This is a genomic window from Actinacidiphila sp. DG2A-62 (genome assembly GCF_035825295.1).
In the GTDB taxonomy this organism is placed as follows: domain Bacteria; phylum Actinomycetota; class Actinomycetes; order Streptomycetales; family Streptomycetaceae; genus Actinacidiphila.
In genome coordinates, this window is record NZ_JAYMGI010000002.1 from 6,625,463 (window position 1) to 6,683,133 (window position 57,671).

Here is a 57,671-nt window from a genome sequence, read left to right on the forward strand (position 1 = left end):
CCCGCGGCCCCAGGCCCGCGGCGCGCACCGCCTCGACCGTCGGCTCCGCCTGCTCGGCGTCGGTCAGGTCCAGCAGCACCCGGGCCCGGCCGCCGTCGCGCAGCGCCGCCAGCGCCTCGGAAAGGTCGGGCACCCCGCCGCCGGTGGCCTCGGCCACCTCGTCGCGGGTCAGCGACGTGACCGCCTTCCGCACGCCCCACAGCCGCTCCAGCGTGGGATCGTGCAGCAGCACCGGCACCCCGTCCGAGGTCATCCGCACGTCGACCTCCACCACGTCCGCGCCCTTGCGCAGCGCCGAACGCAGCGACGGCAGGGTGTTCTCGCGCAGCGCGTACGGGTCGCCGCGGTGGGCGATCGCCAGCGCCCGCGCGCCGCTCACGCGTGCGCCGCGGCGTAGGCGTCGATCTCCGCCGCCAGCCGGGCCTTGCCCGCGGCGTCGAGGAAGGACACCTCCACCGCGGTCTTCGCCAGCGCCGCGACGCCCGCCCGGTCCAGCCCGAGCAGCCGCGCCGCCACCGCGTACTCGGTGTTCAGGTCGGTGCCGAACATCGGCGGGTCGTCGCTGTTGACGGTGACCGGCACGCCCGCCTCGACCATGCGGCGTATCGGGTGCTCCTCCAGCGTGGCCACCGCGCGGGTGGCGATGTTGGAGGTGGGGCAGACCTCCAGCGGGATACGGTGCTCGGCCAGGTACTCCAGCAGCCGCGGGTCCCGCACCGCGCTGGTGCCGTGCCCGATCCGCTCCGCGCCCAGTTCGAGCAGCGCGTCCCAGATCGTCTGCGGCCCGGTGGTCTCGCCCGCGTGCGGCACGCTGTGCAGGCCCTCGGCGCGGGCGCGGTCGAAGAACGGCTTGAACTGCGGCCGCGGCACCCCGATCTCCGGCCCGCCGAGGCCGAACGACACCAGCCCCTCGGGCCGCAGGTCCAGCGCCAGGTGCGCGGTCTCCTCCGCCGAGGCCAGGCCCGCCTCGCCGGGGATGTCGAAGCACCAGCGCAGCGCCACCCCCAGCTCCGACTCCGCGGCCTTGCGCGCGTCCTCTATCGCCTCCATGAACGCCTGCTCCGGGATGCCGCGCCGGGTCGAGCTGTACGGGGTCACCGTCAGCTCGGCGTAGCGGATGTTCTGCCGGGCCATGTCGCGCGCCACCTCGAAGGTGAGCAGGCGTACGTCCTCGGCGTCCCGGATCAGGTCCACCACCGACAGGTAGACCTGGATGAAGTGCGCGAAGTCGCGGAAGGTGAAGTAGTCCACGAGCGCGGCGGGGTCGGCGGGGACCGCGGAGTCCGGGTGCCGTGCGGCCAGTTCCGCGACGATCCGCGGCGAGGCGGAGCCCACGTGGTGCACGTGCAGCTCGGCCTTCGGCAGCCCGGCGACGAAGGCGTCGAGGCCGTCGCCGGACCGCGGATCGGTGGCCGGTGCGAGGTCGGGCATGCGGGGGTCCTCCCGTGGGTGTCGTTGGTGGTGCGGCGGCACAGCAGTGCGGCGGCACAGCCGTACAGCGGTGCAGCAGCCGCAGCGGTGCCGCGGCGCGGCGGGGTCGTGCCGCGGCGGCGCGGTCGTGCCTGGTGGCGCGCGGTGCGGCGGGGTCGTGCCGCGTGCCCTGCGGCGGTGCCGCTCATCGTAGTGCGGCGGCGCCGGCCGGCCGCGGCCCGACCTGCTCCGCCTGTGGAAAACCTCCCCGGCGACGCCCTCGGCCCGACCGGCGGAAATGCAGATTTCGTCGCGTAACCAAAAGGCAACAACGGAATCCCTTGTTGCCGCGCTGCTGCTCTGCCAGGATCGGCCACCGATCCGGACTTCGGCCACGCACCCCGGGTGCGCGCGAGGAGGCACAGGATGCAGACGATGCCACCGGCGCTGCGGGCAGCCGCCGCGCGCAGCATGACCACCGGACGCGGCGCCCTGGGCCGCCGCACCCTGCTGCGCGCCGCCGGCCTCGGCGCCGTCGCGGCGGCCGGGCTGACCGGCTGCGGCATCCCGGCGGCCGGCCGCACCGGCGACACGGCCGCCTCCACCGATCACTCCGCGCAGGAGAAGGTCGTCGACTTCTCCAACTGGGACGAGTACATCGACGTCACCGACGACGGCAAGCACCGCCCCACCCTGGAGGAGTTCACCCGGCGCACCGGCATCAAGGTCGCGTACACCGAGGACATCAACGACAACGTCGAGTTCTTCGGCAAGATCAAGCCGCAGCTCGCGGCCGGCCAGGACACCGGCCGCGACCTGATGGTGCTCACCGACTGGCTGGCCGGGCGGATGATCCGGCTCGGCTGGGTGCAGGAACTCGACCCGGCCCACCTGCCGCACGCCTACGCCAACCTCGAACAGCGCTTTCGCAGCCCGCAGTGGGACCCCGGACGCGCCTACTCCTACCCGTGGACCGGCATACCGACCTGCATCGCGTACAACAAGAAGGTCACCAAGGGCCGCGCGGTCACCTCGATCTCGCAGCTGCTGGACGACCCCGCGCTCAAGGGCAAGGCGGCGATGCTCTCGGAGATGCGCGACACCGTCGGGATGACGCTGCTCGACATGGGCAAGCGGCCGGAGACCGTCGACGACGACTCCTACGACGCGGCGCTGGCGCGCATCCAGGGCGCGGTGGACCGCGGGCAGATCCGCAAGTTCACCGGCGGGGAGTACACCGACGGACTGAGCAAGGGCGACATCGCCGCCTGCGTCGCCTGGGCCGGCGACCTGGTCCAACTGCGGCTGGACGACCCCGACATCGCCTACGCCTTCCCCGAGGCCGGCCACATGATCTCCACCGACAACCTGCTCGTCCCGGACAAGGCGCGGCACAAGACCAACGCCGAGAAGCTGATCGACTACTACTACCAGCCGCCGGTCGCCGCCAAGCTCGCCGCGTACATCACCTACGTCTCCCCGGTGCGGGGCGTCCGCGAGGAGCTGGCGAAGATCGACCCGTCGCTCGCCGACAATCCGCTGATCATCCCGGACGCCGCGATGGACGCGACGTCCCACGAGTTCCGCTCGCTCAGCGACGAGGAGGACGCCCGGTACGAGGAGAAGTTCTCCAAGCTCATCGGCGCGTGAGCGCTGCCGTCCCCAGCCCCCGACGAGGTCACGCCCATGAGGACTCGCCCATGACCACCTCCCGCACCGCCGCGGACGGCGCCGGCGCCACCGACGGCGGTGGCGCCGCCGACGAGACCGGCGCCACCGACGAGACCGGCGCCACCGACGAGACCGGCGCCACCGACGGCACCCGTGCCGCGCCCCCGGGCGACGCCGTCCGGCTGACCGGGATCAGCAAGAGCTACGGCTCCTTCACCGCCGTCCACCCGCTCGACCTGGCCGTGCCCGCGGGCTCGTTCTTCGCGCTGCTGGGCGCCTCCGGCTGCGGCAAGACCACCACCCTGCGGATGATCGCCGGCCTGGAGGCCCCCAGCACCGGCGCCGTCCACCTCGGCGGGCGCGACGTGACCGCCCTGCCCCCGTACAAGCGCCCGGTCAACACGGTCTTCCAGAACTACGCGCTCTTCCCGCACCTGGACGTCTACGAGAACGTCGCCTTCGGGCTGCGCCGGCGCGGCATCAGGTCGGTGAGGAAGCAGGTCGGGGAGATGCTCGACCTGGTGCAGCTCGGACCGCTGGCCCGGCGCCGCCCGCACCAGCTGTCCGGCGGCCAGCAGCAGCGCGTCGCCGTCGCCAGGGCGCTGATCAACCGGCCCGAGGTGCTGCTGCTCGACGAGCCGCTCGGCGCGCTCGACCTGAAGCTGCGCCGCCAGATGCAGCTGGAGCTCAAGCGCATCCAGACCGAGGTCGGCATCACCTTCGTGCACGTCACCCACGACCAGGAGGAGGCCATGACGATGGCCGACACCATCGCGGTGATGAACGCCGGCCGGGTCGAGCAACTGGGCGCGCCCGCCAATCTCTACGAGAACCCCGAGTCGACCTTCGTCGCCAACTTCCTCGGCACCTCCAACCTCATCACCGCCCAGGTCACCGGCGTCCGCGACGGCACGGTCACGCTCGGCGCGGGCGGGCTGACACTGCGGCTGCCCGCAGCCCGCTGCCCCGGCGGCGCGGCCACCGCGGGCAGCCGGATGCTCGCCGGGGTCCGGCCGGAGAAGATCGCCCTCGCGCACCGCGACGACGAGGCGGAGATCCCGGCCGGCCGCAACCGCGTCCCCGGCACCGTGGTCGACTCCAGCTTCACCGGCGTGTCCACGCAGGTCCTGGTCGACAGCCCGGTCGGCGCGGGCCTGGAGGTCTACGTGCCCAACGTCGACCGCGACACCCGGCTGGTCCCCGGCGCGCCGGTCGTCCTGCACTGGAACCCCGCGCACACCTTCGGCCTTGACGCCGACCAGGACATCGACGCCGGGCAGATCCTCGACGACGGCCAGATCCTCGACGCCGACCGGGCCGTCGACGCGGGCGCGGAGCCGGCCGGATGAGCGCCGCCGCCCCGCCCGTCGCCGGGACGCCGCCGGCCGCGCCCGAGCCGGCCCCGCCCCGCCGGACGCGCTGCGCCGGGCCGCCCGCCGCCGCCGGATGACGCCCTACCTGCTGCTGCTGGCCGGCGTGGTGTGGCTGCTGGTCTTCTTCGTCGCGCCGATGGTCTACCAGGCGTCGACCTCGGTGCAGACCGGCTCGCTGGACACCGGCTTCACGGTGACCTGGCACTTCCGCACCTACTGGGACGCGCTGGACGCGTACTGGCCGCAGTTCGTGAAGTCGCTGGTCTACTCCGCCTCCGCGACCGTGCTGTGCCTGGTCGTCGGCTACCCGCTCGCGTACACCATCGCCTTCCGCGCCGGACGCTGGCGCAACGTGGTGCTGATGCTGGTGATCGCGCCGTTCTTCACCAGCTTCCTGATCCGCACCCTGGCCTGGGAGACGATCCTCGCCGACCAGGGGCCGGTGGTGCGGCTGCTGAGCGACGCGCACGTCCTGGACGCCACCTCGTGGCTCGGCCTGACCTCCGGCGACCGGCTGATGGCCACGCCGCTGGCCGTGGTGTGCGGGCTGACCTACAACTTCCTGCCGTTCATGATCCTGCCGCTGTACACGTCGCTGGAACGCGTGGACGCCCGGCTGCACGAGGCGGCCGGCGACCTGTACGCCACGCCGTTCACCACCTTCCGCAAGGTCACCTTCCCGCTGTCCATGCCCGGCGTGGTGGCCGGCACCCTGCTCACCTTCATCCCCGCCTCCGGCGACTACATCAACGCCGAGTTGCTGGGCTCCACCCAGCAGAAGATGATCGGCAACGTCATCCAGTCGCAGTTCCTGCGGGTGCTGGACTACCCGACGGCCGCCGCCCTGTCCTTCATCCTGATGGCGGTCATCCTCGCGATCGTCACCCTCTACGTCCGCCGGGCGGGAACGGAGGACCTGGTCTGATGCGCGCGACCCGCTGGCTGCGCCGCCACCTCGTGGTGATCTGCGGCGTGGCGACCCTGGTCTATCTGATCGTCCCCAACCTGGTCGTGCTGCTGTTCTCCTTCAACAAGCCCAACGGCCGCTACAACTACACCTGGACCCGCTTCTCCACCGACGCCTGGCAGCACCCGTGCGGCGTCGCCGGCCTGTGCGGCTCGCTCACCACCAGCCTGAAGATCGCCGTCTACGCGACGATCGCCGCGACCGCGCTGGGCACCCTCACCGCCTTCGCGCTGGCCCGCTACCGCTTCCGCGGACGCGCCGCCACCAACATGCTGATCTTCCTGCCGATGGCGATGCCCGAGGTCGTCATGGGCGCCTCGCTCGGCACGCTGTTCCTCAACATGCGCATCCGGTTCGGCTTCTGGACCATCCTCATCGCGCACATCATGTTCTGCCTGAGCTTCGTGGTCACCGCCGTCAAGGCCCGCGTGATGAGCATGGACCCGCGGCTGGAGCAGGCCGCGCAGGACCTGTACGCCACCCCGGCGCAGACCTTCCTGCGGATCACCCTGCCGCTGGCCGCGCCCGGCATCGCGGCCGGCGCCCTGCTGTCCTTCGCGCTGTCCTTCGACGACTACATCATCACCAGCTTCAACGCCGGCAACACCGTCACCTTCCCGATGTTCGTCTGGGGCTCGGCGCAGCGCGGCACCCCGGTCCAGGTCAACGTGATCGGCACGGCGATGTTCCTGGTCGCCGTGGTGCTCGTGCTCGCGGCGCAGCTGATCGGGGGCCGCAGGAAGGCACGCGCGCGGTGACCGACCCGGTCCGCGGCCTGGCGGCGGCCGAACCCACCCCGTACTGGCTGGACGACCCGGCCCGGCCGCCGGCCCGGCCCGCCCTGGTCTGCGCCGAGACCTGCGACCTGCTGGTGGTCGGCGGCGGCTACAGCGGGCTGTGGACCGCGCTGCTGGCCAAGGAGCGCGACCCCGGCCAGGACGTGGTGCTGGTCGAGGCCGACCGGATCGGCTGGGCCGCCTCCGGCCGCAACGGCGGCTTCTGCGCCGCCAGCCTCACCCACGGCCCGCTCAACGGACTCGACCGCTGGCCGGCCGAGTTCGACCGGCTCCAGGAACTGGGCCTGCGCAACCTCGACGCGATCGGGGAGGCCGTCGCCCGCCACGGCATCGACTGCGACTTCGAGCGCACCGGCGAGATCACCGTCGCCACCGCCCCCTACCAGTGGGACGAACTGCGCGCCGCGCACGCCCTGCTGGCCCGGGCCGGCCACCGCCTGGAGCTGCTGGACCGCGACGCGGTGCGCGCCGCCGCGAACTCGCCGACCTTCCACGGCGGCCTGCACGATCCGCACGGCGTCGCCATGGTGCACCCGGCCAGGCTCGCCTGGGGCCTGGCGCGCGCCGCCGCCGGGCCGGCGTGCGGATCTACGAGCGCACCCCGGCCGCCGCGCCGACCAGGACCGGTGCCGCGCTCGCCGTCCGCACCCCGTACGGCAGGGTGCTGGCCCACCGCGTCGCGCTCGGCACCGGCGCCTTCCCGTCGCCGGTGCGGCGCCTGCGCCCGTACACCGTGCCGGTCTACGACTACGCTCTGGCGACCGAGCCGCTGACCGCCGAGCAGCGCGCGGCGATCGGCTGGCGGGGCCGCCAGGGGCTCAGCGACAGCGCGAACCGCTTCCACTACTTCCGGCTCACCGCCGACGACCGCATCCTGTGGGGCGGCTACGACGCGGTCCACCCGCGCGGCGGGCGGATCAGCGCCGCCCTCGACCACCGGCCGCAGACCTACGCGCGGCTGGCCCGGCACTTCTTCACCTGCTTCCCGCAGCTGGAGGGGCTGCGCTTCAGCCACGCCTGGGGCGGGGTGATCGACACCTGCACGCGCTTCTCGCCGTTCTTCGGCACCGCCTGCAGCAGCAGGCTCGCCTACGCCGCCGGGTACACCGGGCTGGGCGTCGGCGCGACCCGCTTCGGCGCGGAGGTGATGCTCGACCTGCTCGCGGGCGCGGACACCGAGCGGACTCGGCTGGAGATGGTCAGGAAGAAGCCGCTGCCGTTCCCGCCCGAGCCCCTCGCCTCCCTCGGCATCGGCCTGACCCAGTGGTCGCTGGCCCGCGCCGACGCCCGGCAGGGGCGGCGGAACCTGTGGCTGCGGGCGTTGGACAAGGCGGGCCTGGGCTTCGACAGTTAGACCGGGGCCCCGGCGCGGTGTGACGCGCATCACTACCGATCGGTAGCGGGAACCCGCGTAATGGAAGGCTTCCACCCCTGTCTCCTCCGTGACGACGAACGCCACGAGCAGGACACGAGCGGGAACGGAGGAGCCGGCATGAGCGGTGGAGCCGGTGCGAGGAGTGCGGTGGACTGGCTGGTCTCGGTGGCGCCCGACCCCGAGGGCTGCCGGTTCGAATGGGAGCGCAACCCCCTGGGGGTGACGCTGCTGCCCGCGGGCAGGCAGTGGGACGTCCTGATCATCGGAGCCCGGCTGGGGTACCCCGCGCTCGACGTCCTGGGCCGGATGGCGGAGCGGCCCGGACCGGTGCTCGCGGACTTCGAGGACGCGCGGATGGGCTACTTCGTGCCGCCGGGCACCGCGGCGCGCTGGCTGGGCACCGGCGTCCGCGCGGCCGGCGCCGGCACCTGGATCCTGGTGCCGTACCCGGGCCGGGCGACCGGCAAGGTCCGCTGGCTGGTGCCCCCGGACGGCACCGGCCGGCTCAACGACCCGGTCGCCCTCGAACTCGCCCTGCACGAGGCGGCCGCGCAGATCGCCGGCGGCTGAGCACGAGGCGGCCGGTCGCGGTGCTTGTCCGCGGGCGCGGCCGGTGGGGAGACTGGCGGTACCGGCGCGTTCGCGGCGGGACCACGACGGAAGGGGCGCAGCGGTGACGAGCGACCACATCACCCACTGGATCGCGGGCCGGCCCTGGCACGGCGTCGCCGCGCGGCGCGGCGACGTGTACGACCCGGCGACCGGCGCGGTCGCCCGGCAGGTCGACCTGGCCGACGCCGAGGTCGTCGACCGGGCGGTGGCCGCGGCGCTGGAGGCGTTCCGGCAGTGGCGGCACACCTCGGTGGCCCGGCGCACCTCGGTGCTCTTCGCCTTCCGCGAGCTGCTCAACGCCCGCCGCGAGGAACTGGCCGCGCTGATCGTCTCCGAGCACGGCAAGGTGCACTCCGACGCGCTCGGCGAGGTCGCCCGCGGCCTGGAGGTGGTGGAGTACGCCTGCGGCATCCCGCAGCTGTCCCGCGGCTCCTTCACCGAGCAGGCGTCCACCGGCGTCGACGTCTACTCGGTGCGGCAGCCGCTCGGCCCGGTCGCGATCATCTCGCCGTTCAACTTCCCGGCCATGGTGCCGATGTGGTTCTTCCCGATCGCCATCGCGGCCGGCAACACCGTGGTCGTCAAGCCGTCGGAGAAGGACCCGTCGGCCGCGAACCTGCTGGCCCGGCTCTGGCAGGAGGCGGGGCTGCCGGACGGCGTGTTCAACGTCGTGCACGGCGACAAGCCGGCCGTCGACCGACTGCTGGAGCACCCGGACGTCAAGGCGGTGTCCTTCGTCGGCTCCACCCCGGTCGCCCGGCACGTCTACGAGACCGGCACCCGGCACGGCAAGCGCGTCCAGGCGCTCGGCGGCGCCAAGAACCACATGCTGGTGCTGCCCGACGCCGACCTGGACCTGGCCGCGGACGCCGCGGTCAACGCCGGCTACGGCGCGGCGGGGGAGCGGTGCATGGCGGTCTCGGTGCTGGTCGCCGTCGACCCGGTGGGCGACGAGCTGGTGGAGCGGATCACCCGGCGCATCGCCGAGCTGAAGGTGGGCCCCGGCAGCGCCCCCGGCTCCCAGATGGGCCCGCTGGTCACCGGCGCGCACCGGGACAAGGTCGCCTCCTACCTGGACGCGGGCACGGCCGAGGGCGCCGCCCTGGCGGTCGACGGCCGCGCCCACGCCGTCGAGGGCGAGCCCGGCGGCTTCTGGCTCGGCCCGACCCTCTTCGACCACGTCAAGCCCGGCATGTCGGTCTACGAGGACGAGATCTTCGGCCCGGTGCTGTCGGTGGTCCGGGTCGGCTCCTACGACGAGGGGCTCGCGCTGATCAACGCCAACCCGTACGGCAACGGCACCGCGCTGTTCACCAACGACGGCGGCGCGGCCCGGCGGTTCCAGCACGAGGTCGAGGTCGGCATGGTCGGCATCAACGTGCCGATCCCGGTCCCGGTGGCGTACTACTCCTTCGGAGGCTGGAAGAACAGCCTGTTCGGCGACGCGCACGCCTACGGCGAGGACGGGGTGCGGTTCTTCACCCGCGGCAAGGCGGTCACCCAGCGCTGGCTGGACCCCTCACACGGGGGGATCAACCTCGGCTTCCCCACCAACTCCTGAGCCCGGCGCGGACTCCTGTGCGGGCCCGTCCGCGGACCCGTCCGCGGGCCCTGGCCCGGAGTCCGGCGGGGAGCCCGGCGCGGGCCCCTGCGCGGCGGTGGCGGCCCTGGCCGCCACCGCGCGGGCCGCCGCCACGCCCGACAGCAGGGTCAGCGTCAGCGACCAGCTGGCCAGCACGTCCAGCGGCCAGTGGTAGTCGCACCACACCAGCGCCAGACCGATGGCGAGCAGCAGCAGCGGCGTGCCCGCCCGTACCGCCCAGCGCGCCGGGCCGTGCGCCAGCCACGGCAGCACCAGCAGCGCCGCGGCCCCGAAGGCCACCGCCGAGGTCGCGGTGTGGCCGGAGGGGAACCAGCCGTAGCCGCTCGGGTCCGGCACCGTGCCGCCGGGCGGGGGCCGGTGCACGGCGTCCTTGACCACGGTCACCACCAGCGGCACCGCGGCCATCGCCAGCGCCGCCGCGGCCGGCGGCAGCCACCAGCGCGGCAGCCCCGCGGCGCGCCCGGCCCAGCCCGTGCCCACCACCGCGGCCAGCAGCACCGGCACGGCGACCTGGACGTTGCCCAGCTTGCACAGGTAGTGCGCGGTGGTGTCCAGCCCCGGGTGCGCCGCCGCCTCGCGGAGGAACCAGCGCAGCACCCGCCCGTCCCGCGCGACCAGCGCGCCGCCCGCGGACACCTGCCAGGTGAGCACCGCGAACAGCGCGACGCCGAACCCGGCGGCCAGCGCCAGCAGGGTCAGGGCATGCGCGAGGAGGAAGGAGGACGCCCGCAGCAGGAGCGTCCGCGGGAAAAGCAGTCGCCCCGGAACAGGGGGGAGAGTTCCGGGGCGACCAAGGCGATCGCCGGTCCGCCCGCCCCGGGGGTGTGGGACGAACGGCCGACCGATCGGCGTGTGCCGGGGCCAGAGGACCCGGCGGTGTCGTGCGCGAGGGCACTGCCGTGCCGGTGATGGGGATTCACCGGCGCGTTGTCACGTGTGGCCTTCTGGGGAGTCCGCCACACGCGGGGTGTTTCACGGAAACCGTACGTCACGCGAGCCCCGGAAAACGGCCTGCTCACCCGTCCGCCATCAGGCCCGCACACCTTCTTCACGACCCCGGACCCCCCTTTCGCGCGCACCCGCACGCCGTGACGAAACGCCAGGTCGGCCGCCCCGCCGCTGCCGCGGGCACGGGCGTCAGACGCCGGCGAAGGCGTCCTCGATGATGTCGAGGCCCTCGTTCAACAGATCCTCGCCGATGACCAGGGGCGGCAGGAAGCGCAACACGTTGCCGTACGTGCCGCAGGTGAGCACCACCAGGCCGGCCGCGTGGCACGCCTTGGCCACCTTGGCGGTCAGCGCGGCGTCCGGGTTCTTCGTGCCCGGCTCCACCAGCTCGATCGCGATCATCGCGCCGCGCCCGCGGACCTCGCCGATCGCGGCGTGCTTGTCCTGCAGCGCGCGCAGCCGCGGGGTCATGATCTCACCGATCCGCCGCGCCCTGGCCGGCAGGTCGAGCTCCTTCATCGTCTCGATGGCGCCGAGCGCCGCCGCGCAGGCCACCGGGTTGCCGCCGTAGGTGCCGCCCAGGCCGCCGGCGTGCGCGGCGTCCATGATCTCCGCGCGGCCGGTCACCGCGGCCAGCGGCAGCCCACCGGCGATGCCCTTGGCGGTGGTGATCAGGTCGGGCACGATGCCCTCGTCCTCGCACGCGAACCACTGGCCGGTGCGGCAGAAGCCGGTCTGGATCTCGTCGGCGACGAACACGATCCCGTTGTTCTTCGCGAACTGCGCGATCCGCGGCAGGAAGCCCTTGGCCGGCTCGATGAAGCCGCCCTCGCCGGCGATCGGCTCGATCACGATCGCCGCGACGTGCTCCGCGCCGATCTGCTTGTTGATCATGTCGATGGCCTGCGCGGCGGCCTCCTCCGCGGCGTGCTCGGGCCCGGTCAGCCACCGGTAGCCGTACGCCAGCGGCACCCGGTACACCTCCGGAGCGAACGGCCCGAAGCCCTCCTTGTACGGCATGTTCTTCGCGGTCAGCGCCATCGTGAGATTGGTGCGGCCGTGGTAGCCGTGGTCGAAGACCACCACGGCGGTGCGCTTGGTGTACGCGCGGGCGATCTTCACCGCGTTCTCCACCGCCTCCGCGCCGGAGTTGAACAGCGCGGACTTCTTCGGGTGGTCGCCCGGGGTCAGCTCGGCCAGCCGCTCGGCGACCTCCACGTAGCCCTCGTACGGGGTGATCATGAAACAGGTGTGGGTGAAGTCGGCGAGCTGGGCGGAGGCGCGGCGGACCACGGCCTCGGCGCTGTTGCCGACCGAGGTGACGGCGATGCCGGAGCCGAAGTCGATCAGGCGGTTGCCGTCGACGTCCTCGACGATGCCGCCGCCCGCACGGGTGACGAACACCGGCAGGGTGACGCCCACGCCGTCCGCGACCGCGGCGGACTTGCGGGCCAGCAGCTCCTTGGACCTCGGCCCCGGCACGGCCGTGACGAGCTTGCGTTCCTGCGGCACTTCGGTCATGGCGGACGATCTCCCTCACATCTGTCACCGTCGTCTCCCCGCAGGCTAGGCCGCGCCGGGGCGCCCCGCACACGCCACGGGGTCGCACTCGCGCGGCCCACCACTCCGCGGCGTCCAGTGCGCACACCCCCGCCGGGCCCCCGCGGGCGCCGCCGCGGAGCCCGCCGCGTCCCGCCGCGACTCCGGCGGGGGCGCCGCGACCGCCGTTCACCCCAAGATCCTTTTGCGCCGGTAGCCGCTCGACTACATTGAGCGCATCGTCGGAGACGAGGGGCGAGGGGCGAGCTGTCCAATGGATGCCAGGGACCACGAAGGCACGCACGGCTACGAGCCCGGCCGTCCGCGTACCCCGCCGTCCCCGTCGGTGCCGCCGCCGCACCACGCACCGCCGTCCGCCGTGCCGCCGCCGCTGCCTCCCACCCGGCCCGCGCCCGTGCCGCGCCCCGCGGTCCCGCCGCCGCCCGTGAAGGCCCCGCCGGCGTCCGCGCTCGAAGTGTGGCTGCGCACCCCGCGCGAGCACGACGCGCCGGGCATCTACGCCTTCGGCCACGTCCCCCGGACCGCGCCCGACCCGGACCGGCTGCCCGCCAGGAGGCTGCTGGGCGGCGCCGTGCTGGCACTCCTGGTCGGGTTGTTCGTCTGGTCGCTGTTCCGCAACTACTTCGACTTCTGGATCTGGCCGGTCATATGGTTCACCCCCGACCACTGGCGCAGCGGCGCGGGCGGGGACACCAACGCCTTCAACATCGCCACCCGCACCTGGGCGACGCTGTGCACCGTGCTGCTGGCCCTGGTCTTCGCGCGCTTCGGCAACTGGGCGGAGGTGTGGCGCCGGTGGGCCCGCCCGGCGCTGCGAAAGCTCTGGGACGGACCCGAGCCCGGCGCCGCCCCCGAGGACCGGCCCGACCCGGTCCAGTGGCCGGAACTGCGCGAGGCCCGGCAGGACGCGCTGGCCGACCGGCTGGCCACCGAGGTCCGCACCGGGCGGATGAACGACGTCGACTACGCCCGGATCAAGCGCGCCTGGTCCGTGGTCCAGGCCCAGCCGGGACGTCTCGACGCCTTCGCCGACGCCGTGCTGCGGCACGGCGCCGAGGCGTGCGCCCACCCCTCGGGCGCGCGGGACCTGCCGCACCGCGGCGCGCGGCACGACCTCTTCGCCGGCCAGGTGCGAATCGGCCGCGGCGCCGACGACGACCGGAACCCGTACCAGCACCGGGGCTCCGGCATCGGCCTGGACGCCACGCTGCTGGGTACCGGGCTGCTCGTGGTCGGACCGCCAGGATCGGGCAAGACCCGGCATGTGGTGCGCCCGGTGGTGGAGTCGCTGTGCCTCCAGGCACTCGCCGGTCAGGCGGCGGTGGTGGCGGTCGGCGCCGGCGGCGCCGACCTCGGCCCGGCCGGGAGCTTCGACGTGGTCATCTCGCTGGCCGACCCGGCCTCCCGCTACGACCTCGACCTCTACGGCGGCGGCACCGACCCGGACGCCGCCGCCGGGGCGCTCGCCGAGGCGCTCCTCGACCCGGACACCGGGGAGGAGGGCGACCAGCGCCGCGCCGCCACCGCGCTCAGCCAACTCCTCGGCCCCTTCGCCGCCGCGCACCGCCGCTTCCCCTCGGTCACCGAACTGCGGGAACTCCTGGACGGGGTGCCGCACGCCCACGCCGCGCTGCGCGACGCGCTGGACGCCGCCGGGGCCATGGCCATGGCCCGGGAGCTGGAGGCCCGGATGCGGCAGGCGGGCCTGCCCGGCCACATCGGACCCCGGCTGGCGGACCGGGTCGCGCTGCTCGACCGGCCCGCGTTCGCCGGGTTCTTCGACGTGACGGGCCACTCCCGGCCGTTCTCGATGTACGCGCTGGAGCACCCGCTGCGGGTCCGCATCGACCTGCCGGAGCGCGGCCACGCCGAGGCGTCGCGCATCCTCGCCCGGCTGGTCGTCGCCCAGTTCACCGCGGCCGTCACCGCCCGCCGCGACCGGTCCCTGTTCGCCTGCCTGGTGATGGACGACGCCGCGCACACGATCACCGCCGACGCGGTGCGGGGACTGTCCCGGCTGCGATCCGCCAACGCGGGCGCGCTGCTGGCCCTGCGGACCCTGGACGACGCTCCCGAGCACCTGCGCACCGCGCTGCTCGGCGCCGTCGGCTGCCGGATGGCGCTGGCGGGGATCACCACGTGGGACGGCCGGCGGTTCGCCGAGGCGTGGGGCACGACCTGGGTCGAGACCCGCGACGTGACGCGGACGCCCGACCAGTCCGGCGGCGTGCTGCGCCGCGCCGGCCGCGGAGTGCGCAAACTCTTCACGGGCGAGGCGGTGACCACCGAGTCGGTCACGGTGCGGAAGGTCGAGCGGGAGCGGTGGTCCGCTTCGGATCTCGCGCACGGGGTGCCGGCGGGGCACGCGGTGCTGTCGCTCACCACGACCGGCGGCGAGCACGCGCCGCCGATCCTGCTGGACCTGCGGGCGTGAGCGGCGCGGCGGCCGGGGCCGCGGGTACGAGGGGGGCCCGGGGCGGGGGCCAGGCGGTGGCCGCGGGCGGGGGCGGGCGTGCGGCAGTATGGGAGGCGCCGGACCCGTACAGGAAGCTGACAGCACCGCCGGCCCGCCCATCCGCCCGCACAACCGGGGACCAGGTCCGCATGCCCCTCACCCTCGCGTCCCTCGCCCACCACTCGGCGCTCAGGCTGTCCGTCCTCGCCGGCGCCGACCGGCTGGACGCGGAGGTCCGCTGGGTGCACACCAGCGAACTGGACGACCCGGGCCCGTATCTGGAGGGCGGCGAGCTGCTGCTGACCACGGGCCTGAAGCTGGCCGTCGACGACCCCGACGCGATGCGCAGCTACGTGCGCCGGCTGGCCGCCGCGAAGGTCGTGGCGCTCGGCTTCGGCGTCGGCGTGGGCCACGACGCGGTGCCGCGGGCCCTGGTCGACGCCGCGGCCGCCGCCCGGCTGCCGCTGCTGGAGGTGCCCCGCCGCACCCCGTTCATCGCGATCAGCAAGGCCGTCTCCGCCGCCCTGGCCAAGGACCAGTACCGCGCGGTGACCGCCGGCTTCGAGGCGCAGCGCGAGCTGACCCGCGCCGCCCTCGCCCCCGACGGCACCACCGCGCTGCTCGCCCGGCTGGCCGCCCACCTCGACGGCTGGGCCGCGCTCTACGACGCCTCGGGCGCCGTGCTCGCCGCCGCGCCGGAGTGGGCCGGCCGCCGCGCCGCCCGGCTGGCCGGCGAGATCGACCGGCTGCGCGACACCCCGGCTCCCGCCAGCGCCGCCGTCGCCAGCCGGCCGGCACCGAGGACCGGGTGGAGCTGCAGTCGCTGGGCAGCGGCCGCCGCCCCCGCGGCTTCCTCGCGGTCGGCACCGAGGAGCGCCTCGACACCTCCGCCCGCTACGTCGTGCACGCCGCTGTCGCACTGCTCACCCTGTCCCTTGAGCAGTCCCGCACCCTCCAGGACGCGCAGGCCAGGCTCGCCGCCGCGCTGCTGCGGATGCTGCTGGCCGGCGAGCCCGAGCACGCCCGCGCGGTGGCCGGGCGGATGTACGGCACGCTGCTCGACCACCCCGTGCGGGTGCTGATCGCCGAGCCCTCCGACCCGCGCACCGGCCCCGACGCGCTGGCCCTGCTCGCCGAGCGCGCCGAGGCCGCCGCGGCGCGCGCCGGCGAACCGCTGCTCGCGGTCCGCGACGGCGGGCGGCTGGTCCTGCTCGCCGCCGAGGACGCCGGGACGCTCGCCGCGGCCGCCGACCTCGCCGACGCCGAGGACGCCCTCGCCTCGGGCCTGTCCGCCCCCGCCGACGCCGCCGACGTCCCGCAGGCCCACCTCCAGGCCGAACGCGCGCTGGCCGTCGCGCTGCGGCGCGGCCGCAACCTCGTCGAGCACGAGGAGGTCGGCGCCGGCTCGGTCATGCCGCTGCTCGCGGACGACGCGGTACGGGCCTTCGCCGAGGGGCTGCTGCGGCCGCTGCGCGAACACGACGCGACCTCGCGCGGCGACCTCGTCGCGTCGCTCGCGGCGTGGCTCGCCCACCACGGGCAGTGGGACTCCGCCGCCGCCGACCTCGGCGTCCACCGGCACACACTGCGCTACCGGATGCGCCGCGTCGAGGAGATCCTGGCGCGTTCCCTGGACGACCCCGACGTCCGCATGGAGCTGTGGCTCGCGCTCAAGGCGTGCGACGCGGGGGAGCAGGGCGGAAGCTGAGCCGGCGGCCCTGGTGGGCTCGGCCGGCCTGGTGGGCTCGACGGGCTCGGCCGGCCCGGTGGTCTCGGTGGGCTCGGTGGGCTCGACAGGGTCGGTGGGCCCGCGCCCCGCCGGGCGAAGGTCAGGGCGCGTCCCGGCCGGCGCCGGCGTCGGCATCGGCGCCGGCGGCCAGGGCCTCGGCCATCGCGTCGGCCGTGCCGGACAGCCGGTCCGCGGTCGCACGGTCGCGTTCGAGCGCGGCCCAGGCCCGCAGCAGGGCGACTCGGTCCTGGTGCGGGGTGTCGCCGTGCAGGTCGTACAGCAGATCGCCGACCTTCCGCAGCCGGTCGGCGGCCGCGGACGGCGCGCCCTCGCGGTACAGCGCCCCGGCCTGGAGCAGGCCGATGCGCGGGAGCAGCGGGCAGCGCGGTCCGTAGGCCTCCTCGGCCGCCAGGCGCGCCTTCTCCAGGTGGTCCCGCGCCCGCGCGGGGACGGGGCCGGCCAGCTCGATCTCGCCGAGCGTCGCCGTGTGGGAGACGAACATCAGCGGGCGCTGACGCGTCACATGGGGTTCCGCCTCGTACAGCGCGGTGCGCGCGGAGTCGTACGCCCGTGGCCGGTCCTCCGGCGACCGCGGCGACCCGTCCCACGGCGAGACCGCGTCCTGACGCACCAGCAGCAGCCCGTACTGCTGCGTGAGCGTGAGATAGAGGGTGAGGTGCACGTCGGGCACCGCGATGCCGACGCCGTGGATCACCGCGGGGTGCCGCGGGCGCGGGCTGGGCAGGGTGTACGGCCACAGCCGCAGCCGCGGCGCGTCGAGGAAGGACGGCTCGGCGGCCGCCGGAAGGCGCCGTCCGCCGGGCCCGCCGGCCGCGCCCAGCTCCGCGTGGATCAACGCGTACTCGACCGCCAGCACGTCGACCGCGCCCGAGGCCAGCCACACGGGACGGAAAGCGGGGTCGTCGGCCAGGGAGGCGGAGGAGGCGGCGGAACCGGGGGAGCCCGCGGGGATGTCCGCACGGTCTGCCGTACGCCTCTCTGTGCCCCCCGTGCCCGCCGTGCCCGCCATGCCCGCCGGCCTCGCCGCCCCCGCCGCGCGTTCCGCCAACTCGGCCGCCGCGCGCGCCTCCTCCTCCGCGCGCCGCTCCATCCGGACCGCCGTCGCCCGCGCCAGGTCCAGCCACCGCGCGGCCTCGCCGAGCCGGCCGCGGAACATCGCCGCGCGGGCGAGCAGCAGCCGCCTGCGCTGCTCCAGCTGGTCGTCCGAGCCCGCGGTCGCCTCCCGCTCGGGCGGCCCCGGCGGACTGCCGCGCAGGCCGGCCGCGGCGGACAGCGCCGGGGCGTCGAACTCGCCCCGCCACACGGCGATCTCGGCCTCCGCGAGCAGCCCCTCCAGCACGTCGTCGCCGCCGTGCGGCGCCGCCGCGCCGATCGCCCGCGCGCGGTGCGTGACGCCCGGCCCGTCGCCCAGGGCCAGCCGGGCGCGCAACGAGATCCGGTTCAGCTGCGCCGACAGGTCCGTGAGCGCGGCGGAGCTGTCGCCGTGACCGTCGTCGCCGTCCGCCGTGCCCGCGCGGTCCGTGCCGCCGCGGCGGCGCAGCACGTCCTCGACCTGTGCCGCCACGCGCTCGGCCACCGACGCGACCGTGGAGTACCGCCCGCGCAGCAGCAGGTACCAGGCCCACCGGGTGAGCAGGCCGAGCACGTCGGCGGGACCGACCCCGCCGGCGGCCATCCCCTCGGCGGACAGCAGGTACGGGAACAGCCTTTCCAGCACCGGCCGCATCGTGTCGTAGGGGCGCCAGGTGGCGACGTCCGAGGTGGGCATCGGCAGGCTGCGCGTGAGCATGGCGACCAGCACCTCGGTACGCCGCCGCTCGCCGCGCCTCACCGCGACGACCTCGGGGAGCCGGGCCGGCGCCACCGCGACCCGGTCACGGCCCTCCCGCCTCAGCGTGCCCGCCTCGACCGCGGAGTCCACCAGCGCGGCGCCGCCGAGCACCAGCGCGAGCACATCGGAGGACATCGCGCCGGTGCCGCTCACCTCGTGCACCACCCAGGCCGCGAACAGCACGCCGTCCGAGGCGGCGCCGCCACGCTCACGGTCCGCGCCGGCGGTGCCCGCGGGCTCGGCGTCCGCGCCGGCGGGGACGGAGGACGTGGGCGACGCGTCGCGGGCGGGCGCTGCGGCGTACGGGTCGGGGGGCTCCACGAACGCGCCGAGATCCCAGACCTGGACGGTCCCGTCCGCCGTCGCCGTGACGAGGCGCGAGTCGCCGCGCGCACTGCCGAGGACGCCGAGCGCGACGAGCGCGGAGAGGCCGCCGGTGTGCAGCTCGCCGGCGGACTCGCCGGTCGCGGTGTCCCACAGGCGCACCATCGGTCCGCCGTCGATCGCCGCGAGCAGCTCGGGCCGCCCGGCCAGGCGGACGGAGACGATCGAGGTCGCCCCCCGCAGCCGTTCGGTCAGCGGGGACGTGAGGCGCCGCGCCTCGCGCACGTCCCACAGCTGCGCGGCCCCGGCCCTGGTCACGACGGCGAGCACCGGATCGCCGCCCGGTCCGGTGAATGCGGCCATGGCCCTGATCGACCGCACCCGCTCGGTCAGTCCGGTGGGGATCGCCGCGCCGGTGACGGCGTCCCACAGCCGCAACGGAAGGGGGCCGCCGGCGGCGAGCGCGGACCGCCCGTCGCCGAGCGGCACGGCGGTCAGCAGCGTGACGGAGGAGCGGATGGTGACGATCCGCCCGTCGGCGCGCTCCACCGGGACCCCGTACGCCTCGGTCCAGCGGTCGTCGGCGGCCGGTCCCTGGTCGGCCGGTCCCCGGTCGGCCGGTCCCCGGGCGGGCGCTCCCTCAGCGCGCGGGTCCTCAGCGCGCGGGCCCTGGGCGCGCGGGCCCTGGGCGGGCGGGACCGCGTCGGCGCGGAGGGTGGCCGTCCGCGTGCCGTAGGGGAAGCCGAGCAGCTCGACCGTGGGCCCGCCGTCGCTGACGGCCAGCCCCGTGCCGATCCCGCGGCCCGGCAGCGCGGCCAGCGCCGTGGCGGTCGCGCCGGAGTCGTTCAGCAGTCTGGACGTCACGGCGCCGCCGGCCAGTTCGTACACGGTGACGGGGCGCCCGGCCGTGGCCACCGCGAGGACGTCGCGCTGCATCCCCGCGAGGGAGAGCACGGCGCTGCCGGTCTGCCACCGGTAAAGGGGGCTGGGACCGGCCCGCCGGGACAGCTCCAGCTCGCGGGTGAACTCCGCCCGCACGTCCACGCGCGCCAGCTCGCCCGGCAGCGAGGAGAGGCGGGCGACCAGGCGGTTGAGGACGTGCGGGCGCCGCTCGTCCCGTGCCAGCAGGTCCGGGCCGACCTCGCGGCGCACGTGGTCGGCGATCTCGGCGCGGCTGAGCGGCTCCAGCGTGATCACGGCGTCCGCGCGTCCGCGTCCGTCGTACAGCCGGGTCGTCGTCACCAGAACGACGCCGCGGCCCACCGCCGGCAGCACGCCGGGGGCGCCGAGGTCGTAGGCCGGACCGAGGTCGTCCAGGACGACCAGCCAGCCCTCGTACCGGGTGAGCCGCCGCCATGCCTCGGGGACCACGGGGGAGTCGCCGCGCGGGGCGGACGGGTCGGCTCGCGGGGGTACGGGCCCGGGCGCGGGGTCCTGGCCGGGGCCGAGGGCCGCGGCGAGCAGCCCCAGTCCGGCGTGGAGCGACTCGGGACGGCCGGCGTCCACCCAGTGCACGAAGCTGTGCCGGTCGCCGTAGCGGCGCGCGTACTCCTGCACCAGGCGGCGCGCGCCCATGCCGAGCCGCCCCTCGACCACGACGACGCGCGGCCGCGTCCCGGAGGCCGCCTCGGGGTCCGACAGCTCGCGCAGCCGCGCGAGTTCCGGCGCGCGGCCGATCAGCTCCTCCCGGTCCGGCGGCACCCGCAGGCGGGGCACGGCCACGAGACGATGCGGATACGCCACGCCGGGCGTCGACGCGCGCCCACCACCGCTTCCGGCTAGGCCGCCGCGGCGCGCCCGGTCGGCCCGGCCCGCTCGGTCGGCCCGGTCCGTTCGGTCGGCCCGGTTGCTTTCGTCGCGCGGGTCCGGCGGGTCCGGCGGGTCCGCGCCTTTCGCGGCGGCGGGTGACGATCCCGTGCCCGGTGCCGACTCGCCTTCGGCGGCGGGGCGTCGGGACACTTCCGCATCCCGCGCGGTGACCGGTTCCGCCGCCCGCGCGACGTCCGCTTCGGGCGCCGACCGCGTCCCGGCGGCGGGGAGCTCGGCGACATCCCGGCCCGGCTCGGGAGTCGACGGCGCGCCGGGGGCGGCGTTTGCGGCGGGCGGCGGAACCGGGGCCGTGGCGGAGCTGTCGGCGCGGAGGCGGGCGTCGTCGGGGCGCGTCGCGGACGCGGGAGCCGGCGGCGTCACGGTGGCCTCGACGGCTGCCGCGAGGCGTCGGGCGAGCGCGCGGTGGCGTCCGCCGGCGCCGTTCAGCACGGCGACCGCGACCTCCGCGAACGGCAGGCTCGCCTCGGGCAGCACCCGCATGGGCGGGGCCGTGCCGGCGCCGGGAACCCCGGCGGAGCCCTCCGCGGACGCGCTCCCGGCCGCGGCAGCCTCAGCCGCGGGCCCACCGCGCCCGGCGCCGCCGCCCGCGGAGGCGGCCGCAGCGTAGGCGCGCGCGTCGCCCGTCGCGCCGGTGGCCTCCGCCCGCGCCGCCTGGTCGGCGGCGTCCGCGTCAGCGGTGCCGCGGCCTTCGGCGACCTTCTCGTCCCGCCGGACGCGCCGCGCGTCCGCGGGCGCGGCTTCCCCGGCCGGGGCGGCGGACTCCCCGTCCACGTCCCCCGCGTTCCGGGCCGCCAGGTCCCCGTGCGGGCTCGGCGCAGACGGGGGCGCGGGCGGAGTGGCCGCGAGAGCCCCGTCCAGGGCGACTGCCAGAGCACGGAAGTCGAGGGTGCCGCCGAAGGCCGCGGCGATACGGCCGGAGACCTTGGCCAGGACGTCGTCGAGCACCCGCAGGGACTCCGAGCGGGTCAGCTCCGCGAGCAGTTCGGCGCGCACGCCCGGGACGAAGTCGTAGACCACCTCGTCCGGGTCGACTTCGGGACCCGGCCCCGCGTCGCGGCGGGTGATCAGGCCGGACACGAACAGCTCGGCCAGATCCGTCTGCGCGGAGCCCGGCATCGTCGCCTGCTGGACCAGCCGCATCACCGGCAGGCTCAACGGCGCCGCCGCGAGGTGGCACGCGAGCCGGAAGGCGTCCGGGGAAGCGCCGGAGCGGAACCGCGCGACGCGTTCCGCCGGGTCCGGGGAGGGGCCTCGGGCGTCGCCCCGGCCACCGCGCGGCGCCGCACGGGGACGCCGCGCACCGGCGCGGCCAGCATCGGCGACCAGCCGGGCGCGCGCCCCGCCACCAGCTCCGCCCACGGCGCCAGCCACGCGCCGTCCACCTCCATCACCGGCAGCCACCGCACCGACCGCGGCGCCGGCCGCCCCGGCAGCGCGGCGTCGGTGCGCACCGCGGGCACGGGCCGCGCGGGGTCCGGCATCCGCAGCTCGACCGGCACGGTCCGCAGCGCGGTGCGGTGCCACAGCCGCCTGGGCAGCACCTGGAGGGCCGCGGCCGGCCGCTCCCCGGCCACCCGGGCGAGGAACTCCGGCAGCGCGGACCCGTACCACGCGGGCCCCACCCCGTCGGTCAGCACCAGCAGCACCCGCCGGCCCGCCGCGTCCTCCAGCGCCCCCGCCCACCGCGCGCCGCGCCCGCCGGGGCGAGGACTCCTCTGTGCGCCCGGCGCGGTGGCGCGCCGGTGCGCGCGGCGGAACGGGGCGAGCCGGGGCACGGCGGCGTCCGTGTCCAGCGACCAGCAGCGCACGTCCGCGAAGGCGCCGTGGCGTTCGAGCAGCGTGCACAGCTCGGCGCCGAGCCGGTGCCAGACGGCCATCGTGGCGCCGGTGTCCACCAGCAGGTCGACGGAGAAGCGGCGGCGGACCGGCGGGCGCCACACGGGTACCAGCCGGCCGCGGCCGGCCTCGCCGCTGGCCTGCGCGGTGGCGTCCTCGTCCAGCAACGGCGCGCCAGGGGCCTCCACGGACTGCCGCAGCGGGCGCAGCGCGCGGGCGAGGTCGAGCGCGCCGGACAGGGCGGGCGGCTGGGGGACCCGCACCGCGTGGACGGCGGCCCCCGCGCCGCCCCCCGCGCCGCCCCCCGCCGCGCTCCCGGTCGCGCCGCGCCCCGCGGTGCCGCCGAGGTGCGGGCCGGCCGGGAGCGCGGCGGCGTACGGATGCAGGCCGACGCGCGGCTCCGCGGCGTCCGGCGGCGGCGCGACGGGCTCCGGGCCGGCTCCCGGCCGCGCCTGCGAGCCGGTGCCCGGGGAACGGGACGGGGCCGGCGCGTCCCCCGCCGCGTCCTCCGGCGCCTCGCCGCCCGGGCGCGGCGCCGACCCCGGCGGAACCTCCGCGCCGGCCGTCCCGGCCTCGGCCCCCGAGCCCGTCCCGGCGCCGCCCGGGCCGCGGTCCAGGCCCGCGAGGCGCGCCACCCACAGCACATCCGCCAGGTCCTCGGCCGTGACCGCGCCGTCGCTCGCGCTCCCGCGCAACAACCCGCTCAGCGCGTCCCGCAGCCCCTCCACAGTGCCGCGCCGCGTCCCACCGGCCGGGCCGTCATCCGCGCCCGCGTCGGGAGCCGCGTCGCCCGCCCGCGCGTCGCTCCGCGCCGCGGCGTCCGCCTCCGCGCCGGCCTCTGGGCCGGCCTCCGCGGGAGCGGGGCTGCCGGGGGACGCGGGCGGCCCGGGGCGGTCGGGGCCGGGGAGCGGGGGCACGGGCGGGAGCCTTCAGGACTCGTTCAGCGGGCGAAGGAGGACGTCCTCGATCACCGCGCGGTCGGCGGGGCGGGACCACAGGCCGCGGCCGGCCATCAGGAGGGCGTTGAGGAGCTGGTCGTTGGCGAGTTCGGCGCCCTCCTCCTCCCGGCGGCGCAGGAACTCGGCGATCAGGGTGGTGCGGACGGCCGCGGCGTCCGGATCGGCGTCCGCGGCGTCGTCGCCGAGGTGCGCCGCGACCATCGCGGCCAGCCGGCCGGCGTCCGGCGGCCGGATCTCCAGCCGGACGCAGCGGCGCAGGAAGGCCGGCGGGAACTCGCGCTCGGCGTTGCTGGTCAGCACGGTCAGCGGGAACTGCGCGCAGCGCACCGTGCCGCCGACGACGGTCGCGGTGCGGGTGCCGTCCGCGGTCATCACCCGCTGCGGGCCGTCGCCGAGCCGGGCCAGCTCCGGGATGGTGAACTCGCCCTCCTCGAAGACGTTCAGCAGGTCGTTCGGCAGGTCCAGATCGCTCTTGTCGATCTCGTCGATGAGCAGGACCCGCGGGTGGCGCCACGGCAGCAGCGCGGTGCCGAGCGGGCCGAGCCGCAGGTAGCGGCCGATGTCGGCGACGTCGGGCCGCCCGGCGGCACGGGAGGCGCCGCCGTTCCGGGCCTGTTCGCCGCCGGCCGTGTCCCCGGCCGCCTCCGCCGTCCCGGTGCGCGGTCCCGCCGGGGCGCCGCCGCCGAGGCCCGAGTCGTGCAGCCGGCCGATCGCGTCGTACGCGTACAGCCCGTCGCGCAGCGTCGTGCGGCTGGTGACCGGCCAGCGCAGCACCGGGCCGAGCCGCAACTCGTGCGCGACCGCGTAGGCCAGCGTCGACTTGCCGACCCCCGGCTTGCCGGTGATCAGCAGCGGCCTGCGCAGGTGCAGCGCGAGGTTGACGAGCTGCACCTCGCGCTCGTCGGCCCGGTACGCGCCGGCCCTGCGGCCGCTGCCGAGCCTGCGCGCGGTCGCGCCGCCCTCCGCGTCGTCCGGCGGCAACGGCAGCTCCGGCGCGCCGCCGTCCGGGCCGCCGCCGGCCGCACCGGACACCGCCGCACCGGGCATTGCCGCACCGGCCACCGCCGCACCGGGCATTGCCCCGCCGAACGCCCGCCACGACGGCGCCTCGGGCAGCCGCTCGATGCCGTCGTGCGGGACGCCTTCGCCGCGGTAGATCCACCAGTCGGCGGGGACGCCGCCGCCTGTGCCGGCTGTTCCCCCACGCCGCCCGTGCCGTCCGCGACACCGCCCGCCGTCCGGGCCGTCCGGTCCGCCGCCGCGCCGTCCGCCTGCCCCGCCGCCTCGTTCGCCGTCACCGCGGCACCCTCCTCGTTCCTCGTCGGTACGGGCGCCGGACGCGCGTTCCGCTCACACCCACCCCTGTCCCGCCATCCCCGCGAACGGCAGGTCCTGATCGGCGTCCACGCAGTCCGGGTCGTCCCACAGCAGCGTGATGTTGTTGCGGACGTCCGTCTCGCCCGCGGTCCTGCCGTGCTTGCGGCAGCGGTGCACCGCGTCCGGCAGGTCGCGCAGCCGGGCCGGGGCGAACGGCCGCAGCGCGCTCACGATCTCCCGTGGGTCGCCCGGGCCGCGCCGCCAGACCATCACCGGGACGCCCTCCAGGAACAGCGCGTCACGGACCGCGTCGCGGGCGGTCGCCGACAGGTCGTCGTAGGAGGTGGCCAGGCCCACCGCCGCAGACTCCGGTTCGCGCAGCAGCCACGCGGTGAGATCGGTCAGCGGCGGCCAGGCGATCCGGGCCAGCGGCTCGGCGCGCGGCGGGTCCCAGCGCAGCCGGTCCCAACGGCGGCGCCACGGCTCGGGGTTGATCCACGGATCGCTGTAGCGCTCCAACGACCGCACCACCACGGGGTGGTGCAGGCCCAGCGGGGTGCGCGAGGCGCCGGCCGACCAGACCTCGGCGCGGTGCCCGAGCAGCGCGGTCGGCAGCAGGAACTCCACCCGTACGCCCCCGGACGCGCCGCGCACCGCCCGCGCCAGGTCGGCCCACGCGGCCAGCCGGGCGCTGCCCGTGCCGGTCAGCTCGCTGCGCGGGATCGGCTCGCTCGGCGGCAGGGCGCCCAGCCGCACCAGCGGCCCGCCCTCCGGCGGTTGGCGGTAGTACGCGCCGCGCAGCTCGTACCGGCCGTCCTCGACGTGCTCGGGGTCCACCGCCTCGACCCGGATCTGCACGATCAGCCGGCCCTCGGGCGCCGGCGGCGCGGCGGGCACGCCGCCGGCGCCTGGCGGTCGAGCAGGTCCCGCAACAGCGCGCGCAGCGGCTCCAGTTCGCGGTGCGCGGCCAGCTCGCGGTCGGCGGCGAGGCCGCGGAGGAAGCCGAGCAGCGGGCGCGGACCGTGCGGCCCGCGCAGGTCGGACAGCCGCAGCAGGATCTCCGGCAGCGTCTCGGCGCCGGTCAGCAGCCGGGTGCCGGGCGCGTCGCGCGGTACGTGCCGGGCCAGTTCGTACGTCGTCGGCACGCGGTCGGCCGGCAGCGCGGCGACCGGGTGCAGCACCTCCACCAGGTCCACCACGGTCCGCGCGTCGACCGGCGCGGCGCCGGTCAGGCCGAGCACCGTCAACTCCAGCCAGGGCAGCGTCCGGTCGTGCGGCGCGAGCGCCCGCAGCGCGCCGCGCAGCGCCTCCAGCGCGCGGCCGGCGTCGGCCCGCGCGGCGATCGCGCCGACCAGCGCCTGCAGATGCGTGCGGGCGTCCGGGCTCTCCGGCACGCCGACCGCGAACCCGCCCTCGCCGAGCCGGTACGGACCGCCGTCGCGGTCCATCAGCTGCAGCAGGTCGAACCGCGCGTCCAACCGCGCCAGCCGCGGCACCTGGAGCAGCAGATCCACCAGCAGCCCCGCGCCACCGGCCGGCCAGCCGCCGGGCCGACCGCGCCCCGACGCGGAGCGGCCGTACGGCCGCGGGTCCGGATACGGCCGCGGGTCCGGATACGGCCGCGGGTCCGGTGCAAGGTCCGGGTTCAGGCGCGGCTCCGGGTCCGGGCGATGTCGCGGATACGGGTCGTGCCGCACCGCGTACGCCGCCGGCGCGCCGGCCGCTCCGGGGCCGTGAACGGTGTACGCGCCGCCGCCGTACGGGTCAGCGATCCGTGCGCCGTCGGAGGCGTGCGGCGACCCGGCCGGCGGACCGTCCGGCTCGCACGCGGCCTCGGCGGCCGGTCCGGGGGCCGGCCCGGGCGGGGGGCCGGAGGACGCCACCGGGACGTCCGCGCCGGCCGGGGCGGGAGCGGACGGAGCGGGGCGGCGGGCGTCGTGGTCCTCGGACGTACCCATGCGCTACGCGTCCTCCCGGCTCCCGGCCGCGCGTCCGACGAGGGCGCGCAGCCGGTCGAGCGCCTTGTCGTACGGCGCCGTCTCCTCCATCGCGGTATACAGCGAGCGTAACGCGGCGCGCTCGTCGCGGTACTGACGGCAGCTCAGCACCAGCCGGTACAGGTGCTCACGGCGGCCCGAGCGCTCCTCGACCTCGAACGAGTGCGGCAGGCCGAGGAGTTGCCCCATCCGGTCGAGCAGGTCGTAGCGGTGGTCGGCGCGGGCCAGGGCGGGGAAGGCGAGCAGCGCGTCCACCAACTCGGCGTCCGTCGGCGGGACCTGAGCCGATGCGGACTGCGCCGGGACGCGGGCGGCGGCCCCGGACCCGGCGGCGGGCACGGATGCTGCGGCGATCCCGGACCCGGCGGCGATCCCGGCCCCAGGCGGTGCGTCGTCCTGCCCGGCGGCCGGCAACCGGGGGCCCAGGAAGTCCCGCAGCGCGGTGACCGGTGTGAACCAGCCGCCCCGCACGTCGCGGTAGGACCTGCTGGCCTTCAGCACGCCCACCACGAGCCCGGTGCGGTCCGCGACGAGCATGCTGCCGCTGAACCCCTCGCGCACGCCGTCGCCCAGCACCCGCAGGTACGCGCCGGAGACGCCGCCGACACGCAGCGAGAGGGTGTCCGGCTGGATGCCGGGGGAGGGGGTGTCGGGCGCGTAGCCGAGCGCGGTGACCGCGGTCCCGGGCGCGGGGTCGTCGGCGGCCGGGCGGGCCGCGGGCAGGCCGGCGCAGCCGGGGACCGTCAGCAGCGCGAGATCCGGGAACGGGTGGAACCGGGCGGCCTCGCCGGGCGCCGCGGCCGGGGTCGCCCACACGTCCGCGACCGGGTGCGCGGCGCCGTCCGCGGCCACGACGCTCAGCGGCTCCCCGCCCAGCACCACGTGCGCCGCGCTGACCACCAGCCCGCCGCCCAGATGGAAGGCGCTGCCCCGGAACCGCCCGGCCCCGGCGACCCACAGCGCGGCGGCGGGCGTCCCGCCTGACCCCTCGCTCATCCAGCAGCGTCCGCCCCGCCGCCGGCCGGGCCCGTACCGCTCGCACCGTCCGGGCCCGTACCGCTCGCACCGTCCGGGCCCGTACCGTCCGCACCGGTCGGGCCCGCGCCTGCGCTCGCTGCCGTGCCGTCCGCGTCCTGCGCCTGCGCGGCGGCCGAGTCGCCCGGACCGCCCGCCCGCGCCGCCGCGCGGCGGCTCGCGAGGTCCCAGGACATCCGGACCGTCAGGCCCGCCTCACTGCCTGCCTCGGCGATCACGCCCAGGAGGTGGCCGGACTTCACGGCGAGCTTGATGCCGAACTCGACCTCGAAGGAGTCGGGGGAGCCCGCGGACTCGGTGACGGTCTGCGCCGCCCACCGGCCGACGCTGCGGACGGTGCCGCGCACCTGCTCCATGGTCAGCGCGACCGCGGTGCCCAGCTCGCCGACGCGGTCGCGCACGCCCACGTCCCCGTAGACGGCGTCACCGGTGCCGCCGGCGTCGGGGCCCTGGAACGGCAGGTCGCCGATCACCTCGGCGTCCACGGTCGTCCCGTCGCCCAGGTCGATCGTCACGGTCTGCGTCACAGCGTCTTCCTCCCCCTCGCCGCAGCAGGATAAAGGCCCGCGCCCCGGCCGCGCCGCCTCTTCACCGGGCCCGCACACCCGCAGCCCGCACACTGCGGTCCGCACCCCGCGCGCCCACGCACGTGCGCCCCCGCCCGTACCCTCACGCCCGCGCGCCTGCTCCCGCATCCCCGCCGCGTCCCGCCCCGCGCCCGAGCGCACCGCGCTGGCCAATCCGTAGCGCCCGGCCGCCGCCGTACTCCGCCGTGGACAACGGGCCGCGTCCGTCGCCGTGCCTACCGTTGAGACAATCTGCGCACACCAGAAGGGCGGACCCACCGTGACAAGCACTGCCGCAGCCCCCACCGCGTTCTGGCTCGCGGGGCGTCCGGCCACCGGCGCCGACAGCTTCGACGTGACCAGTCCCTGGGACGGCGCCCCGGTGGGCCGGGTGAGCGTGCCCGACCCGGGGCAGGTCGAGGAGGCCGTGGCCGCCGCGGCCGGCGCGCGGCGCGCGCTGGGCGCCACGCCCGCGCACGTCAGGGCCGGGGTGCTCGACCACGTCTCGCGCCGGCTGGCGGAGCGGGCCGAGGAGGTCGCGCGGCTGATCACCGCCGAGAACGGCAAGCCGCTGAAGTGGTCGCGCGGCGAGGTGGGTCGCGCGGTCTCGGTCTTCCGCTGGGCCGCGGAGGAGGCGCGCCGCTTCAACGGCGGGCAGGCGCAGCGGCTGGACACCGACCCCGGCGGCACCGGACGCCTCGCGCTGACCCGGCGGTTCGGCCGCGGCCCGGTGCTGGGCATCGCGCCGTTCAACTTCCCGCTGAACCTGGTCGCGCACAAGGTCGCGCCGGCGATCGCGGCCGGCGTGCCGATCGTGCTCAAGCCCGCCCCGGCCACCCCGCTGTCCGCGCTGCTGCTCGGCGAGCTGCTCGCCGAGGCCGACGCGGCGGGCGGCGGCGAGGGCCCCGCGCTGCCGGCCTCGTGGAGCGTGCTGCCGGTGCCCAACGACCGGATGCCCGCGCTGGTCCAGGACCCGCGGCTGCCGGTGATCTCCTTCACCGGCTCCGACACCGTCGGCCACCAGATCGCCGACTCGGTGCCGCGCAAGCACGTCACGCTGGAGCTGGGCGGCAACGCCGCCGCCGTCGTCCTCGCCGACTACGCCTCGGAGCAGGACCTGGACTGGGCGGCCTCGCGCATCGCCACCTTCGCCAACTACCAGGGCGGCCAGTCCTGCATCTCGGTGCAGCGGGTGATCGCCGACGCCGCGGTCTACGACGCGCTCGCGGAGAAGGTCGTGGAGAAGGTGCGCGCCCAGGTCACCGGCGACCCGCGCGACGAGGCCACCGACGTCGGCCCGCTGATCAGCCGTGCGGCGGCCGAGCGGGTCGAGGAGTGGGTGCGGGACGCGGTCGACAAGGGCGCCAAGGTCCTCACCGGCGGCACCCGGGAGGGCGCCGCATACGCGCCGACGGTGCTGGCCGACCTGCCGGCGGACGCGATCCTGGCCGGCGCGGAGGCGTTCGGCCCGGTGCTGTCACTGCACCGGGTGAACGGCCCGGACGAGGCGTTCGCCGCGGTCAACGACTCCCGGTTCGGTCTGCAGGCCGGCGTCTTCACCCACGACCTGCAGCTGGCCTTCCGCGCGCACCGCGAGCTGGAGGTCGGCGGCGTGGTCATCGGCGACGCGCCCTCCTACCGCGCGGACCAGATGCCGTACGGCGGGGTCAAGGACTCCGGCAGCGGGCGCGAGGGCGTGAAGTTCGCGATGGACGACTACACCTACGAGCGGGTGCTCGTCCTGACCGGCCTGGACCTCTAGGCAGTCAGGCGCCCGCCGCCCGGCCCGCACCACCGCACCCCGAACGCCTCGGGCCGGAACATGACGCCCGGTCAGCGACGGCGGCCCCCCTTCACCGGGGAGGCCGCCGCCGCCCTGGCTGGGGCACCGGAATTCGGGTAGTACGGACTGGTAGCACCCGTACGGACCGGTAACCGGTCCGAGCCGGCTACCCGGAGGTGACGCAACCGTGTCCGCACCCGCCGCAGCACGCAAGGTCTCCGAGCGCGAAGCCCGCCAGGTCGCGGAGGAGGCCAGGGAACAGGACTGGCGCAAGCCCAGCTTCGCCAAGGAGCTGTTCCTCGGCCGCTTCCGGCTCGACCTCGTCCACCCCCACCCGCAGCCCACCCCCGAGGCGGTGGCCAAGGGCGAGGCGTTCCTGGAGAAGCTGCGCGCGTTCTGCCAGACGCGGGTCGACGCGGCGCGGATCGAGCGCGAGGCCCGCATCCCGGACGAGACCATCACCGGGCTGGCCGAGCTGGGCGCGCTCGGCATGAAGATCCCCGAGGAGTACGGCGGGCTCGGCCTCACCCAGGTGTACTACAACAAGGCGCTCGCGCTGGTCGGCTCCGCCAGCCCCGCGATCGGCGCGCTGCTGTCGGCGCACCAGTCGATCGGCGTACCGCAGCCGCTGAAGCTCTTCGGCACCGAGGAGCAGAAGAAGCGCTTTCTGCCGCGCTGCGCGACCACCGACGTCTCCGCCTTCCTGCTCACCGAGCCCGACGTCGGCTCCGATCCGGCCCGGCTGGCCACCGCGGCCGTCCCGGACGGCGACGACTACGTGCTGGACGGCGTGAAGCTGTGGACCACCAACGGCGTCATCGCCGACCTGCTGGTGGTGATGGCCCGGGTGCCGACGTCCGAGGGGCACAAGGGCGGCATCACCGCCTTCGTCGTCGAGGCCGGCTCCGAGGGCGTCACGGTGGAGAACCGCAACGCCTTCATGGGCCTGCGCGGCATCGAGAACGGCGTCACCCGCTTCCACCGGGTGCGGGTCCCCGCGGCCAACCGGATCGGCCCCGAGGGCGCCGGCCTCAAGATCGCCCTGACCACGCTCAACACCGGCCGCCTGTCGCTGCCGCCGGCTGCGTCGGCGCCGGCAAGTGGTGTCTGAAGCAGGCCCGCGAGTGGGCCGCGGAGCGCGAGCAGTGGGGCAAGCCGGTCGGCGAGCACGAGGCGGTCGGCGCCAAGATCTCCTACATCGCGGCCACCACCTTCGCCCTGGAGGCGATGCTCGACCTGTCCTCCCAGATGGCCGACGAGGACCGCAACGACATCCGGATCGAGGCCGCCCTCGCCAAGCTCTACGGCTCCGAGGCGGCCTGGCGGATCGCCGACGAGCTGGTGCAGATCCGCGGCGGCCGCGGCTTCGAGACCGCCGACTCGCTGGCCGCCCGCGGCGAGCGCGCCGTGCCCGCCGAGCAGATGCTGCGCGACCTGCGGATCAACCGGATCTTCGAGGGCTCCACCGAGATCATGCACCTGCTGATCGCCCGAGAGGCCGTCGACGCCCACCTGTCGGTGGCCGGCGACCTCATCGACCCCGACAAGGGCCTGGCCGACAAGGCCAGGGCCGGCGCCAGGGCCGGCGGCTTCTACGCCCGCTGGCTGCCCAAGCTCGTCGCGGGACCCGGCCAGCTGCCCAGCTCCTACGCGGAGTTCGGCCCGCTCGCCACTCACCTGCGGTACGTCGAGCGCAGCGCCCGCAAGCTCGCCCGCAGCACCTTCTACGCCATGTCGCGCTGGCAGGGCCGGATGGAGCTGAAGCAGAACTTCCTGGCCAGGATCGTCGACATCGGCGCCGAGCTGTTCGCGATGAGCGCCGCCTGCGTGCGCGCCCAGCACCTGGCGGCGGCCGGCGACGGCGGCCGGCAGGCCGCGCGGCTCGCCGACGTCTTCTGCCGCCAGGCCAGGGTCCGCGCCGACGAGCTGTTCGCCCGGCTGTGGACCAACACCGACGACGCCGACCGCGCGCTCGCCCGCTCGGTGCTGGCCGGCGAGGCCGGCTGGCTGGAGGCCGGCATCGTCGACCTCACCCGCGACGGCGCCTGGATCGCCGAGGCCGCCCCCGGCCCGTCCCGGAAGGACAACGTCCACCGGCCGGTGCACTGACGGCGCCGCGGCAGGACAGAATGAGGCCATGACCGACGCTCTCGCAGACCCGCACTACCGCCCCCACGTCTCCCCGGAGCCCGGCGGCGGCCCGCGCGACATCGTGATCCTCGGCTCCACCGGCTCGGTCGGCACCCAGGCCGTCGACGTGGTGCTGCGCAACCCCGACCGGTTCCGGGTGGTCGCGCTGTCCGCCGCGGGCAGCCGCGTCGGCCTGCTCGCCGAGCAGGCGCACCGGCTGGGCGTGTCCACCGTCGCGGTCGCGGACGAGAGCGCCGTCACCCCGCTGCGCGCCGCGCTCGCCGCCGTGTACGGCGCCGCGCCGCTGCCGCGGATCCTGGCCGGCCCCGGCGCGGCCACCGAGGCCGCCGCGCTGCCCTGCCACTCGGTGCTCAACGGCATCACCGGCTCCATCGGGCTGCGCCCCACGCTGGCCGCCCTGGAGGCCGGCCGGGTGCTCATCCTGGCCAACAAGGAGTCGCTGATCGTCGGCGGGCCGCTGGTCAAGGCGATCGCCAAGCCCGGCCAGATCGTGCCCGTCGACTCCGAGCACTCCGCGCTCTTCCAGGCGCTGATGGGCGGCGACCGCTCCGAGGTCCGCAAGCTGATCGTCACCGCCTCCGGCGGCCCGTTCCGCGGCCGCACCCTGGCCGAGATGGCCGACGTCACACCCGAGCAGGCGATGGCCCACCCCACCTGGGACATGGGCCCGGTCATCACGATCAACTCCGCCAACCTCGTCAACAAAGGGCTGGAGGTCATCGAGGCACACCTGCTCTACGACATCCCGTTCGAGCGGATCGAGGTCGTCGTCCACCCGCAGTCCGCGATTCACTCGATGGTGGAATTCACCGACGGCTCCACCCTGGCCCAGGCCGGGCCGCCGGACATGCGGGTGCCGATCGCGCTGGGCCTGGGCTGGCCGCAGCGGGTGCCGGACGCCGCGCCGGCCTTCGACTGGACGAAGGCGGCCACCTGGGAGTTCTTCCCGCTGGACGAGGAGGCCTTCCCCGCGGTGGCGCTGGCCCGCCATGTGGGTAGCCTCGGGGGCACCGCCCCGGCGGTGTTCAACGCGGCCAACGAGGAGTGCGTCGACGCGTTCCGTGCGGGCCGGCTGTCCTTCACGGGCATCATGGACACCGTCGCCCGGGTCGTCGCGGAGCACGGGACCCCCGCGGCGGGAACTTCCCTCACCGTCGAGGACGTCCTCGAAGCGGAGGGCTGGGCCCGCGCACGGGCCCGGGAACTGGCACAGGCATCGGAGGCAGCACGCGTATGACCGCATGGATGACGGTCCTCGGCATAGTGGTCTTCGCCGTGGGCCTGATGGTCTCCATCGCCTGGCACGAGCTCGGCCACCTGTCGACCGCCAAGCTCTTCAAGATCCGCGTGCCGCAGTACATGGTCGGCTTCGGGCCCACCCTGTTCTCCCGGCACAAGGGGGAGACCGAGTACGGCTTCAAGGCCATCCCGCTCGGCGGCTACATCCGGATGATCGGCATGTTCCCGCCCGGCGAGGACGGCCGCATCACCGCGCGCTCCACCTCGCCGTGGCGCAGCATGATCGAGGACGCCCGCTCGGCGGCCTTCGAGGAGCTGCGCCCCGGCGACGAGGACCGGCTCTTCTACACCCGCAAGCCGTGGAAGCGCGTCATCGTGATGTTCGCCGGCCCGTTCATGAACCTGATCCTGGCGGTCGCGCTCTTCCTGACCGTCTTCATGGGCTTCGGCATCACCGCCCGCACCACCGTCATCGGCCAGGTCAGCGACTGCGTGATCTCCCAGTCCGACACCACCAAGCGCAACCCCGACAACCCGTGCCTGCCCACCGACCCGGTCGCACCGGCCAAGACCGCCGGCTTCAAGGCCGGCGACCGGTTCCTGGAGTTCAACGGCGCGCCGGTGAAGAACTGGGCGCAGCTGTCCGACGACATCCGCGACCACCCGGGCCGCGCCACCATCGTGGTGCTGCGCGACGGCCACCGGGTCACCCTGCACCCGGTGATCACCACCAACACCGTCGCCAAGACCAACGGCGACGGCGACTACGTCGACGGCACCGTCAAGGCCGGCTTCCTCGGCTTCAGCCCGGCCACCCACATAGAGCAACTGGGCTTCGCCGCGTCCTTCTCGCACATGGAGGACATGGCCCGGCAGGGCGTGGACTCCCTGGTGTCGCTGCCCAAGCGGATTCCCGACCTGTGGAACTCCGCCTTCAACGGCGCCCCGCGCAAGGCCGACTCCCCGATGGGCGTGGTCGGCGCGGCCCGCGTCGGCGGCGAGGTCTTCGCGCTGAAGGAGCCCGCCATCGACCGCATCGCCACCATGGTGCTGCTGGTGGCCGGATTCAACCTGTCGCTGTTCCTGTTCAACATGCTCCCGCTGCTGCCGCTGGACGGCGGGCACATCGCCGGGGCGCTCTGGGAGTCGCTGCGCCTGGCACACCGCCCGCGCGTTCCGCAAACCCGACCCCGGGCCCTTCGACGTCGCCAAGCTGATGCCGATCGCCTATGTCGTCGCCGGTATCTTCGTGTCCTTCACGCTGCTGGTGCTGATCGCCGACGTGGTCAACCCGGTCAAACTCAATTCGTGACATCCGCGATGCCCCGAGCCGGGTGATGACCGCGGGCGCGGTGCCGTAATCTCGATCCCGGAGCCCGCCGACGACGGGACCTCGTACAACCTTGGGGATGCCACGCAGATGACCGCGATTTCGCTCGGTATGCCGGATGTTCCGACCAAACTCGCCGACCGCCGCAAAAGCCGTCAGATCCAGGTCGGAAGCGTCGCGGTGGGCGGCGACGCACCGGTCTCCGTCCAGTCGATGACCACCACCCGGACCTCCGACATCGGCGCCACCCTGCAGCAGATCGCCGAGCTGACCGCCTCCGGATGCCAGATCGTCCGGGTCGCCTGCCCGACCCAGGACGACGCCGACGCGCTCCCCGTGATCGCCCGCAAGTCGCAGATCCCCGTCATCGCCGACATCCACTTCCAGCCGAAGTACGTCTTCGCCGCCATCGACGCCGGCTGCGCCGCGGTGCGCGTCAACCCGGGCAACATCAAGCAGTTCGACGACAAGGTCAAGGAGATCGCCAAGGCGGCCTCCGCGGCCGGCGTCCCCATCCGCATCGGCGTCAACGCCGGCTCGCTGGACCGGCGGCTGCTGGAGAAGTACGGCAAGGCCACCCCCGAGGCGCTGGTGGAGTCCGCGCTGTGGGAGGCGTCGCTGTTCGAGGAGCACGACTTCCGCGACATCAAGATCTCGGTCAAGCACAACGACCCGGTCGTGATGGTCAACGCCTACCGGCTGCTGGCCCAGAAGTGCGACTACCCGCTGCACCTGGGCGTCACCGAGGCCGGCCCGGCCTTCCAGGGCACCATCAAGTCCGCGGTCGCCTTCGGCGCGCTGCTCTCGGAGGGCATCGGCGACACCATCCGGGTCTCGCTGTCCGCGCCGCCGGCCGAGGAGGTCAAGGTCGGCATCCAGATCCTGGAGTCGCTGAACCTGCGCCAGCGCCGGCTGGAGATCGTCTCCTGCCCGTCCTGCGGCCGCGCCCAGGTCGACGTCTACAAGCTCGCCGACCAGGTCTCCGCGGGCCTGGAGGGCATGGAGGTGCCGCTGCGCGTCGCCGTCATGGGCTGCGTCGTCAACGGCCCCGGCGAGGCCCGCGAGGCCGACCTCGGCGTCGCCTCCGGCAACGGCAAGGGCCAGATCTTCGTCAAGGGCGAGGTCATCAAGACCGTGCCCGAGTCCAAGATCGTGGAGACGCTGATCGAGGAGGCGATGAAGATCGCCGCCGAGATGGAGACCGCCGGCATCGGCTCGGGCGAGCCGCAGGTGAGCGTCTCCTGACCGCAGCACCGCGCCCCCGCGGACGCCGCCGCGCGGCACGTTCCGGACGTTTCCGGCCGTGCCCTGGCCGCCCTTTCCCGGGCGCCGGGCACGGCCCCGCCCTGCGAGGTAAGGTGCGGGAACCGTCTTCCGCCGGCGTTCACGGCCCGTACGGTGAGGTGTCCCCGTGTTGACGCATTCGACAGCCCGAGTCCTGGAGCCAGGCGACCTCGACGCCGCGCTCGCGGTGCTGGGCCGCGACCCGGTGGCCAACGCGTTCGTGACCTCGCGCGTCAACGTCGCGGGCCTGGACCCGTGGCGGCTCGGCGGCGAGATGTGGGGCTGGTACTCCGGCGGCCGGCTCACCTCGCTGTGCTACGCCGGTGCCAACCTGGTGCCGCTGTGCGCCACCCCCGAGGCGATCCGCGCCTTCGCCGAGCGGGCCCGCAGGGCCGGCCGCCGCTGCTCGTCCATCGTCGGCCCGGCCGAGGCCACCGCCGACCTGTGGTCCCAGCTGGAGCCGCACTGGGGCCCGGCCCGCGAGGTGCGCGCCCACCAGCCGCTGATGACCACCCGCTCGCTGCCCGCCGACATCGCCCCCGACCCCGGGGTGCGGCGGGTCCGGCGCGACGAGATGGACGTCATCATGCCCGCGTGCGTCGCCATGTTCACCGAGGAGGTCGGCGTCTCCCCGCTGGCCGGCGACGGCGGCCTGCTCTACCAGGCGCGGGTGGCCGAACTCGTCTCCACCGGCCGCGCGTTCGCCCGGATCGAGGACGGCGAGGTGGTCTTCAAGGCCGAGATCGGCGCGGTCACCCGGCACACCTGCCAGATCCAGGGCGTGTGGGTGGCGCCCTCGCACCGCGGCCGCGGCCTGTCCGAGACCGGCATGGCCGCCGTGCTGCACTACGCGCTGCGCGACGTGGCCCCCGTCGTCAGCCTCTACGTCAACGACTTCAACACCCCCGCGCGCGCCGCCTACCGCAGGGTCGGCTTCACCGAGGTCGGCGCGTTCATGAGCGTGCTGTTCTAGGGCGTGTCCGCAAGGTCGTGTCGTCGCCCGCGGGGCAGGCACGACCTTGCGGACACGCCCTGGGCACCGCCCGGCGCGGGCGCCCGCGGTCGCGCCGCGCGGGCAGGCCCGCGTACCGGCGCGCGCGGCGGGCGCCGCCACCGGTAGGGTCCCGGCATGGAGCATGTGGTGGTCGCGCCGGTCGACCTGGCCGCCAGGGTGGACGAGGCCCTCGCCGTACAGGCCGTCGCCTTCGGACTCGGGCCCGAGGAGGTGGCCATCCGCCGGCAGATCGTGCTGCGCCACCTCGCCTCCCCCGGAGCCCGCGCGCTCGGCGCCCGCACCCCCGACGACCGGCTCGTCGGCTTCGTCTACGGGCAGCCCAACGACCGCGGCCACTGGTGGTCCAGCGTCGTGCAGCCCTACCTGCGCCGCGAGGGCAACGACGACTGGCTCGACGACTCCTTCGTGATCACCGAACTGCACGTGCTGCCCGCCTACCAGGGCCGCGGCATCGGCCGCAGCCTCATCACCGCGATCACCGACCACGCCGAGCAGCCGCGCAGCATCCTGTCCGCCATCGACGGCGACAGCCCGGCCCGGCGGCTCTACCACACCCTCGGCTACCGCGACCTGGCCCGGCCGGTGCACTTCCCCAGCGCCGCCCGCCCGTACGCGGTGATGGGCGCGCCGCTGCCGCTGCCCCGCCCGCCGGCCGCGGCGGATAAAACGGTTTCCTGAGCCGTCCCGGCGCTGTCTATCCTCGCCGCACCCCGGCAACCCCAGGAGACGCCGATGCCCCAGCAGGCCAGCACCCAGGTCCAGCGCATGTCCCGGCTGACGGTCAGGACGCTGCGCGACGACCCGGCCGACGCCGACAGCCCCGGTCACCGGCTGCTGGTGCGCGCCGGGTACGTCCGCCGCTCCTCGGCCGGCATGTGGAGCTGGCTGCCGCTGGGCAAGCGGGTGCTGGACAACGTGGCCCGCGTGGTGCGCGAGGAGATGGACGCCATCGGCGGCCAGGAGGTGCTGCTGCCCGCGCTGGTCCCCGCCGAGACGTACGAGGCGACCGGCCGCGCCGGCGAGTACGGTGACCTGCTCTTCCGGCTCACCGACCGCAAGGGCGCCCGCTACGTCCTCGGGCCCACCCACGAAGAGGTCTTCACCCACCTGGTCAAGGACCAGGTCACCTCGTACCGGGACCTGCCGGTGATCCTCTACCAGGTGCAGACGAAGTACCGCGACGAGGCGCGGCCCCGCGCCGGGGTGCTGCGCGGGCGCGAGTTCCTGATGAAGGACGCTTACTCCTTCGACACCGGCGACGACGGCCTCGACGAGGCGTACCGGCTGCACCGCGAGGCGTACCTGCGGATCTTCCGCCGGCTCGGCCTGGACGTCCGGGTGGTCTCCGCGGTGTCCGGCGCGATGGGCGGCTCGCGCTCCGAGGAGTTCCTCGCGCCCGCCGCGGCCGGCGAGGACACCTTCGCCGCGTGCGCCGGCTGCGGCTACGCCGCCAACACCGAGGCGGTCGCCTTCACCGCGAAGGTCCCCGCGGCCGACGCGCCCGGCCCGCTGCGGGAGATCGACACCCCCGGCACCGCGACGGTCGCCGAGCTGTGCGAGCGGCACGGCGTGCCCGCGTCCGCGGTGCTGAAGAACGTCCTGGTCACCGTCGACGGCGAGATCACCGCGGTGGGCGTGCCCGGCGACCGCGAGGTCGACCTCGGCAAGCTCGCCGAGCACCTGGCGCCGGCCGTCGTCTCGCTGGTCACCGCCGAGGACTTCGCCGCCCGGCCCGACCTGGTCCGCGGCTACATCGGCCCGCAGGGACTGGCCGTCCGCTACCTCGCCGACCCCCGGGTCGCGCCCGGCACCGCCTGGGTCACCGGCGCCAACCACGCCGGCCGGCACGCCTGGGACGTCGTCTGCGGACGCGACTTCGAGGTCGACCGCTACCTGGACGTCGCAGTGGTGGAGCCCGGCGACCCCTGCCCGCGCTGCGGGGCCGGCCTCGCGCTGGATCGGGCGATCGAGGTGGGCCACATCTTCCGGCTGGGCCGGAAGTACACCGACGCCTTCCGGCTCGACGTCCTCGGCCCCGACGGCAAGCCCGTCCGGGTCACCATGGGCTCCTACGGCATCGGCGTGTCCCGCGCGGTCGGCGCCCTCGCCGAGCAGACCGCCGACGCGCGCGGACTGTGCTGGCCGGCCGAGGTCGCCCCCGCGGACGTCCACGTCGTCGCGGCGGGCAAGGGCGGGCCGCTCGCGCTCGCCGAGGAGGCCGCGGAGGCCCTCGCCGCGGCGGGACTGCGGGTGCTGCTCGACGACCGCGCGCTGTCGCCCGGGGTGAAGTTCGCCGACGCCGACCTCATCGGCGTCCCCCGGCACCTCGTCGCCGGCCGCCGCGCCGCCGAGCGCGTCCTGGAGCTGAAGGACCGCGCCACGGGGGAGCGGCAGGACCTCGCCTTCGCGGAGGCGGTCGCGCGCCTGACCGGCGGGACGGCGGGCTGAGGCACGCGCAGGCCCCGCGGCGGCCGGGAGGCATACGTCCGAGCGGGGCGGCGCCTCGGCCGGCGCGGCGCCGGTCCCGCGCCGGGCGGGGGCTCGCCGTGAGGCGGACTTCCTCCCGGCATGGGCCCCCGGGCCGGTGCTTCGCGGCCCCGATGCCTCCGGGGCGGCCGGTGTTTGCGGGCCGGGCAGGATTGCGGGCCGAGCGGTGCCGCGGGCCGGGCGGGGATTCCGGTCCGGGCGGGGGTTCCGGTCCGCCCGGCGCCTTCCCGGCCGGGCGCGCCCCGGCTCAGAGCCAGCTGGCGAACTCCAGCAGCAGTTCGCCGTCCGTGCGACCGCCGACCGACAGGTACCAGACGCCCGCCTCGACCGCGCGGAAGACCGCCCAGCCGCGCAGCCTGTCGGCGTCGACCTCCAGGGAGTCGGCGAGCCGGGCGAGCCTGCGGCGGGCGGCGGCGCGGGAGCCGGGCTCGGCGGCGAGGGTGGACAGCCGGTCCCTGGCCAGCCACGCCAGGTCGAAGGCCGGTTCGCCGACCAGCGGCTTGGGGTCGATCGCCAGCCACGGCACCCGGTCGCCGGACAGCACGTTGCCGTGGTGGAAGTCCCCGTGCAGCAGCACCGGCTCCGGCGCCGAGCCGACCAGCTCCTCGCGGACCGCCAGCGCCTCGTCGATCAGCTCCCGCGCGTCCGCCGCGAAGTCCCGCGCGCGGCGCACGCGCAGCAGCGCCGCCAGGTCCGCGGTCCGGTCGGCGACCGAGGTGAACGGGTGGCCGTCGGCCGGCGGCACCCACAGCCGCCGCAGCACCCCCGCCGCCTCCAGCATCGCCTTGGGCTCGGCCAGCGAGCGCAGCGAGACGTCCGCGTGCAGCCGCTCCTCCAGCAGCGCGCCCTCCTCGGGCTCCGCGCGCAGCAGGCGCACCGCGCCGTGCCCGTCCCAGTGCGCGAGCGCCGCGTGCTCCTGCGCGCTCTCCCGCGTCACCATGCCGACCTTGAGCACCGCGGGCGTCCCGTCGGCCGTCCTGACCAGCACGATCATGCTGATCTGGCCGCCCGCCTCGAACACCCGCTCCGGCGTCAGCTGCCACCGATCCAGGTAGCCCGCCACCTGCCCCGGCAGCCGGGCCAGCCATTCCCGGCCCGCCTCGCCCTCCCAGGCCACGACGGTACGGGCCAGGCGTTCCGGCGGTTGCAGCTCCACTGCGGTGCGTTCCCTCCGTGACGAGTACGGGCGGCGGTGGCGGGTGCGCCCCCGCGCGGGCGGCGTCGGCGACGGCCGCGCGCCTCGGCGCCGGGCCGCACCGGGCGGGTCCGCCGGGACCGGGGCTCAGCGGCGTTCCGCCAACCCCGGGAAGGCTACGCTGCCGCCGCTCCACCGCACCGCGCGCACCGCCGAGGCCCGCAGCGCGGCCGCCGCGTCACGGCGTACGGTCCCGGTCGCGGCCCTGGTCAGATCGCCGTACGCGCCGGCCACCCGCTCCTCCAGATAGGCCGCCAGCCGTACCGCCGCGGCCCGGTCCGGCACGGCGAACGGCAGCGCGTAGGCCGCCGCGGCGGCGACCGGGGTCCCGCCGAGCCCGGTCACCGTGCGCACCAGCGCGTCCCTGGCCGCCCGGTGCGCGTCGTACGCCGCCCGGGCCTCTCGCGCCCGCCCGGCCCCGACCCGCCCGCCGACCGCGCCGTACCCGTAGACCGCGGCGTGCTCCGCGGCGAGCGCGGCCTGCGCTGCGGCCAGCACGGGGGACGCCTCGCGGCGGACGGTCGCGGCGCCCGGGGACGCGCCCGTGCCCTTACCGCCTGCGCCTGTATCACCTGCGCCCGCGCCGTCTCCGCCCGTACCACCTGCGCCCGCGCCTCCGCCCGCATCGTCGGCCGTGCGCGGACCGGCACCGGCGGACGTCCCGGCGCCCGAGTCGCCGCCTGCGGACGTGCCGGTACCCGAGTCGCCGCCTGCGGAGGTACCCGCGCCCGCGCTTCCGGGTCCGCCCGTGCTGCCGCTCGCGGACGGACCCGCGGACGTACCGCTGCCCGGGGAGGCGTCCGCGCCGGCGGCCGGCGCGGCGCCCGCGTCCGATGACGTAACGGAACGCGCGCCCGTGCCGTCGCCCGCCGTGGCGCCGGACGCGGCCGACGGCCCCGATCCGGTCACCGGGCGGGCGTCGGAGGCCGGCGTGGCGTTCGTTTCCGCGCCGGCGGCGGGAACCGCCGCAGGGGCGCTCGGGCCCGACGCGAGGTCGGCGTCGGGGGAGACGCCGGTCCTGGCGGGCGGGGTGCGGGCCAGCAGGACCACGTGGCCCGCGTCCGCGGCGGCGATCGAGGCCAGCAGCCGCGCGAGGTCGCCCGGCACCGTGAGCAGCGCCGCCGCCCGGCGGTCGGCGAGCGCCCGCTCGGCCGCGGCGAGCCACGCCAGCGTGGCCGGAGAGCCGGCCGGGACGGCCGGGGCCGTCGTGGCCGGCGTGCCCGAGGCGCCCGGCGAGGCCGCACCGCCCGGCGGGCGCGCGGACGTCGGAGCTGTCGCGGGCGGCGTCGGCGCGCCGTCGCGCGCCCCGGCGGACGGGGGCGCGGTCGCCGCGGCGTCCGCGGCCGGAGCCCGCGTCGTGGCGGACGGCCCCGAGCCGGCCGGACTCGCCGGGCGCGCGGAAGGCGCCGAGCCGCCCGGGGGCGCCGCGGCGGGCGGCTTCGCCCCGAGCGCCGACGCGTGCCGCGCCACCTCCGACCGCAGCGGCGCGAGCCGCACCGCCAGGTCCGGGTGGGCGGCGACCGCCGCGTCGTACCGCCGCAGCAGGCCGAGGCTGTCGGCCGCGGCACGGGCGCGCTCGGCCGCGCCGGGAACGGGCGCCGACCGCGCCGCCCCGGCGGACGCACCGCCCGACGAACAGCCGGTCAGCACCCCGGCCGCCGCCACGCCCAGCACCGTGCGCCGGCTCGGCCGGACCACCTCGGGGATCATGCCGCGCAGTCTAGGGCCGTCGCGCGAGTCGCCGCGGCGTCGCGTCGCCCGGGACGCGCGCCGACCCGCGCGACAGCGCCCGAGGGCGGCGGAAACGCCGGTGCGAACTCGGGTAGCCTTGGCCTTGCACGCTGAGAGCACGCGAGAGCACGCTGATCACGCGGCCTTCCATGACAACAGCAGACGCGGCCGAGGAGTCACCCGGATGAGCACCACCCAGAAAGAGAGGCTGCGCGCACTGCTGGAGCCGCTCGTCGTGCAGGCGGGCCTGGACCTGGAAGAGGTCAAGGTGACCGCCGCGGGCAAGCGCCGGCAGCTCCTGGTCGTCGTGGACAGCGACGAGGGCGTGAATCTGGACGAGGTCGCCGAGCTGAGCCGCGCGCTGTCCAAGGAACTGGACGCCTCCGACGTGATGGGCGACGGCGAGTACGTCCTGGACGTCAGCTCGCCCGGCGCCGACCGCCCGCTGACCGAGCCCCGGCACTTCCGCCGCAACGCCTGCGGCTGGTCAAGCTCCAGCTCAAGGAGCGCGGCGAGCTGATCGCGCGGATCATGACGGTGGACGACACCGGCCTCGACCTGGAGGTCCCGGGCGTCAAGGGCCGCAAGCCCAAGCCCGCCCGCGCGGACTTCGCGCAGATCGCGCGGGCCCGGGTCGAGATCGAGTTCAACCGCCCGGCCGACGGCTCGGCGGACAGCGGTTCCGGCGACGCGGCGGACGACGGCGCCGAGCCGGCCGACGGCGTCGAGAGCACTGAGGAGGCGTAGCCGTGGACATCGACATGAAGGCCCTGCGGGGTCTGGTCACCGAGCGGCAGATCTCGTTCGACCTGCTGGTCGAGGCCATCGAGTCGGCACTCCTCATCGCCTACCACCGTGAGCCGGGCAGCCACCGCCGGGCCCGCGTGGAGCTGGACAAGCACTCCGGCCACGTCACCGTCTGGGCCACCGAGGACCAGGAGGAGGCCGGCGAGGGCGCCGAGCCGCGCGAGTTCGACGACACGCCCTCCGGCTTCGGCCGGATCGCCGCGTCGACCGCCAAGCAGGTGATCCTGCAGCGGCTGCGCGACGCCGAGGACGACGTGACCTTCGGCGAGTACGCCGGCCGCGAGGGCGACATCGTCACCGGCATCGTCCAGCAGGGCAAGGACCCGAAGAACGTCCTGGTCGACATCGGCAAGCTGGAGGCCATCCTGCCGGTGCAGGAGCAGGTCCCCGGCGAGGACTACGGCCACGGCACCCGGCTGCGCTCCTACGTCGTCCGGGTCGCCAAGGGCGTCCGCGGCCCGTCGGTGACGCTGTCGCGGACCCACCCCAACCTGGTGAAGAAGCTGTTCGCGCTGGAGGTCCCGGAGATCGCCGACGGCTCGGTGGTCATCGAGGCGATCGCCCGCGAGGCCGGCCACCGCACCAAGATCGCGGTCAGGTCGGCCCGCTCCGGGCTGAACGCCAAGGGCGCCTGCATCGGCCCGGTGGGCGCGCGGGTGCGCGCGGTGATGGCCGAGCTGAACGGTGAGAAGATCGACATCGTCGACTGGTCGGACGACCCCGCGGAGATGGTCGCCAACGCGCTGTCCCCGGCCCGGGTGACCAAGGTCGACGTGGTCGACCTGGCCGCCAGGTCCGCCCGGGTGACCGTGCCGGACTACCAGCTGTCGCTGGCCATCGGCAAGGAGGGCCAGAACGCCCGGCTCGCCGCCCGGCTCACCGGATGGCGGATCGACATCCGCCCGGACACCGAGGACACCGGGGACAGCGGCGAGTAGGCCGCACGACGGGGGCTCCTCGCAGCCGGCGGCCCGCGGCCGGCGGCCCGTACGGCGGCCGCGGTCCGCACGGCGGCAGTGGTGCGCACGGCGGATTCCGGCCATCCGCCGGGCATATGGCAGACGAACAACCGTGCGTCGGCCCACTCGAAGGAGTGAGGTCGGCGCGGGGAGGTAGACTTGAACGTGTCTGGTCGGACGCTGAACCCAGCATGCCCGGAGCGAACCTGCATCGGCTGCCGGCAGCGAGCGGCCAAGAGCGATCTGCTGCGTGTGGCGGCGGTCGGGGGCGCATGCGTTCCCGATCATCGCGGTACGCTGCCCGGTCGGGGTGCTTATCTGCATCCCGCCCTTGCCTGCCTCGACCTGGCGGTCCGCCGCCGGGCGTTCGCACGGGCCTTCCGGGGCCCGGTGGCGCCCGACGACGCGGAACTGCGCCGGTACGTCGAGCGGGCAGCCCCGTAAGAAGAAGTACGGCACGGGCGACACCGTGCGGTCAGGTACCTCGCGAGATGGAAGTAGGTCGAGATTGCGATGAGCACTCGATGAGTACGCGATGAGTACGCCCATGAAGTAGCGACGGTCCGGCGGACGACCACCCCGGACCTAGAAGGAGCGAAGTGGCTAAGGTCCGGGTATACGAACTCGCCAAGGAGATGGGAGTCGAGAGCAAGGTCGTCATGGCCAAGCTCCAGGAACTCGGCGAATTCGTCCGTTCGGCGTCCTCGACGATCGAGGCGCCGGTCGTCCGCAAACTGACTGACGCTTTCCAGGGACCCGGCGGTGGCGCCGGCAAGTCCGCTGCGAAGCCCTCGGCGCCCCGCAAGGCGCCCACCCCCGCGGCGCAGCGCCCCGGGGCGCCTCCACGCCGGCCCCACCCCGGGTGCGTCGGCCCGTCCGGCTGCCCCGGCGCCCAAGCCGGGCGGCCCGGTGACCCCGGCCGCCCCCGGCGGGCAGAACGGCAGCGCCCCGGCCCCCGGCCCGCGCCCCGGCCCGAAGCCGGCGCCGCGCCCGGCCCCCTCGGCCCCGGTGCCCGCGGCCGAGTTCCAGGCGCCGCCCGCCGCGCCGTCCGGCCCGTCCGGACCGTCCGGATCCGGCGGCTCCGCCCCCGCGGCCCCCTCCGGCCCGCGTCCCGGCGCCACCCCCGGCCCGCGTCCGGCCCGTCCGGCCGGCGGCCAGGGCGGCCACGGCGAAGGCCGTCCGCAGCGCGACGGCGCGCCGCGTCCCGGCGGCCGTCCCGCAGGCCAGGGCGGCGCACCGCGTCCCGGCGGCGGCCGTCCGGCCGGCCCGCGTCCGGGCAACAACCCCTTCACCTCGTCCGGCTCCACGGGCATGCCCCGTCCCGGCGGCGCACCGCGTCCCGGCGGCGGCCAGGGCGGCGCTCCGCGGCCGACCGGTCCCGGCGGCGGCGCACCGCGTCCCGGCGGCGCCCCCCGTCCTGGCGCCCCCGGCGGCCAGAGCGGTCCCGGCGCGGGCCGTCCGTCGCCCGGCGGCATGCCCCGCCCGCAGTCCTCGGGCCCGCGCCCGAACCCCGGCATGATGCCGCAGCGCCCGTCCTCCACCGGCGGCCCCGGCGGCCGTCCCGGCGGTCCGGGCGGTCGTCCCGGCGGCCCCGGCGGTCGCTCCGGCGGCCCCGGCGGACGTCCGGGCGGCGGCGGCTTCGCCGGCCGTCCCGCCGGTCCCGGCGGCGGCGGTCGTCCCGGCGGTGGCGGTGGCTTCGGCGGTCGTCCCGGCGGCGGCGCCCCCGGCGGCGGCGGTGGCTTCGGCCCGCGTCCCGGCGGCTTCGGCGGCCGTCCCGGCGGTCCGGGCGGACGCGGCGGCACGCAGGGCGCGTTCGGTCGCGGCCCCGGCGGCCGTCCGGCGCGCGGACGCAAGAGCAAGCGCCAGCGGCGCCAGGAGTACGAGGCCATGCAGGCCCCGTCCGTGGGCGGCGTGCTGCTGCCCCGCGGCAACGGCCAGACCGTGCGGCTGTCGCGCGGCGCCTCCCTCACCGACTTCGCCGAGAAGATCAACGCCAACCCGGCGTCGCTCGTCCAGGTGATGCTGAACCTCGGCGAGATGGTCACGGCCACCCAGTCGGTGTCGGACTCCACCCTGGAGCTGCTCGCCGGCGAGATGAACTACGTGCTGGAGATCGTCAGCCCGGAGGAGGAGGACCGCGAGCTGCTGGAGTCCTTCGACATCGAGTTCGGCGAGGACGAGGGCGGCGACGAGGCCCTGCAGCCGCGTCCGCCGGTGGTCACCGTGATGGGTCACGTCGACCACGGCAAGACCCGCCTGCTCGACGCGATCCGCAAGACCAACGTGGTCGCGGGCGAGGCCGGCGGCATCACCCAGCACATCGGCGCCTACCAGGTCGCCACCGACGTCAACGGTGAAGAGCGCAGGATCACCTTCATCGACACCCCGGGCCACGAGGCGTTCACCGCCATGCGTGCCCGCGGCGCGAAGTCCACCGACATCGCGATCCTCGTGGTCGCGGCCAACGACGGTGTGATGCCGCAGACGATCGAGGCGCTGAACCACGCCAAGGCGGCCGACGTGCCGATCGTGGTGGCGGTCAACAAGATCGACGTCGAGGGCGCGGACCCGACCAAGGTGCGCGGCCAGCTCACCGAGTTCGGCCTGGTGGCCGAGGAGTACGGCGGCGACACCATGTTCGTCGACATCTCCGCCAAGCAGGGCCTGCACATCGACGAGCTGCTGGAGGCCGTGGTGCTCACCGCGGACGCCTCGCTCGACCTGCGGGCCAACCCGGAGCAGGACGCGCAGGGCATCGCGATCGAGGCCCACCTCGACCGGGGCCGCGGCGCCGTGGCGACCGTCCTGGTCCAGCGCGGTACGCTGCGGGTCGGCGACACGATGGTGGTGGGCGACGCCTACGGCCGCGTGCGCGCCATGCTCGACGACAAGGGCGACAACGTGGAGGAGGCGACCCCGTCGACCCCCGTCCTCGTGCTCGGTCTGACCAACGTGCCCGGCGCCGGCGACAACTTCCTGGTCGTCGACGAGGACCGCACGGCCCGCCAGATCGCCGAGAAGCGCGCCGCCCGCGAGCGGAACGCGGCGTTCGCCCGCAAGGGCCGCAGGTTCTCGCTGGAGAATCTGGACGAGGCGCTCAAGGCCGGTGAGGTGCAGGAACTCAACCTCATCATCAAGGGCGACGCGTCCGGTTCGGTCGAGGCCCTGGAGTCCTCGCTCATGCAGCTCGACGTCGGCGAGGAGGTCGACATCCGCGTGCTGCACCGCGGCGTGGGCGCGGTCACCGAGTCGGACATCGACCTGGCGACCGGCTCCGACGCCATCGTCATCGGCTTCAACGTGCGCGCCGCTGGGCGTGCCACCCAGATGGCCGAGCGCGAGGGCGTGGACGTCCGGTACTACTCGGTGATCTACCAGGCCATCGAGGAGATCGAGGCGGCCCTGAAGGGCATGCTGAAGCCGGAGTACGAAGAGGTGGAGCTCGGCACCGCCGAGATCCGCGAGGTCTTCCGCTCCTCCAAGCTCGGCAACATCGCCGGTGTGCTGGTCCGCTCCGGCGAGGTCAGGCGGAACACCAAGGCCCGCCTGCTGCGCGACGGCAAGGTCATCGCGGAGAACCTCACCATCGAGGGCCTGCGCCGCTTCAAGGACGACGTCACCGAGATTCGTGAGGGTTACGAGGGCGGTATCAACCTCGGCAACTACAACGACATCAAGATCGACGACGTCATCGCGACGTACGAGATGCGCGAGAAGCCGCGCGGCTGACACGCGGCACCGGGCCGAAGGGCCCCGGCCGGGGCCGGTCGGTGGGTGGAAATCCCGTCGATCGGCCCCGGCCGTCGCCTGTACCGTCGTACCCATGTATGCGGGCACTGCGCGTTTCGACCTGCTCCTGGGGGACGTACGGTCATTGAAGGAGAAGCGGTCGGTGATCCGGCCGATCGTGGCCGAGCTGCACCGCAAGTTCGCGGTCAGCGCGGCCGAGACCGGGGAGCAGGACCTCTACCGGCGGGCCGAGATCGGCCTCGCGGTGGTGTCCGGGGACCTCGGGCACGTGAAGGACGTGCTGGACCGGTGCGAGCGGTGGATGGTCGCCCGTCCCGAGGTGGACCTGCTGTCGGCCAGGCAGCGCATCCACGGGGACGACGACTGACCGCCGGCCGCGACGGCCGGCGGCGTGGCCGGGCGCACCGGGGGATACCGGGCGCACCGGTCGCGCCGACAGATCGACTGAGAGAGAAGAAGACGATGACCGACACCGCGCGGGCGCGAAAGCTGGCTGACCGCATCCGGGTCGTGGTCGCGGAGACGCTGCAGCGCCGCATCAAGGACCCGCGGCTCGGCTACGTGACGATCACCGACACCCGGGTGACCGGCGACCTGCGGGAGGCGACGGTCTTCTACACGGTCTACGGCGACGACGAGGAGCGCGCCGCCTCGGCCGCCGCGCTGGAGAGCGCCAAGGGCGTGCTCCGCTCGGAGGTCGGGCGGCAGACCGGCGTGCGCTTCACGCCGACGCTGGCCTTCGTCGCCGACGCCCTGCCCGACAACGCCCGCACCATCGACGACCTGCTCGCCAAGGCCCGCGCAGCCGACGAGGAGGTCCGCAAGACCGCGACGGACGCGCAGTACGCGGGCGACGCCGATCCGTACCGCAAGCCGGCCGCGGACGACGAGGACGCCCTGGACGACGAGGACGGCGGGGACGCCGCCGACGCCGCCGACGTTGGGGACGCGGGGGACGCCGACGACGGCGGGGAGGGGGCGCGGGGCGAGGAGGGCGCCGGGGCCGGTTCCGGGTCCGCGTCCCGCGAAGAGGGCGGTTCCGCACAGGCATGAGCCGCCGTACGGACGGCCGGACGCGGCAGGTCAGCGCGTCCGGCCTGGTGATCGTGGACAAGCCCGGCGGACTGACCTCGCACGGCGTGGTGGCGCGGATGCGGCGGCTGGCCGGAACCCGGCGGGTCGGCCACGCCGGCACGCTGGACCCGATGGCCACCGGCGTCCTGGTGATCGGCGTCGAGAAGGCCACCCGGCTGCTCGGTCACCTCGCCCTCACCGAGAAGGAGTACGAGGCGACCATCCGGCTCGGCCAGAGCACCGTCACCGACGACGCCGAGGGCGAGGTGACCGCCACCGCCCCGGCGACGGACGTCACCCGGGAGGCCGTGGACGCCGGCGTCGCCGCCCTCACCGGCCCGATCCAGCAGGTGCCGTCCAAGGTCAGCGCGATCAAGGTGAACGGCGTGCGGTCCTACACCCGGGTACGGGAGGGCGAGCAGTTCGAGCTGGCCGCCCGGCCGGTGACCGTGCACTCCTTCACCGTCGCCGGACTGCGCAGGCCGCGGGACCCGGCCGGGGTGCTCGATCTCGACGTGACGGTGGTCTGCTCCTCCGGCACCTACATCAGGGCGCTCGCCCGCGACCTCGGCGCCGCGCTCGGCACCGGCGGCCACCTCACCGCGCTCCGGCGCACCCGGGTCGGCCCGTACCGGGTCGAGGCCGCGCGCACGCTGGAGCAGTTGGAGGAGTCCTACGCGGTCCTGCCCATCGAGGAGGCCGCCGCGGCCGCCTTCCCCCGCTGGGACGTCGACGCGGACCAGGCACGGCTGCTCGGCCACGGCGTACGGATCGCCGCGCCCCCGCTGGCCGCCGGCCCGCACGCGACCTTCGGCCCGGACGGCCGCTTCCTCGCACTGGTGGAGGAGAAGGACGGGCAGGCGCGGATCGTGGCGGGCTTCGCGCAGTGAGCGGGGCGCGGCGGGCTTCGCGCGTGGGCCTTCGCGCGGTCACCTCGCGCGGGGTGACGCCGCGGGTCCTGGTCCGTTCGCGGGGGTGCGGCCGGGCCGCGCCGCGGTGACGGCGCGGTCCGGCCGCCGTGCGGCGCGGTCGCCTGTCCCCTGAACGGCCCGCGCCGCACGCATCGTTGGCCCCGGGCCTCCCCGGGGTCGTCTCCCGCCCGTCCCGGCCCGCCTCCTCACATGGTTCGTCCGGCTCCTCCGGCCCCCGACCAGTGCTTCCTATCCATTCCGCACCCGGAAATCACCCGGTCGGACGGGCGCTCGGAGTGAACCGGGGGAGCGCAGGGGGGCGCGTTCGCACCGCGATCTAGGCGGGAGATCATCTCCGTCCTACCGTCGAAGCGGGATGAAACGGGGCGCTTCCGTATGAGCGGGGGCAGTTCGGGGGAGGTGCCGTGATGACGGCACGCCGGAGCGCGACGGGGCGCGAGGCCCCGCAGGCCGGGTGCGGTGCGCCGCGCCCGGGACAGCGCGGCGCACACTGGGCGGCACCGCCCGCGGCAGGGACGGCGGGAGCGTCGGTCGTGCCCGCGGCAGGGGCGCCGGGAGCGTCGGTCGTGCCCGCGGCTGACGCGTCGATGGCACTGTCGGCTGACTGGCCGGCCGACTCGCCTACCGACTCGTCGGTCGGCCGGTGTGCCGGCGGGGCCTGCGGAGGCCGGTGGGCGGACGTGCCGGGACGCCCGGCAAGCGATCGGCCCGCCGATCCGTCGGCCTACTCGCCGGCTGACCCGCGGGCGGGCGGGAATCCCGCCCGGTGGGCGGACGCGCCGGGCTGCCCGCTGGCTGACCCGCTTGCCGACCTGTCGGCTGACTCGCCGGTCGGCCGGTGTGCTGGCGTGGCCGGTGGGGCCTGCGGAGGCCGGTGGGCGGACGTGCCGGGACGCCCGGCGGGCGATCCGTCGGCCGTTCCGTCAGCCGACCCGCCGGCTGATCCGCCGGCCGACTCGCCGGTCTCTCTGTCAGCCGACCCACTCGCCGACTCGTCGGCCGACCCGCGGGCGGGCGGGGATTCCGGCCGGTGGGGGCAGGTGCCGGGGCGTCCGCCGGGGGACGCGGCGGGCGACGTGCGCGCGGGGCAGGGCGGGCGCCGGGGCGGGCACGGGGCGGGGGACTCCGTCGCCGCAGCGTCCGCGGGGCGCCGCGTGGTTGCGCAGGGAAGCCGCCGGGCGGGCGACGCGCGGAACGCTGACGCGCTGATGCGCGTCTGCGACCTGGCCGGCCGCCCCCGAGGCACCGGCTTCATGGCCGACGCGGCCGGCACGATGATCACCAGCCACGAGGCCGTCGACGGCCTGGCCCGGCTGGTCCTGCACGCCCCCGGCGGCCAGGTCTGCCTGGTCGAGGCGGCGGCCGTCACCCCGCTGCCCGAGACCGGGCTCGCGCTGGTCGCCACCGAGGGCCTCGACGTGCCGCCGCTGCCGATCGCCCCCGAGCCTGCCGCCGCCGCGGGTACGACCGGCCCCCGGCGGCGGGTACGGCTGCGGCTGCCGCACCCCGCACAGGGAGCCATCGTCGGCGCCACCGCGGCCACGTACACCGCGACCGACCGCTTCCACCTGCTGGACGAGGTCTACGAGATCGCGGTCGACGGCGCCGCGCCGGGCGGCCCGCCCGGAGTGCCCCCGCAGGCGTCCGGCGCGCCGGTGACCGACATCGAGACCGGCGCGGTGCTGGGCGTGGTGGTCTCGGCCCTGGCCCTGCACTCCGGCCACCGCGCCGGCGGGTTCGCGCTGCCGCTGCGCGCCCCCGGCGGCGTGCCCGCGCCCCTGGCCGCCCTGCTCGCGCGCAACGCGGCCACCGTCCCCGCGCACGGCCCGCACCTCAACCTCGCCGGGGCGCTGCAGCTCACCGCCACGTCCGTGGGCGCGGCGGCGGGAGCGGCGAGCCGGTGCGAACCCGTCGAACGGCCCGAGATCGCCGAGGCGGTACGGGACTTCCTGGCCGCGCCCGGACCGTGTCCGCCGCTGGTCCTCGGCCTGGTGGGGGAGCCCGGCACCGGCCGCAGCACCGAGCTGGCCAGGATCGCCGCACGCCGCGCCCACGGCGCCGAACCGGCCCCCACACTGTGGCTGCGCGGCGCCGACCTGCGGCCCGGCGACGGCGGCGTCAAGGACGCCGCCGAGCGCGCGCTGCGCACCGCCGCCCGCATCGTGCACGCCGCCACGGCCCGCCCGGCTCCGGGCGAGCCGCCGTACGCCTCGCCCGACGCGGTGGCCGGCGTGGCCCACGCCGCCGGGCGCCCCCTGCTCGTGCTGCTCGACGCGCCCGAGGAGATGCCGCCCGCACTGGCCCACGCGCTCGGCGACTGGTGCGCCGGCACGGCCCGCTGGCTCCGCGCGGGAACCGTGCGGCTGGTCGTCGCCTGCCGGCCCGAGTTCTGGGAACAGGCCGGCGCGCTCCTGCCGCCGCCGCTGCTCCACCTCCCGCGCGACGCCCGCAGCCCCGGGCCGGGCGCGCGCCTGCGCGACCTCCCGCCCTGCCTGCCCATCGGCGACCTCCCAGCGCCCCAGGCCGCCCGTGCCCGCGCCCGCTACGCGCTCCCCCCGGGCACGCCGGCCACGCCCGACGCGGCCCACCCCCTGACGCTGCGTCTGCTGTCCGAGGTCTACGCGGCCTTTCCAGCGACCCCGCTCCCAGGACCCGCGCCCGACGCCGCGCCCCAAGGCCCGCCGACTGCCGGCGGCCACTCCGGCACGGGGACCGGCCCCGTTTCCGGCCCGGCCCCCGGCGCGGACCGGGACGCGACTTCCGTGCCGGGCACGCGGGGACGCGCGGGCGCGGGGCCGGGCGCGGGGCCGGGTTCTTGGCTGGGCTCGGGGCCGGGCGGTAAGGCGGGCGGTGTGCCTCCTGCGCGGCAGACGGATGCGCACGGGCGCCCGGACGCGTGCGCGGGCCTCGGCGGGGCGGCTCTCGCGGCCGGGACGGACGCTCGTGCGGGAGCGGAGCGCGGCCCGGCCCCGGGCCCGGCGGTCGCGGGCGGCGGTCGCGGACCCGCTTCGGGCACGGGCTCGGGCGGCGCGCGGGCGGGGACGGTTTCCGCAGCGGCAAGGACGGTTTCCGCAGCGGGTGCGGGACGGGCGGCGGACTCCGGAGGCGCGCCCGGCCGGGGCGAGGTCTTCTCGGCGTGGCTGGACCTGGTGTGCCTGCGGATCGCCGTGCGACTGGCGGTCGGCGCCGAGCCCGCCGTCGTGGGGACGGCGCTGCGGCGGCTGGCGGTCCGCGTCGCCGGCCAGGTGCACGAAGCGGCGCGGCGCTGCCTGGGCCCGGGCCAGGGCGAGCTGGACCGGGAGGCGTTCGAGGACCTGTTCCCGTGGCGCACCGGGTGGGCCTCCGCGGTGCTCGCCGAGGGGCTGCTGGCGCCGGCGGGAGCCGGGTACCGATTCGTCCACGAGGAGTTCGGCGACTGGCTGCAGGCCCTCCACCTGGACCTGGACGCGGCGCTGCACGCGCTGGTCCACCGCTGGTTCGCGCCGCCCGCCGGGCCGGCCGAGGCCCCCGTGCGCCTTCCGTCGCGCCCGGCCGCACGCGCCGCCGCGTCGCCGCCGGTGCCGCCCGCGCCGGCGGTCGCGCCGCTGCTGCCGCGTTCCCTGCCGGTGCCGCGGCACCGCGCCGGCCCGGTCGTCCAGGCGCTTCTGCTCGCGACGCCGGCCGCGCGCGCCGCCCACCTGGAACGGCTCGTCCAGGTCCTGGACCGCCACACCCCGCCGCCCACGCGGGTGGTCCCCGCACCGCCGTCCGCGGAACCGCCCCCGGACGACCTGGACACGGACACCGTGCCCAACCCCCGCAGGCAGCGCGCCGCCCGGCCCGACCGGGCGGGCTGGCTCGGCGCGCTGCCGGGCGCGGGGACGTCCGCCGACGCCTCCTGGCGGCCGGCTCCCGAGTCGGCCCCTGGGCCGACCCCCGGGCCGGCCCCGAGTCGGCTCCAAAGCGTGCCGCGTTCGCCGCGGCCACGGCCGGGGGTCCGGGCGTGACGCGCGAGGTGGCCGGCGCCCCGGGCGGGGAAGGGGACGCGGTCGCCGGCCCGGTCGCCGGCCCGTCGCCGGCGCGGTCGTCGTCGCTCGGGGTTCGGGACCCGGGTCGGCGCAGGGGCCGTCGGCGCCGGGTGCGGACACGAACCCGGCCGCGCCGGCACGCTCGGGCCCGGACCCGTACCGCCTGACGCTCGGGCTCGGCGCACGCCGCGCGGACGCCGTCTGGTGGGCCACCCACCTGCTGCGCGAGGCGGTGCTGCGCGCGCCGGACGCGGCGCCGTACCGCGACCTGCTCCGGGACCTCGCGGGCCGCGTGGTCGTCCGCGCCGTGGAAGCGGGCGGGTTCAGCGCCACCGGGCTCGGCGGGCTCGGCGGTTTCGGGCCGTGGTTCTGGCGCGCCCTCCCGCTGCCGCTGCCGGAGCGCCTCGAACTCCTCCGCGTCCTGCTCCCGGCCGACCCGCCCTTCGTCCGCCCCGGGCCCCGCCAGGACCCGGACGGCGGCGGGGACGGCACGGCGACCGGCGGACGTATCGCCACCGGCGGACGTACGGCGACCGGCGGACCTGGCGCGGGCGGCCCCACGGCGGTCCCCGACCCCGGCACGGGCAGCGCCGCCGGCACCCCAGGCAGCCCGCGGGCGGAACGCTTCCTGGACGCCGCCGCCGAACTCCTCGGCGAGGACCCCGCGCGGGCCTTCCCCGCCGTCTGCGGGTGGTTCCACGACGACCGTCCGCTCCAGGCCACCGGCCCCGGCGCGCCCGGCGCCCGCGGCGCGAACTCCCGCGCCGGGGACTCCCGTACGGGCGGTCCCGGTCGGATCACGGTCGCGGACGCGGCGCAGGCGCTGCTGCACACCCACCGCGGCCTCGGTGCGGACGACCTCGCCGAGGCCCTGGTCGCAGCCGGCCATCCCCGCGCGGACGAGGTGCTGGAGGCGCTGGCCGAGGACGAGACCTCCGCGATGTGCCGGGCGGTCGACCGCTGGGCCCACGACGCGCGGCCGGACCGCCATGCCGCGGCAGCCGCGTACGGCAGGCGGGTCGCGCCCCGCGTCCGATCCGAGCCCGACCGCGAGCTGCTGCGGTACGCCGCGCTCGCCCTCCTGGCCAGGACCGGCGACGCCGCGGTGCACGGCGCCGCGCTCGGGCTGCTGGTCCGCGACCCCGTGACGCGGTCCCACCACCTGCCCGCCGCGCTACGGCACTTCACCGCCTTCGGCGCGGCGAGCGGGTCCGCGAGCGAGGGAGGCGCCGCGGACGTCGGCTGCGGCCTGGACCCCGGCGCGTTGACGCCCGCGCTCGACAGCCACCCGGAGCCCGTGCTCGCCGCGTTCGCCACGGTGCTGCGGGCCGCCGACGAGGCCGTGGCGGACGCGGTGCTCGCCGAACTCGCCGTGCCCGACCCCCCGTCCGTCGCCCGCCGCACCGCCGCGCTCGTACGGGACCACCTGCGGCAGCGGCCGGAGCACGCCGCGGCCGTCGCGCGCCACCTGGACCTGCGACTCGAACAAGGGCCCGCGGCCCGCGCGGTGCTGCTCCCCCTGACCGCGGAGCTGCTGCGCGACCACCCCGCGTCCGTACGGCGGGTGCTGGCGCCGGTGTTCGCCGCGCCCGGCACGCGTCGGTCCCGGCCGCTGCGCCAGGAACTGCTGGAAACCGTGCTGGAGTCCGAGCGCGACCACGCCGTCCTCGACGCGCTGCTCACCGCGGCGGCGGACGGCGCCCGCCGCAGGCACCCGCTCCTCACCCGCGACCTCGTGCACCGGCTCGGCCTGCTGATGGGCCGCACCCCGGAGGGTGCCGCCCGATTCGACCGGGGCATCGTCCGACTCGTGGCGTCCAGGCCGGAGTTCGCCGCACAGGTCCGCCGATGGCTCGCGGACGGCGGCAGCTGGGACGCGCTCATCGGCCCGAGCGCCCGCCGCCGCATCGACGCCGTCGCGTGAGGCCCACCGCCGGGCGACCGCGACATGACGGGCGGCGACGCCGCGTGAGATCCGGTGACGCGGCGTGGCGGAAATCCGCCTGACGAGCCGTCGATCCACTCGCGCTCGCCGAACCGGACGCGGCACTCTGGTGACGCCGGAAGGTCTCGGGGGTGAAGGAGCGTTATACGGAGGGGCCGTCCGGTTGGGGCGCGCACGGTGCGATCCACCGCCCGCTCCCCGCGGCCAGGGGACGCCGACCGGGCGTCCGGTACGGACGGCGTTCGCGAGAAGGAGCGCGCGATGGAGTCCGAGCCTTTTACGCCTGACACGCCTGACACGCCCTACGCGGCCTACGGGGCCTACACGTTCACGGCCCTGCGGCTGGACGACCCGGTCGCCCGCGAGCCCGCGCTCACCGGGGCGAAAGCGGCCAACCTCGCCCGCGCCGCCGCACGCGGCCTCCCGGTGCTCCCCGGATTCGTCGTCCTCGCCTCCCCACCGGGCGACGGCCCGGACGCCGACGCGGACTCGCGCCTGGCCGCCGACGCGGGCCCCGGCTCGGACTCCCACACGGTCGCGGGCTCCCCTCCCGGTCGCGATGCCGGCGCCGCGTCCGGACCGGGCGGGCCCGCCGCGGGGTTCGGCGCACTGCAGGCGCTGTGGCGGGAGTTGGCCGGGCCCACGGGCGACCGGCCGCTGGTCGTCCGCTCCTCCTCGGCGCACGAGGACACCGCGGAGTCGTCCATGGCGGGCCGTTTCGCGTCCGTCCTCGACGTACGCGGCTGGGACGCCTTCACCGCGGCCGTCGCCCGGGTCCTGCGATCCGCGGAGGCCGTCGCCCTGCCGACCGTGCCCCGCGCGCGCCGCCCCGAACCGGCCGCCGCCGCGGCCCGCACGTCCGTAGCGCCGAGCGGCCCCGGGGCGCGGGACGCTCCGGCGCACGGCATGGCCGTCCTCGTCCAGCCGATGCTGCGCGCCGCGGCGGGCGGTGTGATGTTCGGCGCGGACCCGGTGCAGGGCCGCTACGACCGCATCCTCGTCAGCGCCGTCACCGGCGGCCCCGACAAGCTGGTCGACGGCAGCACCCAGGGCGTCCGCTACCAGCTGACCCGCCGCGGCCGCGTGCGCGACATCGAGCCCGGCCTGCCGCGCCACGAGCGACCGCTCGGCCGGCGGCGGCTGGCGCGGCTCGCCCGGCTGGCCCGCCGCACCGAGAAGGTCTACGGCGCGCCGCAGGACGTCGAGTTCGGCTTCGACGGCGAGGGCCGGCTGTGGCTGTTCCAGGCCCAAGCCGATCACCGCGATGGCGGCCAGGCCCGCGCGCGGCGCCCGGCTGCTGGGCCCGGGCCCGGTCGCCGAGACGCTGCCGGGCGTGCTGCAGCCGCTGGAGGAGGATCTGTGGCTGGCCCCGATGGACAAGGGGCTCGCGCTCGCCTTGGACATCGCGGGCGCCGCGCCGCGCCGCCAGTTGCGCCGGCTGCCGGTCGTCCGGGCCGTCGGCGGGCGCGCCGCCGCCGACCTGCGCCTGCTCGGCGCGGTGCCGCCCGCCCACCCGGTGCTGGCCTTCGTCAACCCCGCGCCCGGTGCCCGCCGCGCCGCCGCGGCCTGGCGGGTCGGCCGGCTGCGGGCGGCGCTGCCGCTGCTGGCCCGCGACCTGATGGCCGACGTCGACCGGCAGTTGCACGACCTGGCCGCACCGCACGACCTGCTCGGCGGCGAACTCCTCGACGCCATCGCCTGGGGCCGTACCGTCCTGGTCTCGCTGCACGCGCAGGAGTCGCTGGCCGGCACGCTGCTCGACGCGT

The 57,671-nt window shown here is 76.3% G+C and carries 33 protein-coding genes and 8 pseudogenes (2 of these 41 running past the window's edge); 28 read left to right on the forward strand and 13 right to left on the reverse strand.

All coding sequences use genetic code 11. The features are described from left to right. Nucleotides 1-379: the 5' portion of a glycerophosphodiester phosphodiesterase gene (locus tag VSR01_RS29860; RefSeq protein ID WP_326452147.1), read on the reverse strand. 317 nt of this gene lie to the left of the window's left edge; only the first 379 of its 696 coding nucleotides appear in the window; its start codon is at nt 377-379; its stop codon lies off the left edge, out of view. Continuing rightward, nucleotides 376-1,431, reverse strand: coding sequence for an adenosine deaminase (locus tag VSR01_RS29865; protein WP_326452148.1), 1,056 nt, complete (start codon nt 1,429-1,431; stop codon nt 376-378). Before VSR01_RS29865 ends, VSR01_RS29860 begins: the two co-directional genes overlap by 4 nt. A gap of 405 nt (nt 1,432-1,836) precedes the next feature. Between VSR01_RS29865 and VSR01_RS29870 the strand changes: the two genes are divergently transcribed. From VSR01_RS29870 to VSR01_RS29900, 7 genes and pseudogenes are all read left to right on the forward strand, one after another. Then, on the forward strand, nt 1,837-3,060 hold the full coding sequence (locus tag VSR01_RS29870; RefSeq protein ID WP_326452149.1) for a polyamine ABC transporter substrate-binding protein: 1,224 nt from the start codon (nt 1,837-1,839) through the stop codon (nt 3,058-3,060). A 50-nt stretch (nt 3,061-3,110) separates the two neighbouring features. Beyond that, entirely contained in the window at nt 3,111-4,430 is a 1,320-nt protein-coding gene (locus VSR01_RS29875; protein WP_326452150.1) for an ABC transporter ATP-binding protein, read from the forward strand. A 97-nt stretch (nt 4,431-4,527) separates the two neighbouring features. Next, entirely contained in the window at nt 4,528-5,379 is an 852-nt protein-coding gene (locus tag VSR01_RS29880) for an ABC transporter permease (RefSeq protein ID WP_442785576.1), read from the forward strand. Continuing rightward, nucleotides 5,379-6,179, forward strand: a complete 801-nt coding sequence (locus VSR01_RS29885; RefSeq protein WP_326452151.1) for an ABC transporter permease — start codon at nt 5,379-5,381, stop codon at nt 6,177-6,179. The genes VSR01_RS29880 and VSR01_RS29885 overlap by 1 nt, the downstream gene beginning before the upstream one ends. Then, nucleotides 6,176-7,572 (forward strand): annotated as a pseudogene (locus VSR01_RS29890) (NAD(P)/FAD-dependent oxidoreductase). Before VSR01_RS29885 ends, VSR01_RS29890 begins: the two are co-directional and overlap by 4 nt. 138 nt (nt 7,573-7,710) lie before the next feature. Continuing rightward, nucleotides 7,711-8,163 carry a hypothetical protein gene (locus VSR01_RS29895; RefSeq protein WP_326452152.1) on the forward strand — a complete coding sequence of 151 codons (453 nt, stop codon included), beginning with the start codon at nt 7,711-7,713 and terminating at the stop codon, nt 8,161-8,163. A 103-nt stretch (nt 8,164-8,266) separates the two neighbouring features. Next, nucleotides 8,267-9,766, forward strand: a complete 1,500-nt coding sequence (locus tag VSR01_RS29900; RefSeq protein WP_326452153.1) for a CoA-acylating methylmalonate-semialdehyde dehydrogenase — start codon at nt 8,267-8,269, stop codon at nt 9,764-9,766. On the opposite strand, the gene VSR01_RS29905 is transcribed toward VSR01_RS29900, so the two are convergent. Both VSR01_RS29905 and gabT read right to left on the reverse strand, forming a co-directional pair. Beyond that, nucleotides 9,725-10,459, reverse strand: a complete 735-nt coding sequence (locus VSR01_RS29905; RefSeq protein ID WP_326452154.1) for a phosphatase PAP2 family protein — start codon at nt 10,457-10,459, stop codon at nt 9,725-9,727. The two genes, VSR01_RS29900 and VSR01_RS29905, sit on opposite strands and share 42 nt — an antisense overlap. Nucleotides 10,460-10,945: 486 nt before the next feature. Continuing rightward, complete coding sequence (gene gabT / locus VSR01_RS29910) at nt 10,946-12,277, reverse strand: 4-aminobutyrate--2-oxoglutarate transaminase (protein WP_326452155.1); 1,332 nt, start codon at nt 12,275-12,277, stop codon at nt 10,946-10,948. A gap of 292 nt (nt 12,278-12,569) precedes the next feature. On the opposite strand from gabT, the gene VSR01_RS29915 reads away from it, so the two are divergent. Together VSR01_RS29915 and VSR01_RS29920 are read left to right on the forward strand one after the other, a co-directional pair. Then, nucleotides 12,570-14,750 (forward strand): ATP-binding protein, encoded by a 2,181-nt coding sequence (locus VSR01_RS29915; RefSeq protein WP_326452156.1) that lies wholly within the window; start codon nt 12,570-12,572, stop codon nt 14,748-14,750. A 170-nt stretch (nt 14,751-14,920) separates the two neighbouring features. Beyond that, nucleotides 14,921-16,479: pseudogene (locus VSR01_RS29920) on the forward strand (PucR family transcriptional regulator). Nucleotides 16,480-16,600: 121 nt separating this feature from the next. Here VSR01_RS29920 and VSR01_RS29925 read toward each other — a convergent pair. The 7 genes from VSR01_RS29925 to VSR01_RS29955 form a co-directional block, all read right to left on the reverse strand. Next, nucleotides 16,601-21,646, reverse strand: coding sequence for a hypothetical protein (locus VSR01_RS29925; protein ID WP_326452157.1), 5,046 nt, complete (start codon nt 21,644-21,646; stop codon nt 16,601-16,603). Nucleotides 21,647-21,657: 11 nt separating this feature from the next. Further along, nucleotides 21,658-23,259: an SAV_2336 N-terminal domain-related protein gene (locus VSR01_RS29930; RefSeq protein WP_326452158.1), complete on the reverse strand. Its 1,602-nt coding sequence runs from the start codon at nt 23,257-23,259 to the stop codon at nt 21,658-21,660. 12 nt (nt 23,260-23,271) lie between these two features. After that, on the reverse strand, nt 23,272-24,363 hold the full coding sequence (locus VSR01_RS29935) for an AAA family ATPase (RefSeq protein WP_326452159.1): 1,092 nt from the start codon (nt 24,361-24,363) through the stop codon (nt 23,272-23,274). A gap of 288 nt (nt 24,364-24,651) precedes the next feature. Further along, nucleotides 24,652-25,515 (reverse strand): VMAP-C domain-containing protein, encoded by an 864-nt coding sequence (locus VSR01_RS29940; protein WP_326452160.1) that lies wholly within the window; start codon nt 25,513-25,515, stop codon nt 24,652-24,654. Further along, a complete protein-coding gene (locus tag VSR01_RS29945; RefSeq protein WP_326452161.1) occupies nt 25,479-26,576 on the reverse strand; it encodes a hypothetical protein in 1,098 nt (365 codons plus the stop codon). The genes VSR01_RS29940 and VSR01_RS29945 overlap by 37 nt, the downstream gene beginning before the upstream one ends. Nucleotides 26,577-26,579: 3 nt before the next feature. Further along, entirely contained in the window at nt 26,580-27,611 is a 1,032-nt protein-coding gene (locus tag VSR01_RS29950; RefSeq protein ID WP_326452162.1) for an effector-associated domain 2-containing protein, read from the reverse strand. Then, a complete protein-coding gene (locus VSR01_RS29955; RefSeq protein WP_326452163.1) occupies nt 27,608-28,177 on the reverse strand; it encodes a CU044_2847 family protein in 570 nt (189 codons plus the stop codon). Before VSR01_RS29955 ends, VSR01_RS29950 begins: the two co-directional genes overlap by 4 nt. Before the next feature lie 319 nt (nt 28,178-28,496). Between VSR01_RS29955 and VSR01_RS29960 the strand changes: the two genes are divergently transcribed. The 8 genes and pseudogenes from VSR01_RS29960 (at nt 28,497) to VSR01_RS29995 (ending at nt 39,466) form a co-directional block, all read left to right on the forward strand. Continuing rightward, nucleotides 28,497-29,978, forward strand: a complete 1,482-nt coding sequence (locus tag VSR01_RS29960; protein WP_326452164.1) for an aldehyde dehydrogenase family protein — start codon at nt 28,497-28,499, stop codon at nt 29,976-29,978. 208 nt (nt 29,979-30,186) lie between these two features. Then, nucleotides 30,187-32,108, forward strand: a pseudogene (locus VSR01_RS29965) (acyl-CoA dehydrogenase family protein). A 28-nt stretch (nt 32,109-32,136) separates the two neighbouring features. Next, on the forward strand, nt 32,137-33,387 hold the full coding sequence (dxr, locus tag VSR01_RS29970) for a 1-deoxy-D-xylulose-5-phosphate reductoisomerase (protein ID WP_326452165.1): 1,251 nt from the start codon (nt 32,137-32,139) through the stop codon (nt 33,385-33,387). Beyond that, nucleotides 33,384-34,701 (forward strand): annotated as a pseudogene (locus tag VSR01_RS29975) (M50 family metallopeptidase). The gene dxr and the pseudogene VSR01_RS29975 overlap by 4 nt, the downstream one beginning before the upstream one ends. Nucleotides 34,702-34,809: 108 nt before the next feature. Further along, nucleotides 34,810-35,964, forward strand: a complete 1,155-nt coding sequence (gene ispG, locus VSR01_RS29980) for a flavodoxin-dependent (E)-4-hydroxy-3-methylbut-2-enyl-diphosphate synthase (protein ID WP_326452166.1) — start codon at nt 34,810-34,812, stop codon at nt 35,962-35,964. A 166-nt stretch (nt 35,965-36,130) separates the two neighbouring features. After that, complete coding sequence (locus VSR01_RS29985) at nt 36,131-36,976, forward strand: GNAT family N-acetyltransferase (RefSeq protein ID WP_326452167.1); 846 nt, start codon at nt 36,131-36,133, stop codon at nt 36,974-36,976. A 156-nt stretch (nt 36,977-37,132) separates the two neighbouring features. Further along, complete coding sequence (locus tag VSR01_RS29990) at nt 37,133-37,696, forward strand: GNAT family N-acetyltransferase (RefSeq protein ID WP_326452168.1); 564 nt, start codon at nt 37,133-37,135, stop codon at nt 37,694-37,696. Nucleotides 37,697-37,750: 54 nt separating this feature from the next. Next, nucleotides 37,751-39,466, forward strand: coding sequence for a proline--tRNA ligase (locus tag VSR01_RS29995; RefSeq protein WP_326452169.1), 1,716 nt, complete (start codon nt 37,751-37,753; stop codon nt 39,464-39,466). A gap of 286 nt (nt 39,467-39,752) precedes the next feature. On the opposite strand, the gene VSR01_RS30000 is transcribed toward VSR01_RS29995, so the two are convergent. Together VSR01_RS30000 and VSR01_RS30005 are read right to left on the reverse strand one after the other, a co-directional pair. Then, nucleotides 39,753-40,661 (reverse strand): aminoglycoside phosphotransferase family protein, encoded by a 909-nt coding sequence (locus VSR01_RS30000; protein ID WP_326452170.1) that lies wholly within the window; start codon nt 40,659-40,661, stop codon nt 39,753-39,755. Between the two features lie 126 nt (nt 40,662-40,787). Next, a complete protein-coding gene (locus VSR01_RS30005) occupies nt 40,788-41,198 on the reverse strand; it encodes a DUF4439 domain-containing protein (RefSeq protein ID WP_326453896.1) in 411 nt (136 codons plus the stop codon). A gap of 1,417 nt (nt 41,199-42,615) precedes the next feature. Between VSR01_RS30005 and rimP the strand changes: the two are divergent. The 11 genes and pseudogenes from rimP to VSR01_RS30060 form a co-directional block, all read left to right on the forward strand. After that, nucleotides 42,616-43,178: pseudogene (gene rimP, locus VSR01_RS30010) on the forward strand (ribosome maturation factor RimP). A gap of 2 nt (nt 43,179-43,180) precedes the next feature. Next, nucleotides 43,181-44,176, forward strand: coding sequence for a transcription termination factor NusA (nusA, locus tag VSR01_RS30015; protein ID WP_326452171.1), 996 nt, complete (start codon nt 43,181-43,183; stop codon nt 44,174-44,176). A 186-nt stretch (nt 44,177-44,362) separates the two neighbouring features. Next, nucleotides 44,363-44,641 (forward strand): YlxR family protein, encoded by a 279-nt coding sequence (locus tag VSR01_RS30020; protein ID WP_326453897.1) that lies wholly within the window; start codon nt 44,363-44,365, stop codon nt 44,639-44,641. A 155-nt stretch (nt 44,642-44,796) separates the two neighbouring features. Continuing rightward, nucleotides 44,797-47,926 (forward strand): annotated as a pseudogene (infB, locus tag VSR01_RS30025) (translation initiation factor IF-2). A gap of 94 nt (nt 47,927-48,020) precedes the next feature. Next, complete coding sequence (locus VSR01_RS30030; protein WP_326452172.1) at nt 48,021-48,314, forward strand: DUF503 domain-containing protein; 294 nt, start codon at nt 48,021-48,023, stop codon at nt 48,312-48,314. Nucleotides 48,315-48,409: 95 nt separating this feature from the next. Then, entirely contained in the window at nt 48,410-49,000 is a 591-nt protein-coding gene (gene rbfA, locus VSR01_RS30035; RefSeq protein ID WP_326452173.1) for a 30S ribosome-binding factor RbfA, read from the forward strand. Beyond that, nucleotides 48,997-49,911, forward strand: coding sequence for a tRNA pseudouridine(55) synthase TruB (gene truB, locus VSR01_RS30040; RefSeq protein ID WP_326452174.1), 915 nt, complete (start codon nt 48,997-48,999; stop codon nt 49,909-49,911). The genes rbfA and truB overlap by 4 nt, the downstream gene beginning before the upstream one ends. Before the next feature lie 3,137 nt (nt 49,912-53,048). Then, nucleotides 53,049-53,660: pseudogene (locus tag VSR01_RS30045) on the forward strand (serine protease); the annotation flags it as partial. A 532-nt stretch (nt 53,661-54,192) separates the two neighbouring features. Then, a complete protein-coding gene (locus VSR01_RS30050) occupies nt 54,193-55,884 on the forward strand; it encodes a hypothetical protein (RefSeq protein ID WP_326452175.1) in 1,692 nt (563 codons plus the stop codon). Nucleotides 55,885-56,166: 282 nt separating this feature from the next. Continuing rightward, nucleotides 56,167-57,114, forward strand: a pseudogene (locus VSR01_RS30055) (PEP/pyruvate-binding domain-containing protein); the annotation flags it as partial. A gap of 55 nt (nt 57,115-57,169) precedes the next feature. Beyond that, nucleotides 57,170-57,671, forward strand: partial view of a PEP-utilizing enzyme gene (locus VSR01_RS30060; protein ID WP_326452176.1) — the beginning only. 1,277 nt of this gene lie beyond the right edge of the window; 502 of the gene's 1,779 nt are visible here — the first part of the coding sequence; the start codon lies at nt 57,170-57,172; its stop codon lies off the right edge, out of view.

What these genes read in the sequence shown, in the direction of transcription:
- VSR01_RS29865 (WP_326452148.1), bottom strand. Translation starts at nt 1,431, where the DNA reads ATGCCCGACCTCGCACCGGCCACCGATCCGCGGTCCGGCGACGGCCTC.
- VSR01_RS29870 (WP_326452149.1), top strand. Translation starts at nt 1,837, where the DNA reads ATGCAGACGATGCCACCGGCGCTGCGGGCAGCCGCCGCGCGCAGCATG.
- VSR01_RS29875 (WP_326452150.1), top strand. Translation starts at nt 3,111, where the DNA reads ATGACCACCTCCCGCACCGCCGCGGACGGCGCCGGCGCCACCGACGGC.
- VSR01_RS29880 (WP_442785576.1), top strand. Translation starts at nt 4,528, where the DNA reads ATGACGCCCTACCTGCTGCTGCTGGCCGGCGTGGTGTGGCTGCTGGTC.
- VSR01_RS29885 (WP_326452151.1), top strand. Translation starts at nt 5,379, where the DNA reads ATGCGCGCGACCCGCTGGCTGCGCCGCCACCTCGTGGTGATCTGCGGC.
- VSR01_RS29895 (WP_326452152.1), top strand. Translation starts at nt 7,711, where the DNA reads ATGAGCGGTGGAGCCGGTGCGAGGAGTGCGGTGGACTGGCTGGTCTCG.
- gabT (WP_326452155.1), bottom strand. Translation starts at nt 12,277, where the DNA reads ATGACCGAAGTGCCGCAGGAACGCAAGCTCGTCACGGCCGTGCCGGGG.
- VSR01_RS29915 (WP_326452156.1), top strand. Translation starts at nt 12,570, where the DNA reads ATGGATGCCAGGGACCACGAAGGCACGCACGGCTACGAGCCCGGCCGT.
- VSR01_RS29925 (WP_326452157.1), bottom strand. Translation starts at nt 21,646, where the DNA reads ATGCGGCTGGTCCAGCAGGCGACGATGCCGGGCTCCGCGCAGACGGAT.
- VSR01_RS29945 (WP_326452161.1), bottom strand. Translation starts at nt 26,576, where the DNA reads ATGGGTACGTCCGAGGACCACGACGCCCGCCGCCCCGCTCCGTCCGCT.
- VSR01_RS29950 (WP_326452162.1), bottom strand. Translation starts at nt 27,611, where the DNA reads ATGAGCGAGGGGTCAGGCGGGACGCCCGCCGCCGCGCTGTGGGTCGCC.
- dxr (WP_326452165.1), top strand. Translation starts at nt 32,137, where the DNA reads ATGACCGACGCTCTCGCAGACCCGCACTACCGCCCCCACGTCTCCCCG.
- ispG (WP_326452166.1), top strand. Translation starts at nt 34,810, where the DNA reads ATGACCGCGATTTCGCTCGGTATGCCGGATGTTCCGACCAAACTCGCC.
- VSR01_RS29990 (WP_326452168.1), top strand. Translation starts at nt 37,133, where the DNA reads ATGGAGCATGTGGTGGTCGCGCCGGTCGACCTGGCCGCCAGGGTGGAC.
- VSR01_RS29995 (WP_326452169.1), top strand. Translation starts at nt 37,751, where the DNA reads ATGCCCCAGCAGGCCAGCACCCAGGTCCAGCGCATGTCCCGGCTGACG.
- VSR01_RS30030 (WP_326452172.1), top strand. Translation starts at nt 48,021, where the DNA reads ATGTATGCGGGCACTGCGCGTTTCGACCTGCTCCTGGGGGACGTACGG.
- rbfA (WP_326452173.1), top strand. Translation starts at nt 48,410, where the DNA reads ATGACCGACACCGCGCGGGCGCGAAAGCTGGCTGACCGCATCCGGGTC.
- truB (WP_326452174.1), top strand. Translation starts at nt 48,997, where the DNA reads ATGAGCCGCCGTACGGACGGCCGGACGCGGCAGGTCAGCGCGTCCGGC.